47 protein-coding genes, 4 tRNA genes, 2 rRNA genes and 1 pseudogene (2 of these 54 running past the window's edge) are annotated in these 56,482 nt (G+C 62.9%); 35 read left to right on the forward strand and 19 right to left on the reverse strand.

What is annotated here, in order from left to right:
* From V3314_RS12435 to V3314_RS12445, 3 genes are all read left to right on the forward strand, one after another.
* Positions 1-2,491: ribosomal RNA gene (locus V3314_RS12435) — 23S ribosomal RNA — on the forward strand (it extends 400 nt beyond the left edge of the window).
* 131 nt (positions 2,492-2,622) lie between these two features.
* Positions 2,623-2,738 (forward strand): 5S ribosomal RNA (gene rrf, locus V3314_RS12440).
* 275 nt (positions 2,739-3,013) lie between these two features.
* Positions 3,014-4,822, forward strand: coding sequence for an ABC transporter ATP-binding protein/permease (locus V3314_RS12445; RefSeq protein WP_338460280.1), 1,809 nt, complete (start codon positions 3,014-3,016; stop codon positions 4,820-4,822).
* Here V3314_RS12445 and V3314_RS12450 read toward each other — a convergent pair.
* Positions 4,819-6,042, reverse strand: a complete 1,224-nt coding sequence (locus V3314_RS12450; protein ID WP_338460281.1) for an MFS transporter — start codon at positions 6,040-6,042, stop codon at positions 4,819-4,821. The genes V3314_RS12445 and V3314_RS12450 overlap by 4 nt on opposite strands.
* Before the next feature lie 298 nt (positions 6,043-6,340).
* On the opposite strand from V3314_RS12450, the gene V3314_RS12455 reads away from it, so the two are divergent.
* The 4 genes and pseudogenes from V3314_RS12455 (at position 6,341) to V3314_RS12470 (ending at position 10,311) form a co-directional block, all read left to right on the forward strand.
* Complete coding sequence (locus V3314_RS12455; RefSeq protein ID WP_338460282.1) at positions 6,341-8,575, forward strand: TonB-dependent siderophore receptor; 2,235 nt, start codon at positions 6,341-6,343, stop codon at positions 8,573-8,575.
* A gap of 219 nt (positions 8,576-8,794) precedes the next feature.
* Positions 8,795-9,343 (forward strand): annotated as a pseudogene (locus V3314_RS12460) (PepSY-associated TM helix domain-containing protein); the annotation flags it as partial.
* Positions 9,340-9,672, forward strand: a complete 333-nt coding sequence (locus V3314_RS12465; protein ID WP_046616812.1) for a DUF3325 domain-containing protein — start codon at positions 9,340-9,342, stop codon at positions 9,670-9,672. The pseudogene V3314_RS12460 and the gene V3314_RS12465, both read left to right, overlap by 4 nt.
* A 99-nt stretch (positions 9,673-9,771) precedes the next feature.
* Entirely contained in the window at positions 9,772-10,311 is a 540-nt protein-coding gene (locus tag V3314_RS12470; protein WP_046616813.1) for a histidine phosphatase family protein, read from the forward strand.
* A 3-nt stretch (positions 10,312-10,314) separates the two neighbouring features.
* Here the strand turns inward: V3314_RS12470 and V3314_RS12475 are convergent, their stop codons facing one another.
* Entirely contained in the window at positions 10,315-11,100 is a 786-nt protein-coding gene (locus V3314_RS12475; RefSeq protein WP_153670968.1) for a sulfite exporter TauE/SafE family protein, read from the reverse strand.
* 225 nt (positions 11,101-11,325) lie between these two features.
* Positions 11,326-11,919, reverse strand: coding sequence for an XRE family transcriptional regulator (locus V3314_RS12480; RefSeq protein ID WP_046616815.1), 594 nt, complete (start codon positions 11,917-11,919; stop codon positions 11,326-11,328).
* Between the two features lie 114 nt (positions 11,920-12,033).
* Here V3314_RS12480 and V3314_RS12485 point away from each other — a divergent pair, with 114 nt between their 5' ends.
* From V3314_RS12485 to V3314_RS12495, 3 genes are all read left to right on the forward strand, one after another.
* Positions 12,034-13,170: an FAD-dependent oxidoreductase gene (locus tag V3314_RS12485; RefSeq protein WP_046616816.1), complete on the forward strand. Its 1,137-nt coding sequence runs from the start codon at positions 12,034-12,036 to the stop codon at positions 13,168-13,170.
* Between the two features lie 12 nt (positions 13,171-13,182).
* The gene (locus V3314_RS12490) at positions 13,183-13,560 is read left to right on the forward strand and encodes a RidA family protein (protein WP_338460283.1); all 378 of its coding nucleotides are present in this window, start codon (positions 13,183-13,185) and stop codon (positions 13,558-13,560) included.
* Between the two features lie 182 nt (positions 13,561-13,742).
* Complete coding sequence (locus tag V3314_RS12495) at positions 13,743-14,807, forward strand: hypothetical protein (protein WP_338460284.1); 1,065 nt, start codon at positions 13,743-13,745, stop codon at positions 14,805-14,807.
* A gap of 155 nt (positions 14,808-14,962) precedes the next feature.
* Here the strand turns inward: V3314_RS12495 and mcpA are convergent, their stop codons facing one another.
* Positions 14,963-16,849 (reverse strand): methyl-accepting chemotaxis protein McpA, encoded by a 1,887-nt coding sequence (mcpA, locus tag V3314_RS12500; protein WP_338460285.1) that lies wholly within the window; start codon positions 16,847-16,849, stop codon positions 14,963-14,965.
* Positions 16,850-16,991: 142 nt separating this feature from the next.
* A complete protein-coding gene (locus V3314_RS12505) occupies positions 16,992-17,870 on the reverse strand; it encodes a LysR family transcriptional regulator (RefSeq protein ID WP_196183780.1) in 879 nt (292 codons plus the stop codon).
* 101 nt (positions 17,871-17,971) lie between these two features.
* Here V3314_RS12505 and V3314_RS12510 point away from each other — a divergent pair, with 101 nt between their 5' ends.
* On the forward strand, positions 17,972-18,400 hold the full coding sequence (locus tag V3314_RS12510) for a PACE efflux transporter (RefSeq protein ID WP_046616821.1): 429 nt from the start codon (positions 17,972-17,974) through the stop codon (positions 18,398-18,400).
* Positions 18,401-18,521: 121 nt separating this feature from the next.
* On the opposite strand, the gene V3314_RS12515 is transcribed toward V3314_RS12510, so the two are convergent.
* From V3314_RS12515 to V3314_RS12545, 7 genes are all read right to left on the reverse strand, one after another.
* Positions 18,522-19,583, reverse strand: coding sequence for a hypothetical protein (locus tag V3314_RS12515; protein WP_085600174.1), 1,062 nt, complete (start codon positions 19,581-19,583; stop codon positions 18,522-18,524).
* A gap of 192 nt (positions 19,584-19,775) precedes the next feature.
* On the reverse strand, positions 19,776-20,444 hold the full coding sequence (locus V3314_RS12520) for a GntR family transcriptional regulator (RefSeq protein ID WP_046616823.1): 669 nt from the start codon (positions 20,442-20,444) through the stop codon (positions 19,776-19,778).
* A gap of 16 nt (positions 20,445-20,460) precedes the next feature.
* Positions 20,461-21,165 carry an FCD domain-containing protein gene (locus V3314_RS12525; RefSeq protein WP_085600176.1) on the reverse strand — a complete coding sequence of 235 codons (705 nt, stop codon included), beginning with the start codon at positions 21,163-21,165 and terminating at the stop codon, positions 20,461-20,463.
* 44 nt (positions 21,166-21,209) lie between these two features.
* Positions 21,210-22,520, reverse strand: coding sequence for a C4-dicarboxylate transporter DctA (locus V3314_RS12530; RefSeq protein ID WP_003260726.1), 1,311 nt, complete (start codon positions 22,518-22,520; stop codon positions 21,210-21,212).
* A gap of 438 nt (positions 22,521-22,958) precedes the next feature.
* On the reverse strand, positions 22,959-23,438 hold the full coding sequence (locus V3314_RS12535) for an Lrp/AsnC family transcriptional regulator (RefSeq protein ID WP_025338409.1): 480 nt from the start codon (positions 23,436-23,438) through the stop codon (positions 22,959-22,961).
* Positions 23,439-23,600: 162 nt separating this feature from the next.
* Positions 23,601-24,665 (reverse strand): ornithine cyclodeaminase, encoded by a 1,065-nt coding sequence (locus V3314_RS12540; protein WP_046616825.1) that lies wholly within the window; start codon positions 24,663-24,665, stop codon positions 23,601-23,603.
* Positions 24,666-25,004: 339 nt separating this feature from the next.
* A complete protein-coding gene (locus V3314_RS12545; RefSeq protein WP_338460286.1) occupies positions 25,005-26,753 on the reverse strand; it encodes a sigma-54-dependent Fis family transcriptional regulator in 1,749 nt (582 codons plus the stop codon).
* A gap of 224 nt (positions 26,754-26,977) precedes the next feature.
* Between V3314_RS12545 and V3314_RS12550 the strand changes: the two genes are divergently transcribed.
* Genes V3314_RS12550 through V3314_RS12575 form a run of 6 tightly spaced genes read left to right on the forward strand, consistent with a single transcriptional unit; the run spans position 26,978 to position 32,909 of the window.
* Positions 26,978-28,072: an ABC transporter ATP-binding protein gene (locus tag V3314_RS12550; protein WP_338460287.1), complete on the forward strand. Its 1,095-nt coding sequence runs from the start codon at positions 26,978-26,980 to the stop codon at positions 28,070-28,072.
* Positions 28,072-29,181 (forward strand): ABC transporter ATP-binding protein, encoded by a 1,110-nt coding sequence (locus V3314_RS12555; RefSeq protein WP_338460288.1) that lies wholly within the window; start codon positions 28,072-28,074, stop codon positions 29,179-29,181. The genes V3314_RS12550 and V3314_RS12555 overlap by 1 nt, the downstream gene beginning before the upstream one ends.
* Positions 29,178-30,041 (forward strand): sugar ABC transporter permease, encoded by an 864-nt coding sequence (locus V3314_RS12560; protein ID WP_338460289.1) that lies wholly within the window; start codon positions 29,178-29,180, stop codon positions 30,039-30,041. Before V3314_RS12555 ends, V3314_RS12560 begins: the two co-directional genes overlap by 4 nt.
* A 3-nt stretch (positions 30,042-30,044) precedes the next feature.
* A complete protein-coding gene (locus V3314_RS12565) occupies positions 30,045-30,845 on the forward strand; it encodes a carbohydrate ABC transporter permease (protein WP_013971876.1) in 801 nt (266 codons plus the stop codon).
* 12 nt (positions 30,846-30,857) lie between these two features.
* The gene (locus V3314_RS12570) at positions 30,858-31,130 is read left to right on the forward strand and encodes a DUF2160 domain-containing protein (RefSeq protein WP_338460290.1); all 273 of its coding nucleotides are present in this window, start codon (positions 30,858-30,860) and stop codon (positions 31,128-31,130) included.
* Between the two features lie 39 nt (positions 31,131-31,169).
* On the forward strand, positions 31,170-32,909 hold the full coding sequence (locus V3314_RS12575; protein WP_046616830.1) for an ABC transporter substrate-binding protein: 1,740 nt from the start codon (positions 31,170-31,172) through the stop codon (positions 32,907-32,909).
* 123 nt (positions 32,910-33,032) lie between these two features.
* Here the strand turns inward: V3314_RS12575 and folD are convergent, their stop codons facing one another.
* Positions 33,033-33,887 (reverse strand): bifunctional methylenetetrahydrofolate dehydrogenase/methenyltetrahydrofolate cyclohydrolase FolD, encoded by an 855-nt coding sequence (gene folD, locus V3314_RS12580; protein WP_338460291.1) that lies wholly within the window; start codon positions 33,885-33,887, stop codon positions 33,033-33,035.
* Positions 33,888-34,158: 271 nt separating this feature from the next.
* Here folD and V3314_RS12585 point away from each other — a divergent pair.
* From V3314_RS12585 to V3314_RS12635, 11 genes are all read left to right on the forward strand, one after another.
* Positions 34,159-34,235: transfer RNA gene (locus V3314_RS12585), tRNA-Arg, on the forward strand.
* A gap of 41 nt (positions 34,236-34,276) precedes the next feature.
* Positions 34,277-34,352: transfer RNA gene (locus tag V3314_RS12590), tRNA-His, on the forward strand.
* Positions 34,353-34,404: 52 nt separating this feature from the next.
* A tRNA-Leu gene (locus tag V3314_RS12595) sits at positions 34,405-34,489 on the forward strand.
* Positions 34,490-34,533: 44 nt separating this feature from the next.
* Positions 34,534-34,609: transfer RNA gene (locus tag V3314_RS12600), tRNA-His, on the forward strand.
* A 296-nt stretch (positions 34,610-34,905) separates the two neighbouring features.
* The gene (locus V3314_RS12605) at positions 34,906-35,205 is read left to right on the forward strand and encodes a DUF6388 family protein (protein ID WP_046616831.1); all 300 of its coding nucleotides are present in this window, start codon (positions 34,906-34,908) and stop codon (positions 35,203-35,205) included.
* A gap of 247 nt (positions 35,206-35,452) precedes the next feature.
* Entirely contained in the window at positions 35,453-36,766 is a 1,314-nt protein-coding gene (tig, locus tag V3314_RS12610) for a trigger factor (RefSeq protein ID WP_085600182.1), read from the forward strand.
* 91 nt (positions 36,767-36,857) lie between these two features.
* Positions 36,858-37,499, forward strand: coding sequence for an ATP-dependent Clp endopeptidase proteolytic subunit ClpP (gene clpP, locus V3314_RS12615; RefSeq protein ID WP_003259400.1), 642 nt, complete (start codon positions 36,858-36,860; stop codon positions 37,497-37,499).
* 108 nt (positions 37,500-37,607) lie between these two features.
* The gene (clpX, locus tag V3314_RS12620; RefSeq protein WP_338460292.1) at positions 37,608-38,891 is read left to right on the forward strand and encodes an ATP-dependent Clp protease ATP-binding subunit ClpX; all 1,284 of its coding nucleotides are present in this window, start codon (positions 37,608-37,610) and stop codon (positions 38,889-38,891) included.
* Positions 38,892-39,054: 163 nt separating this feature from the next.
* On the forward strand, positions 39,055-41,451 hold the full coding sequence (lon, locus tag V3314_RS12625) for an endopeptidase La (protein WP_338460293.1): 2,397 nt from the start codon (positions 39,055-39,057) through the stop codon (positions 41,449-41,451).
* A 152-nt stretch (positions 41,452-41,603) separates the two neighbouring features.
* Positions 41,604-41,876: an HU family DNA-binding protein gene (locus V3314_RS12630; protein WP_003259401.1), complete on the forward strand. Its 273-nt coding sequence runs from the start codon at positions 41,604-41,606 to the stop codon at positions 41,874-41,876.
* A 183-nt stretch (positions 41,877-42,059) separates the two neighbouring features.
* The gene (locus tag V3314_RS12635) at positions 42,060-43,931 is read left to right on the forward strand and encodes a SurA N-terminal domain-containing protein (protein WP_338460294.1); all 1,872 of its coding nucleotides are present in this window, start codon (positions 42,060-42,062) and stop codon (positions 43,929-43,931) included.
* Between the two features lie 177 nt (positions 43,932-44,108).
* Here V3314_RS12635 and V3314_RS12640 read toward each other — a convergent pair whose 3' ends face one another.
* The gene (locus V3314_RS12640) at positions 44,109-45,149 is read right to left on the reverse strand and encodes a patatin-like phospholipase family protein (protein WP_046617224.1); all 1,041 of its coding nucleotides are present in this window, start codon (positions 45,147-45,149) and stop codon (positions 44,109-44,111) included.
* Between the two features lie 179 nt (positions 45,150-45,328).
* Between V3314_RS12640 and V3314_RS12645 the strand changes: the two genes are divergently transcribed.
* The 3 genes from V3314_RS12645 (at position 45,329) to V3314_RS12655 (ending at position 47,279) form a co-directional block, all read left to right on the forward strand.
* Positions 45,329-45,607 carry a hypothetical protein gene (locus V3314_RS12645; protein ID WP_003259403.1) on the forward strand — a complete coding sequence of 93 codons (279 nt, stop codon included), beginning with the start codon at positions 45,329-45,331 and terminating at the stop codon, positions 45,605-45,607.
* Positions 45,608-45,624: 17 nt separating this feature from the next.
* Positions 45,625-46,404: a CHAD domain-containing protein gene (locus tag V3314_RS12650; protein WP_338460295.1), complete on the forward strand. Its 780-nt coding sequence runs from the start codon at positions 45,625-45,627 to the stop codon at positions 46,402-46,404.
* 77 nt (positions 46,405-46,481) lie between these two features.
* Entirely contained in the window at positions 46,482-47,279 is a 798-nt protein-coding gene (locus V3314_RS12655; RefSeq protein WP_338460296.1) for a thioesterase family protein, read from the forward strand.
* A gap of 55 nt (positions 47,280-47,334) precedes the next feature.
* Here the strand turns inward: V3314_RS12655 and V3314_RS12660 are convergent, their stop codons facing one another.
* The 3 genes from V3314_RS12660 to V3314_RS12670 form a co-directional block, all read right to left on the reverse strand.
* Positions 47,335-47,703 carry an Mpo1-like protein gene (locus tag V3314_RS12660; RefSeq protein WP_338460297.1) on the reverse strand — a complete coding sequence of 123 codons (369 nt, stop codon included), beginning with the start codon at positions 47,701-47,703 and terminating at the stop codon, positions 47,335-47,337.
* A gap of 75 nt (positions 47,704-47,778) precedes the next feature.
* A complete protein-coding gene (locus V3314_RS12665; RefSeq protein WP_108480315.1) occupies positions 47,779-49,257 on the reverse strand; it encodes a methyl-accepting chemotaxis protein in 1,479 nt (492 codons plus the stop codon).
* A 217-nt stretch (positions 49,258-49,474) separates the two neighbouring features.
* Positions 49,475-50,272 carry a TatD family hydrolase gene (locus tag V3314_RS12670; RefSeq protein WP_046617229.1) on the reverse strand — a complete coding sequence of 266 codons (798 nt, stop codon included), beginning with the start codon at positions 50,270-50,272 and terminating at the stop codon, positions 49,475-49,477.
* Between the two features lie 158 nt (positions 50,273-50,430).
* Between V3314_RS12670 and V3314_RS12675 the strand changes: the two genes are divergently transcribed.
* From V3314_RS12675 to greB, 4 genes are all read left to right on the forward strand, one after another.
* Positions 50,431-51,837 carry a transglycosylase SLT domain-containing protein gene (locus V3314_RS12675; RefSeq protein WP_196173730.1) on the forward strand — a complete coding sequence of 469 codons (1,407 nt, stop codon included), beginning with the start codon at positions 50,431-50,433 and terminating at the stop codon, positions 51,835-51,837.
* 112 nt (positions 51,838-51,949) lie between these two features.
* Positions 51,950-52,387, forward strand: a complete 438-nt coding sequence (locus V3314_RS12680; protein WP_015269705.1) for a DoxX family protein — start codon at positions 51,950-51,952, stop codon at positions 52,385-52,387.
* 222 nt (positions 52,388-52,609) lie between these two features.
* Complete coding sequence (locus V3314_RS12685) at positions 52,610-52,918, forward strand: hypothetical protein (RefSeq protein WP_025338428.1); 309 nt, start codon at positions 52,610-52,612, stop codon at positions 52,916-52,918.
* A gap of 11 nt (positions 52,919-52,929) precedes the next feature.
* Entirely contained in the window at positions 52,930-53,403 is a 474-nt protein-coding gene (greB, locus tag V3314_RS12690) for a transcription elongation factor GreB (RefSeq protein WP_135003139.1), read from the forward strand.
* A gap of 64 nt (positions 53,404-53,467) precedes the next feature.
* Here the strand turns inward: greB and V3314_RS12695 are convergent, their stop codons facing one another.
* Both V3314_RS12695 and V3314_RS12700 read right to left on the reverse strand, forming a co-directional pair.
* Positions 53,468-55,975, reverse strand: coding sequence for an FtsX-like permease family protein (locus tag V3314_RS12695; RefSeq protein WP_322493137.1), 2,508 nt, complete (start codon positions 55,973-55,975; stop codon positions 53,468-53,470).
* Positions 55,975-56,482, reverse strand: the 3' portion of a protein-coding gene (locus tag V3314_RS12700) for an ABC transporter ATP-binding protein (RefSeq protein ID WP_016714756.1). 176 nt of this gene lie beyond the right edge of the window; 508 of the gene's 684 nt are visible here — the last part of the coding sequence; its start codon lies off the right edge, out of view; it ends in the stop codon at positions 55,975-55,977. Before V3314_RS12700 ends, V3314_RS12695 begins: the two co-directional genes overlap by 1 nt.

Consider the following 56,482-nt stretch of genomic DNA (forward strand, 5'->3'; position numbering starts at 1 on the left):
GGACCATCCTCCAAGGCTAAATACTACTGACTGACCGATAGTGAACCAGTACCGTGAGGGAAAGGCGAAAAGAACCCCGGAGAGGGGAGTGAAATAGAACCTGAAACCGTATGCGTACAAGCAGTGGGAGCCTACTTGTTAGGTGACTGCGTACCTTTTGTATAATGGGTCAGCGACTTATATTCAGTGGCGAGCTTAACCGAATAGGGGAGGCGTAGCGAAAGCGAGTCTTAATAGGGCGTTTAGTCGCTGGGTATAGACCCGAAACCGGGCGATCTATCCATGGGCAGGTTGAAGGTTAGGTAACACTGACTGGAGGACCGAACCGACTACCGTTGAAAAGTTAGCGGATGACCTGTGGATCGGAGTGAAAGGCTAATCAAGCTCGGAGATAGCTGGTTCTCCTCGAAAGCTATTTAGGTAGCGCCTCATGTATCACTCCAGGGGGTAGAGCACTGTTTCGGCTAGGGGGTCATCCCGACTTACCAAACCGATGCAAACTCCGAATACCTGGAAGTGCCGAGCATGGGAGACACACGGCGGGTGCTAACGTCCGTCGTGAAAAGGGAAACAACCCAGACCGTCAGCTAAGGTCCCAAAGTCATGGTTAAGTGGGAAACGATGTGGGAAGGCTTAGACAGCTAGGAGGTTGGCTTAGAAGCAGCCACCCTTTAAAGAAAGCGTAATAGCTCACTAGTCGAGTCGGCCTGCGCGGAAGATGTAACGGGGCTCAAACCATGCACCGAAGCTACGGGTGTCATCTTTGATGACGCGGTAGAGGAGCGTTCTGTAAGCCTGTGAAGGTGAGTTGAGAAGCTTGCTGGAGGTATCAGAAGTGCGAATGCTGACATGAGTAACGACAATGCGAGTGAAAAACTCGCACGCCGAAAGACCAAGGTTTCCTGCGCAACGTTAATCGACGCAGGGTTAGTCGGTCCCTAAGGCGAGGCTGAAAAGCGTAGTCGATGGAAAACAGGTTAATATTCCTGTACTTCCAGTTATTGCGATGGAGGGACGGAGAAGGTTAGGCCAGCCTGGCGTTGGTTGTCCAGGTTTAAGGTGGTAGGCTGAAATCTTAGGCAAATCCGGGATTTCAAGGCCGAGAGCTGATGACGAGTTGCCTTTAGGCGACGAAGTGGTTGATACCATGCTTCCAAGAAAAGCTCCTAAGCTTCAGATAACTGGGAACCGTACCCCAAACCGACACAGGTGGTTAGGTAGAGAATACCAAGGCGCTTGAGAGAACTCGGGTGAAGGAACTAGGCAAAATGGCACCGTAACTTCGGGAGAAGGTGCGCCGGCGAGGGTGAAGGACTTGCTCCGTAAGCCCATGCCGGTCGAAGATACCAGGCCGCTGCGACTGTTTATTAAAAACACAGCACTCTGCAAACACGAAAGTGGACGTATAGGGTGTGACGCCTGCCCGGTGCCGGAAGGTTAATTGATGGGGTTAGCGCAAGCGAAGCTCTTGATCGAAGCCCCGGTAAACGGCGGCCGTAACTATAACGGTCCTAAGGTAGCGAAATTCCTTGTCGGGTAAGTTCCGACCTGCACGAATGGCGTAACGATGGCGGCGCTGTCTCCACCCGAGACTCAGTGAAATTGAAATCGCTGTGAAGATGCAGTGTATCCGCGGCTAGACGGAAAGACCCCGTGAACCTTTACTATAGCTTTGCACTGGACTTTGAATTTGCTTGTGTAGGATAGGTGGGAGGCTTTGAAGTGGGGACGCCAGTTCTCATGGAGCCATCCTTGAAATACCACCCTGGCAACTTTGAGGTTCTAACTCAGGTCCGTTATCCGGATCGAGGACAGTGTATGGTGGGTAGTTTGACTGGGGCGGTCTCCTCCCAAAGAGTAACGGAGGAGTACGAAGGTGCGCTCAGACCGGTCGGAAATCGGTCGTAGAGTATAAAGGCAAAAGCGCGCTTGACTGCGAGACAAACACGTCGAGCAGGTACGAAAGTAGGTCTTAGTGATCCGGTGGTTCTGTATGGAAGGGCCATCGCTCAACGGATAAAAGGTACTCCGGGGATAACAGGCTGATACCGCCCAAGAGTTCATATCGACGGCGGTGTTTGGCACCTCGATGTCGGCTCATCACATCCTGGGGCTGAAGCCGGTCCCAAGGGTATGGCTGTTCGCCATTTAAAGTGGTACGCGAGCTGGGTTTAGAACGTCGTGAGACAGTTCGGTCCCTATCTGCCGTGGACGTTTGAGATTTGAGAGGGGCTGCTCCTAGTACGAGAGGACCGGAGTGGACGAACCTCTGGTGTTCCGGTTGTCACGCCAGTGGCATTGCCGGGTAGCTATGTTCGGAAGAGATAACCGCTGAAAGCATCTAAGCGGGAAACTTGCCTCAAGATGAGATCTCACTGGGATCTTGAATCCCCTGAAGGGCCGTCGAAGACTACGACGTCGATAGGTTGGGTGTGTAAGCGCTGTGAGGCGTTGAGCTAACCAATACTAATTGCCCGTGAGGCTTGACCATATAACACCCAAGCAATTTGCTAGCGCAGATTGCGGTGGTGAAGACGAAAGAACCGAAAGTTCGCAACATCACAAATATCGCATATCCGAATTCGCTGGGCTGTCCATCTGGACATTCTGGCAACAGAATTTCTTGACGACCATAGAGCATTGGAACCACCTGATCCCATCCCGAACTCAGTAGTGAAACGATGCATCGCCGATGGTAGTGTGGGGTTTCCCCATGTGAGAGTAGGTCATCGTCAAGATTCATTTCGCAAAACCCCTATCTGCACATGCAGGTAGGGGTTTTGTCTTTCTGGCCTACCAATCCCAGGCCTGCACCCCCCTCTGTGGGAGCGGGTTCACCCGCGAACACCGGCAAAGCCGGTGCCATCCACCGCGTCGCCCGCTTCGCGGCTAAAGCCGCTCCCACAGGGGCCCGCGTAGCTCGCAAAAGCAATCATGAAATGTGCGTCATTTATGCCTGACGAACCACAGGTCAATGCTACGCTCGCGGAAATACTCAGCACGGATACCCACCATGGAAATGAACTGGCACCAGGCCCTGCAAGAGAGCCTGAGCTGGCTGGCATTCGCCTCGTTCATCACTTTTGTCTGCTTCACGGCAGCCGCTACACTGGCCGTACGTTGTACGCGCTGGGGCAGTCAGTTCTGGCAGCTTGCCGGGCCCTATTTCAGTTTCAGGCGCAGTTGGCGGCCGTTGCTGGTGTTCGCCCTGCTGCTGGTACTGACGCTATTCTCGGTGCGCCTGAATGTGCTGTTCTCATTCTGGTACAACGGCTTCTACAGCGCCTTGCAGGGCCTTGACCAGACTGCCTTCTGGTACCTGCTCGGCGTCTTCGCGGTATTGGCCACCATCCATGTGCTGCGTTCGCTGTTCACCTTCTATGTAAGCCAGGCGTTCAGCATCCAGTGGCGGGTCTGGCTGACCGAACGCCTGACCTACGACTGGATGCACGGTGATGCTTATTACCGTGGCCAGTTCCTCGCCGAGCCGGTGGACAACCCCGACCAGCGAATCGAACTGGACGTCAACGCCTTTGTCAGCAACTCGGTGACCCTCGCCCTGGGCGCGGTCAGTGCGCTGGTTTCGCTGGTGGCGTTCACCGGCATCCTCTGGGGGCTGTCGGCGCCGCTGGCCGTCGCTGGTATGGAGATTCCCCGGGCGATGGTGTTTGCCGTCTACCTGTATGTCATCGTCGCCACCTGGATTGCCTTCCGCCTCGGGCGGCCGCTGATCCGCCTGAACTTCCTCAACGAAAAGCTCACCGCCAACTTCCGTTACGCGCTGATGCGCCTGCGCGAGAACGCCGAGAACATCGCTTTCTACCAGGGCGCGCAGGTCGAGCGGGGCACCTTGCTGGGCCGCTTTGGTGCCTTGATCGTGAATGCCTGGGCGCTGGTGTTCCGGAACTTGAAATTCAGTGGTTTCAACCTGGGCGTGAGCCAGGTAGCAGTGGTGTTCCCGTTCATTCTGCAGGCACCGCGCTTCTTCAGCGGGGCGATCAAGCTGGGCGACGTCATGCAAACCTCCCAGGCCTTTGGCCAGGTGCAGGATTCTTTGTCGTTCTTCCGCGAGTCGTATGATGCCTTTGCCCAGTACCGGGCCACCCTCGACCGTCTGACCGGCTTCCTCGATGCCAACGAGCAGGCAAGCGCTTTGCCGCGCGTCATCACCGAGGACCAGGAGCGTGCCTTATCGATCAGCCGCCTGCAGGTGCTGCGCCCGGACGGGCATGCCCTTATCGCCGACCTGGACCTTGACCTGCACGCCGGCCAGGCGCTGTTGATCAAGGGGCCGTCGGGCAGTGGCAAAACCACGCTGCTGCGTGCGCTGGCAGGCCTCTGGCCGTATGCCGAGGGTGAGGTCAGGCGCCCGCTTGGCCACCAGGCTCTGTTCCTGTCGCAGCGGCCGTACCTGCCGCTGGGCGATCTGCGCGCCGTCATTGCCTACCCGGCGGCCAGCAGGCCTGAGGATGAAACGCGGATGCAGCAGGCCTTGCAACAGGTCAACCTGGCCCACCTGGCCGAGCGACTGGACGTCAGCTGTGACTGGTCACACATTCTCTCGGTTGGTGAGCAACAGCGCCTGGCATTTGCCCGGGTGCTGTTCAACCGGCCGCAGGTGGTGTTTCTCGACGAGTCCACTTCGGCCATGGACGAAGGGCTCGAGCATGCTCTGTATTCACTGTTGCGCACGCAAATGCCGGGGGCGTTGCTGGTCAGTGTCGGGCACCGCAGTACGCTGGCAGGTTTCCATACCCATCGGCTGGAAGAGGACGGGCATGGCGGCTGGTCGCTACTGGAGCAGCAGCCAGTGCTGGCCTAGTTCGGCTTGCAGGGGCCTGACCTGAGTAATGCGACCCCGACCAGGGTGCTGCCTGCACACGCTGCGCCAAGCAGGAATGTCGCGTTGAAGCCGACCCCGTCCCACAGCAGTCCGGCCATCACGCTGGCCACCAGCAGCGCCACGCCGGTCAGCAGGTTGAACAGGCCGAAGGCTGTACCGCGCAGTTCGGCGGGGGCGCTGTCGGCGATCATGGCGGCAAAGATGCCTTGGCTGAAGCCCAGGTGCAGGCCCCATGCAGCCACCCCCATGGCCAGCCCGGTCCAGCCCGGCAGCAGGGCCAGCAGCAGGTCGGCGGCAACCAGCAGCCCCAGCCCGGTCATCAGCACGCCGCGGCGGCCTACGCGGTCCGACAGCACCCCTGCGGGGTAGGCCGCCAGCGAATAGGTCAAGGCCATTAGCACAAGCACTGCCGGCGCCCACAGCGGCGCCAGGCCCATGTCCTGGGCGCGCAGCAGCAGAAACGCCTCGCTGAAGCGGGCGAGGGTGAACAGCGTGGCCAGGCCGATCAGCCGCCAATAGGCCGGGCCCAGGCGGGCCAGCTCGTGCAGTGCCAGCGGTGAACGCACCGTCCGGGTGGAGGCCGGCGTTTCAGGTTCGCGCACGAAGGCAATGAGGATGTACAACGCCACGAACGCCGGGAGCACCGCCACCCAGAACACCGTCTGGAAATGGCTCGCGGTCAGCCACATCAGCATGATCGCCAGCAACGGCCCAAGGAACGCGCCCACGGTATCCAGCGCCTGGCGCAGGCCGAAGGCTGCACCACGCAGTTCAGCGGGCGTAACGTCGGCCACCAGCGCATCGCGCGGCGCCCCACGAATGCCTTTGCCGACCCGATCTACGAAGCGGGCCGCGGTCAGCCACTCCAGCCCGGAGGCCATGGGGAATACCGGCTTGGTCAACGCCCCCAGGCCATAGCCCAGCACCGTGAGCAGCTTGCGCTTGCCCAGCCGGTCGCTGAGGGCACCGGAAAACACCTTGGTGATCGAGGCGGTCGCTTCGGCGATACCTTCGATAAAGCCCACCGCCACTACCGAAGTGCCGAGCACGGTGACCATGTACAGCGGCAGCAATGCGTGAATCATTTCCGAGGAAATATCCATGAACATCGACACGAAGCCCAGCGCCCAGACACTGCGAGGGATCTTCGACAGTGACCGGGTGGCGTTCGTGGTGTGGCTTTCTCCGTGGCTGCGCATCAGGAGGCTCGGCAGAGGGCTACGTTCGAAACTGTAGGAGGCGTCACGCAGGATGCAAATCGGACAGGTGTATGCAAGCAACAGCGCGAATAGCCGGGCTGCGCCGGCACGCCATCGTGTCCGCAAAGTTCCGTTACAAACATGTAAACTTCGTAAATAAGATTTAAACTCATTTGCGAATCCCTATATTTACCATCCCTGTTGGCCACCAGACTGTGTTTGCGAGGCCGGTGGGCGAGGGCTCCCGGTTTCCGACAGGGATGTGCCGTTTCGCTCATGAATCGCAGGAGATGTACCCATGCAGTGCAAGACTTCACCCAACAGCCTGGCCCTGGCGTTCGTCGCGCTGGCGTCACCGGCCATGGTGGCCACCGCGGCCCAAGCCGAAGAACAGCGTACGGGTGAGGTGCTGGAGATGCCGGTCGCGGACAACGCGCTGGTAATCCAGGACACCCTGGTCACCGCCGAACGCGAGGCACGCCAGGCCTTGGGTACGTCGATCATCACCGCCGAAGATATCAAGCGCCATCCGCCGGCCAATGACCTGTCCGACATCATCCGCCGCGAGCCCGGGGTGAACCTGACCGGCAACAGCGCCAGCGGCGCGCGTGGCAACAACCGGCAGATCGACCTGCGCGGCATGGGCCCGGAAAACACCCTGATCCTCATCGACGGCAAGCCATCCAGCGCACGCAATGCCGTGCGCTATGGCTGGAACGGCGACCGCGATACCCGCGGTGAAACCAACTGGGTACCAGCAGAAGCGGTCGAGCGCATCGAGATCCTCCGTGGCCCGGCGGCCGCACGTTATGGCTCCGGCGCCATGGGCGGGGTGGTCAATATCATCACCAAGCGCCCCACCGACGAGTTCAAGGGCAGCGTCAGCCTGTACACCCAGCTGCCGGAAGACAGCGCCGAGGGCACCAGCCGCCGGGGCAACTTCAACCTGGGCGGCGGCCTGACCGACAACCTCGGCTTCCGCCTGTACGGCGGCCTGGCCAAGACCGATGCCGACGACCTGGACATCAACGCCGGGCATGCCACCAGTGCGCTGGTGGCGGGCCGCGAAGGCGTACGCAACAAGGACATCAATGGCCTGCTGAGCTGGAAGCTGAACGACGAGCACCGCCTCGAGGCCAGTGCCGGCTACAGCCGCCAGGGCAATATCTTTGCCGGCGACACCATGAACAGCAACGGCGGTGGTGATGTCGAGTTCGTGTCCAGCCTGTACGGCCACGAGACCAATGTGATGCAGCGCAGTACCTACGACCTGACCCACCTGGGCGATTTCACCTGGGGTACCAGCAAGACCGTGCTGACCTACGAGTACGTGCGCAATTGGCGCCTCAACGAGGGCCTGGCAGGCCGCACCGAGGGTGCCCCCAATGCCGAAGGCGCCGCCATGTCGCGCCTGCGCAACACGCGCCTGAGCAGCGAAGTGAACCTGCCATTCGCCATGGGCAGCACCGAACATGTGCTGACCCTGGGTGGCGAGTACCTGTACGAAGCGCTCAATGACAAGGGCTCGCTGCGCCCGCAAAGCTCGGACCCTACCGTTAACGACGGATTGGTCGGTTTCGACCGCAGCAGCTCGAAGATGACCGCCCGCAGCTATGCGCTGTTCGTCGAGGACAACATCATTGTCGGCGACACCACCATTACCCCGGGCCTGCGTTTCGACCACCACGAAACCTTCGGCGACAACTTCAGCCCCAGCCTGAACCTGTCGCACAAGCTGACCGAAGCACTGTCGGTCAAAGGCGGTATCGCGCGCGCCTACAAGACCCCGAACCTGTACCAGTCCAACCCCAACTACCTGCTGTACAGCCGCGGCAACGGTTGCAGCGTGCAGCAGACCAATAACGGTGGCTGCTACCTGCAGGGCAACGCCGACCTCAAGCCCGAGATCAGCGTCAACAAGGAAATCGGCCTGATGTACGACCGGGGTACCTGGCGCAGCAGTGCCACGTACTTTCGCAACGACTACAAGAACAAGATCGTCGGTGATACCGACGTGTTGTACACCATCGGCACCGGCAGCCGCGTGACCCAGTGGGACAACGCCGGCAAGGCGCGGGTGGAAGGTCTCGAAGGCAACCTGTTCATCGAGCTGACCCCGGCCCTGGACTGGAACACCAACCTGACCTGGATGCTCGACAACGACAACCGCGAGACCGGCGAGCCGCTGTCGGTGATCCCGGAATACACCGTCAACACCACCCTCGACTGGCGCGCCACCGAGAAGCTGTCGTTCCAGGTGGCGGGTACCTACTTCGGCAAGCAGAAGTCGCCGACCTTCAACGAACGCACCCAGCAAGGCTACGACAAGACCGCGCAACAGGACGTGGAAGCCTACGGCCTGGTGGACGTGAGCGCCGGTTACAAGTTCAACGCCAACTACGACGTGCGGTTGGGGGTGAACAACGTGTTCGACAAGCAGATCCTGCGTGGCGGCAACGCCAGCACGTCGGGCGCCAATACCTATAACCAGCCGGGCAGGGCGGTGTTCGCTGCGCTGAACATCAACTTCTGATCCAAGGGGCCGCTTTGCGGCCCATTTCGTCGGCAAGCCAGCTCCCACTGGTACCATACAGTCTTCGAACCCTGTGCAATCCCTGTGGGAGCTGGCTTGCCGGCGAATGGGCTGCAAAGCAGCCCCGGATGCCACCGAGCAACGCCAAGGAGCCCACGATGATCAAAGCCCCCCCGCCTGGCTGCAGATCCTCTCCCGCAGCTGTGCCGCACTGTTCCCGGCCTGCATTTCGCCCAGTTTGGCGGCTACCCGATGCGCTGGCTGTATTTCGTCTGTGGTCTGGTCAGTTGCCTGATGATCGCCAGCGGGCTGGTGCTGTTCTGCGTGAAGCGTGGGCGCAAGTACGCCAGCGCCGAGGCTGCGGTGCGGCGTTGGTACCGGGTGGCGGAGGTGTGCAACGTGGGCTTCGTCAGTGGCCTGTTGTTGGCGTGCGTGGGGTTGCTATGGGCCAGCCGCGTGCTGCCGGTGGAACTGGCGCAGCGGGAGAGCTGGGAGGTTCGTGCGTTCTTTGGTGTATGGCTGCTGGCGCTGTTGCATGCCGGTATCAGGCCGGTACGCAGAGCCTGGATCGAGCAACTGCTGCTGACCGCGTTGCTGTGCATTGGCCTGGGTGCGTTGGGTGGCTTGGGCGACGCCATGCGCCTGGGGGTGGCGGCCTGTGCTCTGGTGTTGGGTGTATTGCTCGGGCTGCTGGTCTGGCGCTTATGGCAGGCTCAGTGGGGGACACAGAAGGCCAGGTCAGGGCGGTGTATGGAGGCCGGGGCATGATGATGTGGGTCATGGGCGGCGTGTTGTTCGCCTACGCTGGCATGCTGGGGCTGTGCCAGGGGCTGGAGCGGCATTACAAGCAGGTATGGAACCGCACCTGCCCGCAGGTGCTGCGTGTCGGCTTGCGCACGGCCGGGTGGCTGGCATTGTTGGGCAGTCTGGTGCTGTGTATCCAAGCCTGGGGCTGGGCCATGGGGCCGGTGGCCTGGTTTGCCGCGATGTCGCTGGCGGGGATGCTGCTGGTATTGCTGCTGCCGTACTGGCCGCGGCTGGCGGTGGGGTTGGTGGCAGCGGTGCCGGTTTGGGGACTGATGCGGGTGATGATCTGATCAGGCACCATCGTCGACGCAGCCGGTGCAATATTGTTGCGGCAGAAAGCGCCACGGCATGCTAAACCTTGCGACCCAACCTGCCGCGAGAGAAACCCGGTGAAAGCCGTCCGCCTGACCCTGATGTGCCATGCCCTGACCCAGGCCCAGAAGACCGGGCGCCTGCACCGCGCCGAGGACGGCATCCTGCCGTTGGGTCAGCCGCCTTTCGCTGACCTTTCCGATGTGCCGGTGCTGGCTGCACCAGAGCGTCGAGCCTGCGAGACGGCGGCGTGGTTTTCCAGGCCTGTGCAGGTCGAGCCGGCCTTGGCCGATTGCGACCTGGGGCGTTGGCAGGGGCTGACGCTGAAGCAACTGCAGGCCGAGCAACCGCAGGCGTTGGCCGAATGGCTTCAGGACCCGGCCAGTGAAGTCCATGGCGGCGAGTCGTTCGCTGTGCTTTGCCAGCGCATCGCTGCCTGGCTGGCGGCCTTCGACAGGCCGGGCGAATGGCTGGCGGTTACCCACCCGATGGTCATGCGCGCCGTGCTGGTGCAGGTACTTGGCTGCCCGATGGGTGCCAGCCAGCGGGTCGACGTGTTGCCGCTGTCGCGCCTGGAGCTGAGCTTTACCGGGCAGTGGCGCCTGCGCCTGGGCTGAAGGTCAGAACGCCAGTTTGTAGCCGATCAGCAGCAGCATCGCCGCCAGGCACGGACGCAGCACGCGGTCGGAAATCCGCCCGGTGAGGTGGCTGCCCAGGTAGATGCCTGGCAGCGAGCCAAGCAGCAGGTAGCCCAGCAGCGACCAGTCCATGTTGCCCATGCCCGCATGGCCCAGGCCCGCCACCAGAGTCAGTGGCACGGCGTGGGCGATTTCGGTACCGACAAGGCGGCGGGTGACCAGGAACGGGTACAGCAGGAACAGCGCCACGGTACCCAGTGCGCCAGCACCGATGGAAGTGAGGGTGACCATCACCCCAAGCACCACGCCGGTGAGCACGGTAAGGATGTTCAGGCTGCGGTCGCTGAGGTGGTAGTGGTCACCGGCATGGCGGTTGGCAAAGGCCTGCAGGCGCGATTTGAACAGGATGGCCAGCGCGGTCAGGATCAGCACCACCGCCAGGCCTTGCTTGATGACGGCGTTGAGCGCCGAAGTGTCGGTGTGCAAGGTGCTGAGGAACCACAGGGTCAGCGCCGCTGCGGGCACGCTGCCCAGGCTGAGCAGGCCGGTGATCTTCCAGTCGACGTTCTTGTTGCGCGCATGCACCCAGACGCCACTGGCCTTGGTGATGGCGGCATAGAGCAGGTCGGTGCCGACGGCGGTCGCCGGGCTGATGCCAAACCACAACAGGATCGGGGTCATCAGCGAGCCGCCGCCGACGCCGGTCATGCCGACGATGAAACCCACGACCAGGCCCGCAATGGTGAAACCGAAAGAACCTACATCCATACGCTACTCGACTGCCCAACTTTGCCCGTTATCGGATGCAGCCAGCATATAGATTTTTTTATAGCCAAATAGACTTGTTCGTTATTAGGTTATAACCGAGTGCTGCCTGCTGGGGCCCTCTCGCCGGCAAGCCGGCTCCCACACCGACCGCATCAACCTCAGGGCCTGTGCAGTACTTGTGGGAGCTGGCTTGCCGGCGAGAGAGCCCTGGCAGGCAGCACCGGGTCAGCGATCAGTCATCACCACCATCACATGCGCATCTGCCCCGTCGTCACTCTCCGACAGGTAGATATGCCCCACCTGGCTGTCGAAATACGCCGTTTCCTGCGGCCCGATGCTCACCGCTTCGCCGGTTTCGAACTCGATACGAACGCGACCGCTCAGCACCAACGCGAACTCTTGCCCGGGGTGGCGGATAAAATCGTCGAACTGGCCGCGTTCACGGGCGATGATGCGGGCGTAGGCGGGTGTCATGCGCCGTTCGGGGAAATCGCCGGCGATCGGGTGGTAGTCATAGGTGCCAGTGGAGTAGCCCGCCGCCGCCGGCAATGAGTCGACCACCACGGTCACCGGCACTGGCGCCGTGACCGTTCCGCTGGCGCGTAATAGCTGGGCAATGTCGACATTCAGCGCCCGGGCGGCGGCGGCGAGCTTTTCGTAGCTGACCGAGACCTGCGCCAGTTCCATCTTCGACAAGGTGGACACCGGTACGCCACTGACTTCGGACAATTGCTTGAGGGTCATCTGGCGGGCCTTGCGCACCTGGCGCAGGCGCTGGCCGACTACGGCACGGTCCAGCAGGGGGAGGGCAGCGGGCATTCGGGGGTCTCGGCATGCAGCGTTGGTCGGGCATCTTACCTTGGACCCTTGCGTATTCGTAAATTCTCATATATTAGAATTCTCATAAATGATAATTGCCTGACAGGAGCGTGCATGACCCTGATCTACGACACCCTGATCATCGGCGCCGGTATTGCCGGTGCTTCCTTGGGTTATCGCCTGGCCGGCCGGCAGAAGGTGTTGTTGCTCGAGCGCGAGGCACAGCCTGGCTACCATTCCACCGGGCGTTCGGCAGCCATGTTCATGGAGGCCTACGGCACCCCGCAGATCCAGGCGCTGACCCGTGCCAGCCGAGGCTTCTACGAAGCACCACCGCAAGGGTTCTGCGAGCACCCATTGCTGGAACCGCGCGGCTGCCTGTACGTCGCCAACCTGGAGCAGCGCGCGCTGCTCGAGCAGACCCACGCGCAGAACCTGGCCAACGGCACCGAGGTCAGCCTGCTCGACCGCGACGCGGCCCTGGCCCTGGTACCGAGCCTGCGTGGCGAGAACCTGGCCGGCGCGGTGCTTGAAGCGGGTGCCATGGACCTGGACGTGCATGCCTTGCACCAGGGTTTCTTGCGCGGCTATCGCGCCGCTGGCGGCGAAATGCGCTGCAACGCCGAGCTGATTCAGGCCTGGTACCTGGATGACCTGTGGCAGGTGGAGCTGGGCGATGGCAGCCGCGTGCAGGCGCGCCAGCTGGTCAATGCCGCTGGTGCCTGGGCCGACCATGTGGCCGAGCAATGTGGAGTGGCGCGTATCGGCCTGCAACCCTGTCGGCGTAGTGCCTTCACTTTCCCCGGCCCGGAGGACCAGGACTTCGCCCGCTGGCCGGCGGTAATCGGCGTAGACGAAAGCTTCTACTTCAAGCCCGACGCCGGCCAGCTGTTGGGTTCGCCGGCCAATGCCGACCCGGTCGAACCCCAGGACGCCGCGCCCGAGGAGCTCGACGTGGCTTTGGGCATCTACAACATCGAAGCCATGACCACCCTGGCGATCCGCCGGCCGAGCCACACCTGGGCCGGGCTGCGCTCGTTCGTCGCCGACGGCGACCTGGTGATCGGTTTCGATGTGCATGCGCCAGCGTTCTTCTGGCTGGCGGCACAAGGTGGCTATGGCATCCAGTCGGCTGCGGGCGCTTCGCGCCTGGCTGCCGACCTGCTGCTGGGCCAGCCTCTGTGTCCTGGCCTTGTCAGCCAGGGGGTGGTGCCCGAGCGCCTGTCCCCGGCACGTTTCCAGCAATCCTGAAAGGAGCATCCCATGAGCAATGATATCCAGCGTTTCCCCAGCAGTCTGCCGTTCCCGTTCTCCCGTGCGGTTAAAGCCGGCGGCTTTCTGTTCCTGTCCGGCCAGGTGCCGATGAGTGCCGGCGGTGAAGTGGTGCGCGGTGACATCCAGACCCAGACCCGCGCCGCCTGCGAGCGCATCGGCGAAAGCCTGGCGGCCTGCGGCGCGAGTTTCGACCAGGTGGTCAAGGCCACGGTGTGGCTGTCGGACATGAGCCACTTCGCCGGCTTCAACGAGGTGTACAAGGAGTTCTTCGGCGCAGCGCTGCCGGTGCGTTCGACCGTGGCCTCGGCATTGGCGCTGGGGGTGGATGTGGAGATCGAAGTGCAGGCGTTTGTCGGAGATTTTTGACCGAACAAATCGCCCATGTGGGAGCGGCCTTGTGTCGCGAAAGGGGCGCGGAGCGGCCCCAGGATTTCTGCATTGCTGCACAGATCGCCGGGGCCGCTCTGCGGCCCTTTCGCGACACAAGGCCGCTCCCACAAAAGCGATGTGGTGGCAGTGAGACAACAACAATAAATCCAGAGGTTCACATGCAAGAGCAGCTGAAGATTGCAGGCGCATTTGTCGGCGTGATCGTGGGGGCGGGGTTCGCTTCGGGGCGGGAACTGTTGTTGTTCTTTGTCGATTTTGGCGTATGGGGGTTGGCCGGTGCACTGGTCAGTGCAGCCTTGTTCACCCTCCTCGGCATGGCCCTGGCGGGGCTGGGCAATCGCCAGCAGGCCACCTCGCACAAGGATGTGATCCAGGCCATCTGCGGCCGTCACCTGGGCCTGTTCGTCGACTGGCTGATCACCTTTTTCATGTTTGCCGTCACCGTTGTCATGCTGGCCGGTGGTGGTGCCCTGCTGGAGCAGCAGTTCGGTATCCCGGCGCTGACCGGCAGCGTGCTGGTGACACTGGTGGTGGTGGGCATCGTGTGCCTGGACGTGCGCAAGGTGATCCTCGTCATTGGCGCCATCACCCCGTTGCTGATCCTGGTGGCATCGGCGATCGCGTTGTACGCCGTGTTCAGCCGGGAGCAGAGCTTCGCCCAGCTCGACCACCTGGCCAGCCAGCAACAAGCGGGCACTCGTCACTGGCTGCTGGGGGCGTTGCTGTACGTGTCGTACAACATCGTTGCCGGCGCGCCGATCCTGGCCATCCTGGGCGGCTCGGCCAAGGGTGAGAGAACGGCAGTATGGGGTGGGCTGCTTGGTGGTGCAGCATTGGGCGGGCTGATGCTGGTGATGAGTGCCGGGCTGTTGTCGCGCCTGGACAGCGTGGCTGACCTGCCGATGCCGATGCTGTCGATCGCCAACGAAGTATCGCCACTGCTGGGGCTGGTGATGTGCCTGATCATCTTCGGCATGATCGTCAACACCGCCGTGGGTACGTTGTTTTCCTTCCTCGCGCGGCTGATGCCGTCGGGTACGGCGAAGTTTCGCTGGGGCTCGGTGGTGACCGGGGTGGTGGCGTTCGGTTGCAGCCTGGTGGGGTTCATCAGCCTGGTGGGTGAGGTGTACCCGGTGTTCGGCTACCTGGGCTTCGTTCTGATGGCGGCGGTGCTGTTGGCCTGGGTGCGGCGGGGCAGGCCTGCCAAAGCGGTTGTGGCTTGAGGGGGCTGCTACGCAGCCCAATCGCCGGCAAGCCAGCTCCCACAGGGATATCACACGCCCCTAGGACAGCGCTGTACCTGTTGGAGCTGGCTTGCCGGCGATTGAGCTGGTACAGGCGGCAACAGGCAGTGGCTACTGCCGCCTGATTCCAGGGGTCAGATCCTGAAGCTGCCTACCAGCTGCTTCAGGCGCCCGGCCTGCTGGGCCAGTTGGTCGCAATGGCGCAGGGTCTCGTTGAGGTTCTCCACCCCTTGCTGGTTCAGGGCGTTGATCTGGGTGATGTCCAGGTTGAGGCTCTCGACCACGGCGGTCTGCTCTTCAGTAGCGGTAGCCACCGACTGGTTCATGCCATCGATCTCGCCAATGCGCTGGGTCACGCTGGCCAGACGCTCGCCGGCCTGGTTGGCCACCTGCACGGTCTGCTCGCTGGAAACCTGGCTGGTGTTCATGGTGTGCACCGCTTCGCGCGAGCCTACCTGCAGGCTGGTGATCATGCGGTGGATTTCTTCCGCAGATTCCTGGGTGCGGTGCGCCAGGTTGCGTACCTCGTCGGCCACCACGGCAAAGCCACGGCCGGCCTCACCTGCACGGGCCGCTTCGATGGCGGCGTTCAGCGCCAGCAGGTTGGTCTGCTGCGAGATGCCCTTGATCACGTCGAGGATCTTGCCGATTTCGTCAGTGCTGGCGTTGAGCGTTTCGATTTGCGCACAGGACTCGCTGATGCGCTGCGACAGGGCGGTCATGGCGCTGATCGCTTCTTCGACCACTTCACGGCCACCGTGGGCCTGCTCGCTGGCACCGCTGGCATGCTGCGAGGCATCGGCGGCGTTACGGGCGATTTCCTGTGTGGCAGCCCCCAGCTCGTTGATCGCTGCGGCCACGCTATTGGTGCGCATGCTTTGCTCTTCGGAGCCGATGATCGACGCATTGGAGGCGTTTATCACCTTTTCCGACAGGTCGTGTACCAGGCGGGTTGCCGAGGACACTTCGCTGATCGAGGCATGAATACGCTCGACGAAGCGGTTGAACGAAGTGGCCAGCTCGCCGAACTCGTCCTTGTTCTGCACAGTCAGGCGGCGGGTAAGGTCACCTTCGCCCTCGGCGATGTCGCGCATGGCGCGGCCCATGGTGGTCAGCGGGCTCATCAGCACCGGGATCAGCAGGCCGAGCAGGCCGGCGATGGCAGCCACGGCGATCAGCATGGCGATGATCGCCGAGGTGCGGAACTGGCTGAGCGCGGCGTAGGCCTTGTCCTTGTCGATCGACAGGCCGATGTACCACTGTGCCGAGGGCAGGCCGGCTACCGGGGCGAAGGAGATGATGCGGTCCTGGCCATTGAGGGTGACATCCTGCATGCCAGCGGCGACTTGCAGGTTGCTGCCGGGGTAGATGTCCTTGAGGTTCTTCATCACCTGGTCTTTGTCGGGGCTGACGATCACCTGGCCATTGCTGTCGGCCAGGAAGGCGTGGCCGATGCCGCCGAAATCGACCGAGTTGATGATCTCGACCAGGGTATCGAGGGTGACGTCACCGCCGACCACACCGATCAACTCGCCATTGCCCTTGCTTTTCACCGGCGTGGCGATGGTTACCATCAGGCCGCCGACAGCGCCCTGGTACGGGGCAGTCAGCACGGTCTGCCCGGCGCTGGCCGCGGCGCCGTACCACGGGCGCTGACGTGGGTCGTAACCGGCGGGCATCTGCGTATCGGGGCGCTGGGTGAACACACCGTTGGCCTGGCCCAGATAGGTGAACAGGAAATTGCGCGTGTAGGACGGCTGCTCGATCAGCCCGGGCAGGGTGTCACCGGCGCCTTGCTGGGCGATGTCCTGAGCCAGGTTTTCCAGTACCAGGATGCGTCCGCTCATCCAGTTCTGCACGCTGCTGGCGGTCAGTGCACCGGACTGCTGCACCGAAGCTTCTATGTTCTGGCGAATGGTGTTGCGTTGCAGGTAGTCGTTGTAGAGCGTGAACAGGGCAAATGCCAGGACCACGACGCCGCAGGCGCTGAGCAGGATCTTGTGGCGAAATTTCAGGTTCATGTTTCGAGACCTTGGGCCAATGAGGGGAGGGCGCAGCGCGCTCATGACGCATTGCGGAACCTATCGACCGGGATATCGGCTCAAGGGGTAAAAGACTGAAGTGCTTACAGAAATTTCTTACGGTCGTTTCGACGGACGGCATTCACTGGCTACACAAATTCTCGATCAACAGGCGTGCAGCCTGCTGCAACGGTTGCTGCCTGCGCCAGAAAATGTGTACCGGCAACTGCAGCTCGTTGCGGGTGTTGCGAAAATCCAGGCGCACCAGGCGCCCGCTGGCCAGCAGTGGCGCGACCCGCGACAACGGCAGGTCGCCCCAGCCCAGGCCGGCCTCCACCATCTGCAGGGCGAGGTCGAAACTGTCGGTTGACCAGTGCGTTGCGCCTATCAGCGGGCGTGGGTCGGCCAGCGGCAGGTCACGGCTGCGTACCAGGATCTGGCGTACCCGGGTCAGGTCTTCGAGGTAGTGGATTCGCCCCCCGCGCAAGGCCGGATGGGTGGGGGACAGGGTGGCTACCAGCGACTCCATGCCGATGTGCTGGAAGCCGCGACGGGCATCGACCTGCAGTCCGGCAAAGGCCACGCATAGGTCGGCGCGGCCGCTGTCGAGCAGGTGCATGGCCTCTTCCTGCGGAGCGCTGAGCAGGGCGATGTCAAGCAGCGGGTGCCGCTCACCCAGGCAGGCGATGGCCGCCAGCAGCGGGCTGTGGTCGATGTCCGGCACCACGGCCAGGGTCAGGCTGCTCTCCAGCCCCTGCGACAGCTCCAGGGCATGCACCTGCAGCAACCCCAGCTGCTCGGCGATCAGCCGGGCATGGGGTTCCAGCGCCATGGCCTGGGCGGTCGGGCGGACTTCGCGGGGGCCGCGCTCGAACAGGGTGTAGCCTAGCTCGGCCTCGAGGTTGCCGATGGCCATGCTCACGGCCGAAGGCACCCGCTGCAGGGCGCGCGCGGCCGCGGAGAACGAACCACGGTCGAGTACGGCGAGAAACAGCTGGATATTGTCACTGGAAAAGTTCATGGCAGCCTCCTGTCAGTAGATCTGACAGCTGCTGACTTTTGCTGTCAAGCACGATGAAGCATGATCGCGCCCCATCGCTTTGTCATTGGAGGCAACCCCGGGTGCAGGGAATCAAACGCAAACTGGTCTACGTGACTTTCTATGAACTGATCGGGCTGTGCATGTCGACCCTCGGGCTGGCCTACCTGTCGGACACCCAGGCGTCGCATACCGGGCCTCTGGCTGTGATGATCACTACCATCGCCATGCTCTGGAACCTGATCTACAACACCTTGTTCGAGTGGTGGGAGAGCCGCCAGGCCAAACGCGGGCGCAGTGTGGCACGGCGGGTGGCGCATGCCATCGGCTTCCAGCTGACCCTGGTGGTGTACCTGATCCCGCTGATTGCCTGGTGGCTGGACATGACATTGCTGGAGGCGTTGCTGGTGGACATGGCGTTCATCGTGCTGGTGCCGTGCTACACCTTTGCCTACAACTGGGCGTTCGACCGGGTCTTTGGCTTGCCCAGTTCGGCAATGGCAGCAGCCTGATTCAACCTGTTCCGTCCTCTTCGCAGCACAAGGCTGTCCTACAGCGACCGCACAACCTTCAGGCCGGTGCGGGCGCTGTAGGAGCAGCCTTGTGCTGCGAAGATGCCGGAACAGTCAACCACTAAGGTGGCAGCCGAATGATCAAAGGCTCCTGTTGCTGCTTCACCTGCTGCTCGACCGGTTGTTCCTCCGTCCTCGGCGCACTGGCCAGCAAGCTGTCCTCGACCTGCCCCGACAGGTAGTACACCCCTGCCATGGCCCCGCTCTGGCGGTTCTCCATCAGCTCCTGCCATTCCTGGTTCAGCGCCACGTTGAGGATCACCCGCAACTGCTCGACCATCTGCGGGTGTTCACGGTCATGGGTCATCATCCCGTAACCGGCCGCCGCAATCGAAATCATCGCCCCCGCCACCTTGCCTACCGCCGACGCCACGGCACTGGCGATGCCGCGCGGAGCCAGGGTAGCGCCAAGCTTTTCACTGGCTTGGTTGGCCACCGAATTCAGCCCGACATCGGTCTTCCCGGGGCCTTTGCTGGCTTGTTGGTGCAGGTGCTGGCGCATGGCTTGCCAGGCCGGTTGCTGCGCCAGCGACTTGGCCCGCAGCAATTGGTACAGGCTGGCATTGCGTGCATCCGGCGGCCCCAGGGCGATGGCGGGAATGCGGTTGAGGCGCTGGCTGAACTGCTCGGGGGGGGCGTTGTAGCGGCTGATGATAGCCGGCAGCTGCTGGCCGAGCAGTTGCAGGTACAGCTCGCTGGCGCGGTCGCGAATGCCTTCGGGGTTGATCTGCTCGGCCACCGGTTCGATAACCCGCTTGTGGTACTGCTCCTGCAGGTACAGCGCCAGGCGCTTCTCCGCCGGTTCCCGTCCTTCACCGCTGTCGATCTTGTACCAGGCTACCTTGAGGGTCAGCCACTGCTGGGTCCAGTAGCCGGTAAACCAGGGGATGAAGTCGCTTTCGGTGCGCTGCTGTACCTGTTCCTTCCATACTCGCATGGAGCGTCGGGCATAGTCGTTGGCCGAGCCGGTGGCGCCAACCGAGGCTTCGATCAGGTCCTGATCGATGCGTTGCCAGGCGGCGGAGGTAAGCACTACCGGTGCCTGGGGGATAGGTGCGGGCTTGCCTGCGCAGCCCGCCAGGGCCAGCAGCAGGCACAGCAGCAGGAGGACCCGAGTGCTCACGCGACCGCCTCCCTGGTCGAGGCTGGGGTGGTTCTCGGAGTATAGGGTGGGGAGTGAAGGGCTGCCGTGCAGCCCATCGACGCGGTTCGTCGCCACGACAAGCCAGCTCCCACAGGGACCGCGATGACCTCGGGAACAGCGCGAAACCTGTGGGAGCTGGCTTGCCGGCGATGGGACGCGCAGCGTCCCCGATTATTCCAGGTCGAGCTTTTCTTCCAGGCGGTCGAGATGCTTGTGCATCAGCTCCAGCGCCGCCTCTGCATCGCCGCGCTCCACGGCATCAATGATCGCCGCGTGTTCCTGCCACGCGCAGTGGTCGCAACATGGCGACTCGTAGCGGGCGATGATCAGCGAGGTCATCGGCACCAGGCCGTTGAGGAACCTTGCCAGTGGCGCATTGGCGGCCACCTGCGCCAGCTTCAGGTGAAACTCGCCGCCCAGGCGGATCGCCGCACAACGCTCGCCACTTTCATGGTGCTGGCGCTCGCGCTCCACCAGTTGCCGCAGCTGGCGAACCTGCGCCGGTCGGGCGCGTTGCGCGGCCAGGGTGATCAGCGTGGTTTCGGCCAGGCGCCGGGCGCTGAGCACCTGGCGTGCCTGCTCCGGGTCGGGCGCGGCCAGATGCGCAGTGTGGCTGGGGCGCTGCACCACCACCTGCTGGTCGGACAGGCGCCCGAGCACACGGCGGATCACTGTACGGCTGACGCCAAAGGCATGGCCCAGCGCCTGTTCGGGCAACAGGCTGCCAGGTGGCAGGCGCTGTTCGAGAATGGCATCGAACAGCCGCGGGTAGATCTGCTCGGCCGACAGGCGGGTTTCGCCGGCCGCTAGCAGGGCCGGCAAGTGACGGGCGGCGTTCATGGTCGCTCTCCTGGGGTCATGGATGCTGGTGTTCGTCCGGGATATTCAACGGGATGCCCATGCGCAACCCTTCGGCCAGGATGTGCTGGCGCATCTGGGCACTGGCCTGGGCGCTGCTGCGCTCACGTATGGCGCGCACCACCGCTTCGTTTTCCTTCAGCCGCGCGGCCAGGTGCTCTGGCGAATTGCGCAGCATGTCGGCGCTCTGCTTGAGGGCATTGCCGGTCTGTTGCACCACGCTCTGGAAGATCGGGTTGGTGGTCAGGGCGAACAGCGCTTCATGGAAGGCGATGTAGGCCCTGACGCCGGCTTCGCTGTCATCTGCCTCCAGCGCTTCACGCATGTCCATCAGGGTCAGGCGCAGCTGGCCGATGTCCTGGCTGTTGGCCGACTGCGCCACCAGGCCGACGATGAAAGGCTCAAGGGTGTAGCGCAGCTCCAGCACGTCGGCCAGGCTGGCTGCGGCGCTGGTGTCCTGGCCCGGTTCCTGGGCGGCGGCATCGGCATCCAGCACCAGTACGCCCTTGCCCGGCAGCGAGCGCACCAGGCCCAAGGTTTCCAGCACGGTCACCGCTTCGCGCAGGCTGGGGCGGCTGATACCCAGTTGTTCGGCCAGCTCGCGCTGGCCTGGCAGCATGTCGCCGGTACGCCATTGGCCCCGGGCGAGGGCCTGGCGCAGTTTTTCCACCACTGAGTTGACGACGGTAGATGAGCTGATCACGGTTCGCTCCTGGAAGGGCCGGCATCAGTGCCGGCCGCGTTCGCTCAGAATTCCTGTTGATGGGGGTTGGGCTGCTTGCGTGGCGTGGGGGCGAAGCCGGGTTTGCCATCGAGCACGTTGTGCGCGCGTTCCAGGTCGATGTCCTTCTCCCAGCGGGCAATGGCCACGGTGGCCACGCAGTTGCCGATCAGGTTGGTCAGCGCCCGGCCGATGCCCATGAACCAGTCCACCGCCAGCACCAGTACCAGACCGACCACCGGGATCGCCGGCACGGCAGTCAGGGTAGCGGCGAGGATCACCAGCGCCGAGCCTGGGATGCCGTGAGCGCCCTTGGAAGTCACCAGCGACACCAGCAGGATGGTCAGCAGGTCGGTCATTGCCAGTGGCGTGCCGGTGGCGTTGGCGATGAACACGATGGCCAGGGTCAGGTAGATGGAGAAACCATCGAGGTTGAACGAATAACCGGTGGGGATCACCAGGCCGACGGTGGAACTGCCGATGCCCAGGTGCTCGAGCTTGCGCATGATCTGTGGCAGTACGGCGTCGGACGAGGCGGTGCCCAGCACGATGGTCAGCTCTTCACGCAGGTATTTGATCAGTGGCAGCAGCTTCAGGCCCGACAGGCGCATGACCGTGCCCAGCACGATCAGTACGAAGCCGGCACAGGTCAGGTAGAACAGCGCCACCAGCCCGCCCAGGTGTTGCAGCGATTCCAGGCCGTACTTGCTGGTGGTGAAGGCGATGGCGCCGAACACGCCGATCGGTGCCAGGCGCACGATCATGCCCATGATGCGGAAGATCACATGGCTCAGTTCGTTGATCAGCCGCGAGATGCCGGCTGCCGAGTCGCCCACCAGGTTCAGCGCGCTGCCGAACAGTACCGAGAACAGCAGTACCTGGAGGATGTTGTTGTCGGCAAAGGCGCCGATCACCGAGGTGGGGATCAGGTCCATGAAGAACGCCGTGGCACCGTGGATGTGCTGGCCGCGCTCGGCCAGGCTGCTGGCGTCGGCGCTGGACAGTTGGTCCAGGTGGATGTTGGCCCCGCTGCCGATGCCGCTGGTGAAGGCGAACACCAGGCCGATCACCAGCGCCAGGGTGGTCAGCACTTCGAAGTAGATCACCGACTTCAGGCCGATACGCCCGACCTTTTTCAGGTCGCCGGCGCCCGAAATACCGCTGACCACCACGCAGAACACGATCAGGCCGATGAGCATCTTGATCAGCTTGATGAAGCCGTCGCCAAGGGGTTTGAGTTGCAGGGAGAGGTCGGGGAAGCTGAGACCGCAGGCGATGCCGAGGGCAAGGCCCAGCACGACTTGAAGGAAGATCGAACGCGAGCACCATTTGAGCATGGGAGGGATCTCTGATCGGTGTCCTTGCTTCGGTAGCCGCACGGGGCGAAAGAGCGCAGGACTTAATTATTGTGGTCTTACCGGTTTGTTCAGCGCGAAGCCATGAAAGCGCGAAAAATCCGACATTGCAAGGATTTTTGGCCTTACCGGTCTGACCAGTTGTGGGGCAATCCAGCCTGCCTCGCTCTAATTCGGTGCGTCTGCCTGGATCCGGCCGCACTGTGGCCGTTCGCAGGCCAATCGCAGCGGCGAACCGCTTGCGCACATGAATCAGATCAGGCTTCGACCAGTGCCTCGGGCACCGCTGCAATCAGCTTGCCAAGCGCCATGCCGACTCCGATATTTTCGATAACCCCATGATTCGCAATGGTTATTTGCATTATGCGGGTGACCTGGAAAAATCCGCGCCCGGCGCATGGCGCGACTGTTGAGCGCGCGTCAGCGAGCCATCGGCTTGACCTCGGCCAGCACCGGATGCGCGACCAGTTTGTCGATGTGCAGAGTGTCGTCGTTCATCCAGCTTTCGCTGAGCAGCCGGTAGTGTTCCATGTCGCGGCAGCGCAGGCGCAGGCTGTAGTCGAAGTGGCCGCTGATCAGCTGGCATTCGTGCACTTCCGGGCAGTTGCGCAGGGTGGCTTCGAAGGCCTTCTGCGCGGCACGCCCGCTTTGGTTGGACAGGGCGACCAGTACCAGCAGCGACACCCCGGGCGCGACCTTCTGCAGATCGATGATCGCCCCGTAGCCGCGGATCACGCCACGGCGCTCCAGCTTGCGCACACGCTCCAGGCAGGGGCGCGGGGTGAGGTGGACGAGGCTGGAAAGTTTTTCGAAGGTGATGCGGCCGTCATGGCGCAGGATGTCGATGATCGCTTCGTCGATGCGGTCCAGGGGGTGGGCGTTGGCGTCCTTGGTGTCCATGCGCTTGGGCTTCGTTCGGAAGAGGGCATGGGACAGGTTAGGCGGTAAAGGGGGCCGCTGCGCGGCCCATCGCGACACAAGGCCGCTCTCACAAGGGATACGCGGTCCTTGTGCAGGAGCGGCCTTGTGTCGCGATGGGCTGCGCAGCAGCCCCAGGATCCATCAGGCGCAGACAGAACCAGCCTTGGGCACCGCCCGCAACTCCACCACCCGCGGCTGCAACAGCCCATACAAATCCTTCGGATCCTCCAGCACCGGCACCAGCCCGATGTCCGTGCCGATACCCATTGCCTGCGCCGTATCCAGCACATAGCGCAAGGCCGAGTAATCCTCCAGAGCAAACCCCACCGAGTCGAACAGCGTCACCTGTTCGGCGCGCTCACGCCCCTTGGCTTCCCCGGCAACCACACGCCAGAACTCGGTCACAGGCGAGTCCGCCGGCATCTGCTGGATCTCGCCTTCCACCCGGCTCTGCGGTTCGTACTCGACGATCACCCGGGCCCGCTCGACAATCGCCCGGTGCAGCTCGGTCTTGCCCGGGCAGTCACCCCCCACTGCATTCAGGTGCATGCCCGGCTCGATCATCTCCGGGGTGAGAATGGTGGCGCAGGCCTTGTCGGCGGTCACCGTCGTGACGATATCTGCCCCGCGCACCGCTTCGGCCACGGAGCTGGCGATGCTCAGCTTGAGGCCGGGGCGGTTGGTCAGGTTGGCGACCAGCTTGGCCGAGGCGGCCGGGTCGATGTCGTACAGGCGGATTTCATCGATGCCCAGCAGGGCATTGAAGGCGATGGCTTGGAACTCGCTCTGCGAGCCATTGCCGATCAACGCCATGCTGCGGCTGTCTTCGCGCGCCAGGTAGCGGGCGGCAAGGGCCGAAGTGGCCGCAGTGCGGATGGCGGTGGTCAGGGTCATTTCACTGAGCAGCAACGGTGCACCGGTATCGACGCTCGCCAGGGCGCCGAAGGCCATTACCGTGGGCAGGCCATGGCGAGTGTTCTTCGGATGGCCGTTGACGTACTTGAAGGCGTAGCGGCTGGCGTCTGAGATTGGCATCAGCTCGATCACGCCGTCCGCCGAATGGTTGGCCACCCGGGCGCATTTTTCGAAGGCGGGCCAGCGCAGGTAGTCCTGGCGGATGTACTCGGCCATTTCCAGCAGGCACGTGGGCAGGCCTTTGCGGTTGACCAGGCGGGCCAGGTCTTGCACATCGATATAGCGGGTCATGAGGGGTCTCCCTGCGGTCGACGCTTCCAGAGTGGGTTCTGGTTTGATTGTGCGGCTGGTGGGGAGGTAAAGCTGGCTGTAATGGGTTGTGGCGGCAGCGGCTTTGGCTGATTTCGCTGCGCTGGCAGCCGAATCGGCTGTGGCTGCCTGGGTCGGCCCTATAGCCGGCAAGCCGGCTCCCACAGGGATATCACAGGCCTTGAGAGCGGCGCTGTACCTGTGGGAGATTGCCCAGTCCTTTGGGCTGCGCTGTCGCACAGGGAACAATGCTCGAGAGCGTGCCACATTCCCTTGTGGGAGCTGGCTTGCCGGCGATGAGGCCAGCACAGGCAAAGGCAATCATCGCTCACGCAACCGCTTGTACAGCGTGGTGCGGCTGATCCCAAGCCCGCGCGCCACCGCCGACAGGTTGCCGTTGGCTTGCTCCACCAGCGCGTGCAGGTCCGCTTCCTCAGTGGCAAGCAGCACGGGGGCCTGCAACTCGGCCAGAAATCCTGCAGGCAGGTGCTCGACGCCAACCGGTCCATTACCCGCCAAGGCCAGCGCCACCTGCAGCACACTCACCAGTTCACGCATGTTCCCCGGCCAGGGGTGCTGATCAAGCAGTTCGATAATGGCCGCAGGCAGCCGCGCAGGCTGCCCGGGGTCGCGGTAGCGTGCATGCACCTGTTCGATAAGTTGCCGGCGGTCACTGCGCTCGCGCAGAGGCGGTAACACCACTGCCAGCCCGGCGATGCGGTAATACAGGTCCTGGCGAAAGCGCCCGGCGCGCACTTCTTCGGCCAGGTCGCGGTTGCTCGCCGACACCACGCGAATATCCACCGCCACCGGTTCGCCGCTGCCCAACGGCTGAATACTGCGCGTCTGCAGCACGCGCAGCAGGCGGGCTTGGGTGGGCAGTGGCATATCGCCGATTTCGTCGAGGAACAGGATGCCGTGGTGGGCCTTGCGAATCAGCCCTGGGTTGCCCTTCTGGTGGGCGCCGGTGAATGCGCCCTTGTCGTAGCCGAACAGTTCCGACTCCACCAACTCGGCCGGGATCGCCGCGCAGTTGACCGCGATCAGCGGCTGGCTGGCGCGGCTGCTGGCCCGGTGCAGGGTATCGACGAATACCTCCTTGCCTACGCCGGTCTCCCCCTGCACCAGCACCGGGATGTCCTTTTCCAGCAGCAGGCCGGCCTGTGCCAGGGCCTTTTCCAGGCGTGGATCGGCGCTGCAGGCGGCGGGGCGGCCGGGGGCCTCGCGCGGCGGCTGCCACTGGCAATGAAAGCGGTTGCGCCCGGTGGCTTGCAGGGCAAAGGGTTGTTGCCGGGGATGGCTGAGCAGTTGTTGCACGGGCAACTGGAACAGTTGCGCGATGTTCTGCAGCAGCGGGTTGCACCCGAGCAGGGTGTCTGCCCGGTGATTGGCGGCCAGCACCTGCCCGTGCTCATCGAACACCAGCAGGCCGGCCCAGGGGCTGTCGAGGTTGTCGGAGGCGCTGTTGAAGATCAGCTGAGCGTGCCGGTCGGCGTGCTCGGCGAGGATCAGGCGGTTCTCCAGGCTCTGGCCCATCATGCGTACCAGGCCCAGGGTCTGGCTGGCGGGCAGGTAGCCGTCGCTGGCTACATCTAGCACCCCGACCAGCTGCCGCTCGGCGTCGAACAGCGGCGCGGCGGCGCTGGACATGTAGCGGTTCTGGCGCAGGAAGTGCTCGTCCTGGCCCACGTGGATCGCCTCGGCGCAAACCAACGCGGTGCCCAGCGCATTGGTGCCGACACCGCGCTCGTGCCAATGGGCACCAGCGCTGAAGCCATGCTGCTGGCGCGGTTCGATGAAGCGCCGCGAGCCCCAGCTGTCGAGCAGGCAGCCGCTGGCATCGGCCAGCATCACCAGGTAGCTGGCATTGCCCAGCAGGTGCGCATATTGCGGCAGCACCGCTTCGCGGGTCAGGCGCAGCAGGGCCTGGCGCTGCTCCAGCAGGGCGTTCAGCTCGGTGCGGGTCAGGCAGTCGAAGTCGGGGGCGTGCTGGGGTTGCAGGCCGTGGTCGCGGCAACGGGCCCAGGAGGCCTGGATCAGTTGGGCATGGGGCGAAGCGGATGCGGCCATGGGCCTGTCCTGTGTGATTGTTGTCATGGGGCCGACCGCTGTTCAGTGTCGTGCACGGTTGTTCAATGTCAAACCGGCAAGTGTTCAGTTGTTCAGTGCTTGTGTTCACTTGTGAAGCTGCGATTGGCCAGTGTTGCCGGCCAGGCCCCGGGCCAGACGGTCGCGGCGCAACTGGCACGAAACTGGCTGTGCCCAGCAGACAAAAACCACAAGAAGGCCACGCCATGTCCCTGGTGCTGGAACAGGTCAGTCGCAGTGTCGACAACCAGGCCTGGATCGTCGATGCCTCGCTGCGTTTCGAACCCGGCTCGTTCAACGTGCTGCTGGGCCGCACCCTGGCTGGCAAGACCAGCCTGATGCGCCTGATGGCCGGGCTCGATCGCCCGGACCGTGGGCGGGTGCTGATGGATGGCCAGGACGTGACTGGCGTGCCGGTGCGCCAGCGCAATGTTTCGATGGTGTATCAGCAGTTCATCAACTACCCGAACCTCAGCGTGTACGAGAACATTGCGTCGCCGCTGCGTCAGGCACGCATGGACGAGCCCCAGATTCGCCGACGAGTGCAGGAAACCGCCGAAATGCTGCGCATCGAAGCCTATTTGCAGCGCCTGCCGCTGGAGCTGTCCGGTGGCCAGCAACAACGCACGGCAATGGCCCGGGCGCTGGTCAAGGATGCCTCGCTGATCCTGTTCGACGAGCCACTGGTCAACCTCGACTACAAGCTGCGCGAGGGCCTGCGCCAGGAGCTGCGCGAACTGTTCGCGGCGCGCCACTGCATTGCCGTGTATGCCACCACCGAGCCCAACGAGGCGCTGGCTCTGGGCGGCACCACCACCCTGGTGCATGAGGGCCGTATCGTCCAGAGCGGGCCTACCGCCGAGGTCTACCAGCGCCCGGGCAGCGTGCTGGCCGCCGAGCTGTTTTCCGAGCCACCGATCAACCTGGTGCCTGGCCGTATCAGCGGCAACGATGTGAGCCTGGCCCAGGCCGTGCACTTTGCCCGTAATGCCGACTTGCAGCCGCTTGCCGAAGGTGACTACCGCTTTGGCGTGCGGCCCAGCCACATCAGCCTGGTGCCGGCCCACGACGACGACCTGGAATTGTCTGTGCTGGTGGAGCTGGCCGAGATCAGTGGTTCAGAGACCTTCCTGCATGTGCGCAACGAACACTGGCGCATGATCCTGCACCTGCCAGGGGTGCACGAATACCAGGTGGACACACCGATCCGCGTGTTCATCCCCACCCACAAGCTGTTCGTGTTCGACAGCGCCGGGGCGCTGCTGCAGGCCCCGGGGCTGCGCCAGGCAAGGAGAGGATGATGGCCGAGATCCGCCTGCGCCAACTGGCGCACAGCTACAGCCGCCAGCCTGCCAGCGAGGCGGAGTATGCCCTGCACGCGCTGGAGCATGTGTGGGAGCAGGGCGGGGCCTACGCCTTGCTCGGGCCGTCGGGCTGCGGCAAGTCGACCTTGCTCAACATCATTTCCGGGCTGCTGACACCGTCCCACGGCGAGGTGCTGTTCGACGGCAAGCCGGTCAACCAGCTTTCACCGCAGGCGCGCAATATCGCCCAGGTGTTCCAGTTCCCGGTGGTTTACGACACCATGACGGTGTTCGACAACCTGGCGTTTCCCTTGCGCAACCAGGGGCTGGACGCAGCCCGGGTGCAGGCCCGGGTGGAGGAGATTGCCGAGGTGCTCGACCTTTCGGCCGTGCTGCGCAAGAAGGCGCGCAACCTCAGTGCCGACGAAAAGCAGAAGGTCTCCATGGGCCGTGGCCTGGTGCGTGATGACGTGTCAGCGATCCTGTTCGACGAGCCGCTGACGGTGATCGACCCGCACCTGAAGTGGAAGCTGCGGCGCAAGCTCAAGCAGATCCACGAGCAGTTCAACATCACCATGATCTACGTTACCCACGACCAGCTGGAGGCCTCGACGTTCGCCGACAAGATCGCGGTGATGCACGGCGGGCGCATCGTCCAGTTCGGTACCCCGCGCGAACTGTTCGAGCGGCCGCGGCATACCTTCGTCGGTTACTTCATCGGTAGCCCGGGGATGAACCTGATCGACGTACGCGCCGACGCGGACGGGGTGGTATTCGGCGATATTCACCTGGTGCTGCCCGGGCAACTGCGGGAGCACCTGCGAGAGCGCCTGGCGGCCACTGGCGGTGGTCGCCTTCAGGTAGGCATCCGCCCGGAATTCGTGCAGCTGTGGGACAGCCCGTTCGATGACGCCTACCCGGCGCAGGTGCTGGATGTCGAGGACCTGGGCACCTACCGCATCGTCACCCTCGAACTGGGCGGTGTCGCGCTCAAGGCGCGCCTGGGCGAGGACCGCCCGCTGCCGGTGGCCCAGGCCTGGGTCAGCCTGCCGGCGCAGTGGCTGATGCTGTACCTCGACGATGTGCTGCTGGAGGCCGGGCCATGAACAAGGTGCCGAACAACAAGGCCTGGTGGCTGGTGCTGCCGGTGTTCCTGCTGGTGGCATTCAGTGCGGTGGTGCCGATGATGACGGTGGTCAACTATTCGGTGCAGGACATTTTCGACCAATCCAACCGCTACTTCGTCGGCGCCGACTGGTACCGCCAGGTGCTGCGCGACCCGGCGCTGCATGATGCGCTGCTGCGCCAGTTCATCTATTCCGCCTGCGTGCTGCTGATCGAGATCCCGCTGGGCATCGCCATTGCCCTGACCATGCCGACCAAGGGGCGCATGGCCTCGGTGTGCCTGATCGTCATGGCCATCCCGCTGCTGATCCCCTGGAACGTGGTCGGCACCATCTGGCAGATTTTCGGCCGCGCCGACATCGGCCTGCTCGGCGCCTCCCTGGCCAAGCTCGGGATCAGCTACAACTACGCCGGCGACCCGTTCGATGCTTGGCTGACCGTACTGGTGATGGACGTGTGGCACTGGACATCGCTGGTGGCGTTGCTCTGTTATTCCGGGCTGCGCGCCATCCCCGATGTGTACTACCAGGCTGCGCGCATCGATCGCGCCTCGGGCTGGGCGGTGTTCCGCCATATCCAGTTGCCCAAGCTGAAGAACGTACTGCTGATTGCGGTGATGCTGCGCTTCATGGACAGCTTCATGATTTACACCGAGCCCTTCGTGCTGACCGGTGGCGGGCCCGGCAACGCCACCACCTTCCTCAGCCAGACGCTCACGCGCATGGCCGTGGGGCAGTTCGACCTGGGCCCGGCGGCGGCGTTCTCGCTGGTGTACTTCCTGATCATCCTGCTGGTTTCGTGGCTGTTCTATACAGCCATGACCCATGCCGACAAGGACTAGGCCATGAGCACGCGCAAATCGCTGGCCCTGCTGCTGTACTTCTTCTTCCTGCTGGTGCCGATCTACTGGCTGCTGAACATGTCGTTCAAGAGCAACACCGAGATCCTCGGCGGCCTGACCCTGTGGCCACAGGCGTTCACCCTCGACAACTACCGGGTGATCTTCACCGATGCCAGCTGGTACAGCGGCTACATCAATTCGCTGTATTACGTGTGCCTGAACACGTTGATTTCGCTGCTGGTGGCGCTGCCAGCGGCATATGCCTTCTCGCGCTACCGCTTCCTCGGTGACCGGCACCTGTTCTTCTGGCTGCTGACCAACCGCATGGCGCCACCGGCGGTGTTCCTGCTGCCGTTCTTCCAGCTGTATTCGTCGATCGGCCTGTTCGATACCCATATCGCCGTAGCCCTGGCGCACTGCCTGTTCAACGTGCCGCTGGCGGTGTGGATCCTCGAGGGGTTCATGTCTGGTGTGCCGAAGGAAATCGACGAAACAGCCTACATCGACGGCTACAGCTTCCCGCGCTTCTTCGTGAAGATCTTCATCCCGCTGATTGGCTCCGGCATCGGCGTGACGGCATTTTTCTGTTTCATGTTCTCCTGGGTCGAGCTGCTGCTGGCGCGCACCCTGACTTCGGTGAATGCCAAACCGATCGCCGCGGTGATGACCCGTACCGTGTCGGCCTCGGGCATCGATTGGGGCGTGTTGGCGGCTGCAGGGGTACTGACCATCTTGCCGGGCATGCTGGTGATCTGGTTCGTGCGCAACCATGTGGCCAAGGGCTTCGCCCTGGGCCGGGTTTGAGGAGGGCATGGCATGGAGTGGATGGCCTGGACCTTGCCGACGGCGTTGTTCTTCGCCGCCGTTGGCGTGCTGCTGCTGGGCATGACCCTGCTCGAACTGCGCCGCCCCTGCGTGGAGCGACGCGGCTTCCTGCCGCTGGTCACCAGCCGTGGCGACCGCTTGTTCATCGGCCTGCTGGCCAGCGCCTACCTGCATTTGCTGGTGGTTGGCGTCAGCGAGTGGCCTTTGTGGGTGGCCTCGCTGCTGTCGCTGGCGTGGCTGATGGTGGTGCTGCGCTGGGGCTGAGCGAGCGGCCCTGTGGGATAACTGAAACGGGAGATCACAATGTTCGACAACAAGTACAACAGGCGACATTTGACCCTGGCCGCGTTGCTGGTGCTGGCCAGCGTGCAGGGCACAGCCTGGGCCGACCAGTACGAGGATGCGGCAAGGAAGTGGCTCGGCAGTGAGTTCAAGCCGTCAACCCTTACCCCTGAACAGCAGCTGGCCGAGTTGAAGTGGTTCATCAAGGCTGCCGAGCCGTTCCGTGGCATGAAGATCAACGTGGTGTCGGAAACCATCACCACCCATGAATACGAATCCAAGGTGCTGGCCAAGGCCTTCAGCGAAATCACCGGTATACAGCTGACCCACGACCTGCTGCAGGAAGGCGATGTGGTGGAAAAGCTGCAGACACAGATGCAGTCGGACAAGAACATCTATGACGGCTGGGTCAACGACTCCGACCTGATCGGTACGCACTTTCGCTACGGCAAGGTGGAATCGATCACCGACCTGATGGCCAACGAAGGCAAGGACTACACCTCGCCGACCCTGGACCTGAAGGACTTCATCGGCATTTCCTTCACCACTGCCCCGGATGGCAAGGTCTACCAACTGCCTGACCAGCAGTTCGCCAACCTCTACTGGTTCCGTGCCGACTGGTTCGAGCGGCCCGAACTGAAGGCCAGGTTCAAGGAAAAGTACGGCTACGAGCTTGGCGTACCGGTGAATTGGTCGGCCTACGAGGACATTGCCAAATTCTTCACCGAAGACGTCAAGGAAATCGACGGCAAACGCGTCTATGGCCATATGGACTACGGCAAGAAAGACCCGTCGCTGGGCTGGCGCTTCACCGATGCCTGGTTCTCCATGGCGGGTGGCGGCGACAAAGGTTTGCCCAATGGGTTGCCAGTGGACGAATGGGGCATTCGCGTGGAGGACTGCCACCCGGTGGGGTCCAGCGTGACCCGTGGTGGCGACACCAACGGCCCGGCCGCCGTGTATGCCACGCAGAAGTACGTGGACTGGATGCGTGCCTATGCGCCCAAGGAAGCCCAGGGCATGACATTTTCCGAAGCCGGCCCGGTGCCGGCCCAGGGCAATATCGCCCAGCAGATCTTCTGGTACACCGCGTTTACCGCCGACATGACCAAGCCCGGTTTGCCGGTGGTGAATGCCGACGGCACGCCGAAGTGGCGCATGGCGCCTTCGCCGAAGGGGCCGTACTGGGAGGAGGGTATGAAGCTGGGCTACCAGGACACCGGTTCATGGACCTTCTTCAAGTCCACCCCCGAGAAGCAACGCCTGGCTGCGTGGCTGTATGCTCAGTTCGTCACATCCAAGACCGTGTCGCTGAAAAAGACCATCGTCGGCCTCACGCCGATTCGCGAATCGGACATCAACTCCCAGGCCATGACCGAGCTGGCGCCCAAGCTGGGCGGGTTGGTGGAGTTCTATCGCAGCCCGGCGCGGGTGCAGTGGACGCCGACCGGCACCAACGTTCCGGATTACCCGCGGTTGGCACAGTTGTGGTGGAGCCACATCGCCGAAGTGGCCAGTGGAGAAAAGACCCCGCAGGAAGCGCTGGACGGCCTGGCTCGCGACCAGGACCGGATGATGGAGCGCTTGCAGCGGTCCAACGCCCAGGCCACCTGCGCACCGAAGCTGAACCCGGAGAAGGACGCCCAGTACTGGTTCGACCAGCCCGGGGCGCCGAAACCGAAACTCGCCAACGAAAAGCCCAAGGGCGAGACGGTCAGCTACAACGAACTGCTGAAGTCGTGGGAGGCGGCCAGGAAGTGATCGGCTGAGCTCCGCGCCGGCTTCTTCGCGGGTAAACCCGCGAAGAAGACGGTGCAGCCATCAAGAAACTTCAGCCAAAAAAAACGGCACCTGCCAGAGGTGCCGTTTTCATATCACGCGGTATTACTTGTGCAGCTCTTCCGCCGCATACAGCGTGTTCTCCAGCAGGCATGCGCGGGTCATCGGCCCGACGCCGCCCGGCACCGGCGTGATCCAGCCGGCGCGCGGCAGGGCGGTCTCGTAGACCACGTCGCCGACCAGCTTGCCGTCTTCCTGGCGGTTGATGCCCACGTCAATGACGATGGCACCTTCCTTGATCCACTCACCCTTGACCAGGCCCGGCTTGCCTGCGGCCACTACCACCAGGTCGGCGCGGCCGACATGGCCGGCGAGGTCCTTGGTGAAGCGGTGGCAGACGGTCACGGTGCAGCCGGCCAGCAGCAGCTCCATGGCCATTGGGCGGCCAACGATGTTGGACGCGCCGACGATGACCGCGTTCATGCCGTACAGGTCCTGGCCGGTGCTTTCCAGCAGGGTCATGATGCCCTTCGGCGTGCACGGGCGCAGCAGCGGGATGCGCTGGGCCAGGCGGCCGATGTTGTACGGGTGGAAGCCGTCCACGTCCTTGTCCGGGCGGATGCGCTCGAGCAGCAGCGAGGCGTCCAGGTGCGCCGGCAGCGGCAACTGCAGCAGGATACCGTCGACGGCCGGGTCGTCATTGAGGCGGTCGATCAGCTCGGTCAGGACCTGCTGCGTGGTTTCGCTTGGCAGGTCGAACGCCTGCGAAATGAAGCCGACCTCTTCGCAGTCCTTGCGCTTGTGCGAGACATAGACTTGGGAGGCGGGGTCGGTGCCGACCAGGATCACCGCCAGGCCCGGCGTACGCAGGCCTTGCTGGCGACGCTCCACGACACGTTGAGCGATCTGCTGGCGCAGGCTGGCGGCGATCGCCTTGCCATCGATTAGGTGTGCAGTCATAGACGCGTGATTAACCATCGAGAAGGAAACAATTAAAGAGGGCGCATTCTCGCACGACATGGGCCATGGGCAAAGGCGGGTGGTCGGGCAAATCCCCTAAGCCCTTAAATAATTTAAATTTTTTTGAGAAAGGTGTTGACGACTTTCAGGCCCGCCTATAAGATTCGCCGCACTTGTCGGGCACAGCCTAGCACTGGTTGGCTAAGTCGGGCAGAATGAGTGGTTTAGCAGTTATCTGTTAAGGTCTCGTTCGGTTAGGCTTCAAGCTTAAGCGCCCGTAGCTCAGCTGGATAGAGCATCCGCCTTCTAAGCGGATGGTCGCAGGTTCGAGTCCTGCCGGGTGCGCCATTAGGCAGCTTTGGCAAGCAAGTAGGCTGTAATGCAATATGGTGGGCGTAGCTCAGTTGGTAGAGCGCTGGATTGTGATTCCAGTTGTCGTGGGTTCGATTCCCATCGTCCACCCCATATTCTTCAAAGGCGCCTCGATAGCATCTGGCGCCTTTGTTTTAAGCGTTACGCGGACGTGGTGAAATTGGTAGACACACTGGATTTAGGTTCCAGCGGCGCAAGCTGTAAGAGTTCGAGTCTCTTCGTCCGCACCATGCTTCTGTAAGGCCGTACCGCAACATCGCAAGACTGCAATATGGTGGGCGTAGCTCAGTTGGTAGAGCGCTGGATTGTGATTCCAGTTGTCGTGGGTTCGATTCCCATCGTCCACCCCATATTCTTCGAAGGCGCCTTGATCGTGAGATCGGGCGCCTTTTTTGTTTTTCGGGGTGGCTGTGGTGTGCATGTCTTGGGTGTTCTCGCGCCTGTGAGAACGAGCGCCGCGCGGGCGCCGCTCGATCTCGCAGGCGCTGAAAGCGTCATGGCGAACTCGCTGAAAATGTCATGGCGAACCACCTCCCTGTCAAATCGCATCTCGCCCCTTGCAATCCTCTGGTGACACCCCAATAAAAGCTGTTAGATTTCAGCCGTTTGAAACACCGGCCCATCTGGCCGGCAGAGGAACAGCCCGATGATCGCAAAAGAAGCCCGTCAGGCCCTGGCGCTACAGCGCTTTGCCGAGGCCAACCCGCAGCTGCTCGAAGAGGTCCGTGAGCTGGATGCGCGCGAGCAGGCCCAGCAGATCGAGTGGGCTTTCGAGGATGCGGCCGAGGAACAGGGTATCCAGCCTTGGGAGCTGGCCCTGCAGCTGATCGCCGAAACCCCCGAGCAGCTGCAGGCCATGCGCCTGGAGACGCACCGCGAGGTAGCCGAGGCGCTGGGGATGGAGTGGGAGGAGTACTGCCAGTTCAACGAAATCGATCCTGAATAAAGGCATCGAATTCGTTTGTGGTAGTTGTTTGACAAGGTATTTCGGCTGCAGGTCGCCCCGGGCGTCGTGCGGCCCCCATTGAAGCAGGCTCGGCGTCATGTCGTGCGGGCCGTGAAAGTTAATCGACCGGCGTGGTTTCCCGTCGTCCCGAGTGGGGTGACTTCTGCTGCGCGACTCACTAGAATGCTTGCCCTTGATTCTGGAGTCGGGCAAACGCCGGCTAACGTCTGTGCAACGAGGAATATCCATGCAAGTTTCTGTTGAAAACACTTCCGCTCTCGAGCGCCGCATGACCATCGCCGTTCCGGCCGAGCGCGTCGAGAACGAAGTCAACAAGCGTCTGCAACAGACTGCCAAGCGCGCCAAGGTTGCCGGCTTCCGCCCAGGCAAAGTGCCGATGAGCGTGATCCGTCAGCGTTTCGAAGCCGATGCTCGCCAAGAGGCTTTCGGTGACCTGGTCCAGGCTTCCTTCTACGAAGCCATCGTCGAGCAGAAGCTGAACCCGGCTGGTGCTCCTGCGGTAGAGCCAAAGTCCTTCGAAAAGGGCAAGGACCTGGAATTCGTCGCCATCTTCGAAGTGTTCCCGGAGTTCACTGTTGGCGGCCTCGAGTCGATCAGCGTCGAGCGCCTGAGCGCCGAAGTGGCTGACGCCGACCTGGACAACATGCTGGAAGTGCTGCGCAAGCAGAACACCCGCTTCGAGGCCGTCGAGCGCGCCGCGCAGAAGGACGACCAGGTCAACATCGACTTCGTCGGCAAGGTCGACGGTGAAGTGTTCGCCGGTGGTTCGGCCAAGGGCACCCAGCTGGTGCTGGGTTCCGGCCGCATGATCCCGGGCTTCGAAGACGGCCTGGTTGGTGCCAAGGCTGGCGAAGAGCGCGTTGTCAACGTGACCTTCCCTGAGGACTACCAGAACCTGGACCTGGCTGGTAAAGCCGCCGAGTTCACCATCACCGTCAACAGCGTTGCCGCTCCTGTGCTGCCAGAGCTGAACGAAGAGTTCTTCGCCCAGTTCGGCATCAAGGAATCGACCCTGGAAGGCTTCCGCACCGAAGTTCGCAAGAACATGGAGCGTGAACTGCGCCAGGCCATCAAGGCCAAGGTGAAGAACCAGGTCATGGACGGTCTGCTGGCCGCCAACCCGATCGAAGTGCCGAAAGCCCTGCTGGAAAACGAAGTCAACCGTCTGCGCGTGCAGGCTGTTCAGCAGTTCGGCGGCAACATCAAGCCTGAGCAGCTGCCAGCCGAGCTGTTCGAAGAACAAGCCAAGCGCCGTGTGGTCCTGGGCCTGATCGTGGCCGAAGTGGTCAAGCAGTTCGAGCTGAAGCCGGACGAAGGCAAGGTTCGCGAAATGATCGAAGAAATGGCTTCGGCTTACCAAGAGCCTGAGCAGGTCATCGCCTGGTACTACAAGAACGACCAGCAACTGAACGAAGTCCGTTCGGTTGTGCTGGAAGAACAAGTTGTAGATACTGTTCTGCAGAAAGCGACTGTGACCGACAAGTCGGTCTCGTACGAAGATGCCGTTAAACCAGCACAGGCTCCAGCCGCCGCTGAGTAACAGGCTTCTCTCGTAGGAAACCCCCACAAGCCAGCCTTCGAGCTGGCTTGTGCGTATTCAAGCCATGACTATTTGGGAGTGAGCGCAGGACATGTCCCGCAATTCTTATATTCAGCAGAGCTCTGACATCCAGGCCGCAGGCGGCCTGGTCCCGATGGTTATCGAGCAGTCCGCCCGTGGCGAACGCGCTTACGACATCTACTCGCGCCTGTTGAAGGAGCGTGTGATCTTCCTGGTTGGCCCGGTAGAGGACTACATGGCCAACCTCGTCGTCGCGCAACTGCTGTTCCTTGAAGCGGAAAACCCGGACAAGGATATCCATCTGTACATCAACTCGCCGGGCGGTTCTGTCACCGCCGGCATGTCGATCTACGACACCATGCAGTTCATCAAGCCGGACGTCTCGACCATCTGCATCGGCCAGGCCTGCAGCATGGGCGCCTTCCTGCTGGCTGCAGGTGCCAAGGGCAAGCGTCACTGCCTGCCGAACTCGCGCGTGATGATCCACCAGCCGCTGGGCGGCTTCCAGGGTCAGGCCACCGATATCGAGATCCACGCCCAGGAGATCCTCAATATCAAGGCCCGCCTGAACGAGCTGCTGGCCTACCACACCGGCCAGGATCTCGAGACCATCAAGCGCGACACCGAACGTGACAACTTCATGAGCGCCTCGCGCGCGGCCGAGTACGGCCTGATCGACTCGGTCTACGACAAGCGGCAACTGGCCTCCTGAACCGGGGTGCCAGAGCAGGTAGGCGCGGAAAGCGCCTACCTGCGGACTTGAAAAAGCCCGCAATTGCCTTCATCTTGTGTTGCAAGCCTACCGGATTGGATCGATCGAATGACTGACACCCGTAACGGCGAGGACAGCGGCAAATTGCTTTATTGCTCCTTCTGCGGCAAAAGCCAGCACGAAGTGCGCAAACTGATTGCCGGGCCCTCGGTATTTATCTGCGACGAGTGCGTCGACCTGTGCAACGACATCATCCGTGAGGAGGTGCAGGAAGCCCAGGCCGAGAGCAGCGCGCACAAATTGCCTTCGCCGAAAGAAATCAGCGGTATCCTGGACCAGTACGTCATTGGTCAGGAACGCGCGAAGAAGGTGCTTGCCGTAGCGGTATACAACCACTACAAGCGCCTGAACCAGCGTGACAAGAAGGGTGACGAAGTCGAACTCGGCAAGAGCAACATTCTGCTCATCGGGCCGACCGGCTCGGGCAAGACTCTGCTCGCCGAAACCCTTGCACGCCTGTTGAACGTACCGTTCACCATTGCTGACGCCACCACCCTGACCGAGGCCGGTTACGTGGGTGAGGACGTCGAGAACATCATCCAGAAGCTGTTGCAGAAGTGCGACTACGACGTGGAAAAGGCCCAGATGGGCATTGTCTACATCGACGAGATCGACAAGATTTCGCGAAAGTCGGACAACCCGTCCATCACCCGTGACGTCTCGGGCGAGGGCGTGCAGCAGGCATTGCTGAAGCTGATCGAAGGCACCGTGGCCTCGGTTCCGCCGCAAGGCGGCCGCAAGCACCCGCAACAGGAATTCCTGCAGGTCGATACCCGCAATATCCTGTTCATCTGCGGTGGCGCCTTCTCGGGCCTGGAAAAGGTCATCCAGAACCGCTCCACCAAGGGTGGCATCGGTTTTGGAGCCGAAGTACGCAGCAAGGAAGAGGGCAAGAAGGTTGGCGAGTCCCTGCGTGAGGTCGAGCCGGACGATCTGGTCAAGTTTGGCCTGATCCCGGAGTTCGTCGGCCGTCTGCCGGTACTGGCAACCCTCGACGAGTTGGACGAGGCTGCGCTGATGCAGATCCTCACCGAGCCGAAGAACGCCCTGACCAAGCAGTATGCCAAGCTGTTCGAGATGGAAAGCGTCGACCTCGAGTTCCGCAGCGATGCGCTCAAGGCCGTGGCGCGCAAGGCCCTGGAGCGCAAGACCGGCGCCCGTGGCCTGCGTTCGATCCTCGAAGGCGTGCTGCTCGATACCATGTACGAGATTCCTTCGAAGAAGGATGTCAGCAAGGTGGTGATCGACGAGAGCGTCATCGATGGTGCCTCGCAGCCGCTGATGATCTACGAGAACAGCGAGCCGCAAGCCAAGGCCGCGCCGGACGCCTGATCAAGGCACGGGCCGGTTGACGGTTGCAAGCAAGAAGGGGCCTACGGGCCCCTTTCTGCTTTTCCTGCGCTAGCGCTTGTAATTTCCCAAGCGTGCCCCCACATTAGGTCCAAGCATCATTTCCACCGGTTTCCGGCCATAAGGCCGCTGTAGAGGCGAAATCATGAAGACCACCCTCGACTTGCCTCTTTTGCCATTGCGCGATGTCGTTGTTTACCCGCACATGGTCATCCCGCTGTTCGTGGGGCGTGAAAAGTCCATCGAAGCCCTTGAGGCGGCGATGACGGGCGAAAAGCAGATCCTCCTGCTGGCCCAGAAAAACCCGGCTGACGATGACCCGGGCGAAGACGCCCTGTACCGCGTCGGTACCGTTGCCACCGTACTGCAATTGCTGAAACTGCCCGATGGCACCGTCAAGGTGCTGGTCGAGGGCGAGCAGCGCGGCGCCGTGGAGCGTTTCAGCGAAGTAGAAGGGCACATCCGTGCCGAAGTTTCCCTGATTGACGAAGTCGACGCCGCCGAGCGCGAGTCGGAAGTGTTCGTGCGCACGCTGTTGTCGCAGTTCGAGCAGTACGTGCAGCTGGGCAAGAAAGTCCCTGCCGAAGTGCTGTCGTCGCTGAACAGCATCGAAGAGCCAGGGCGCCTGGTCGATACCATGGCCGCACACATGGCCCTGAAGATCGAGCAGAAACAGGAAATTCTCGAAATCGTCGACCTGCCGACCCGCGTCGAGCACGTACTGGCGCTGCTGGATGCCGAAATCGACCTGCTGCAAGTCGAAAAGCGCATTCGTGGTCGGGTCAAGAAGCAGATGGAACGCAGCCAGCGCGAGTACTACCTGAATGAGCAGATGAAGGCCATTCAGAAAGAACTCGGCGATGGCGACGAAGGCCACAACGAAGTCGAAGAGCTGAAAAAGCGCATCGAGGCCGCTGGCCTGCCCAAGGACGCACTGGCCAAGGCCCAGGCAGAGCTGAACAAGCTCAAGCAGATGTCGCCGATGTCGGCCGAGGCCACCGTGGTCCGGTCCTACCTCGACTGGCTGGTGCAGGTGCCGTGGAGGGCCCAGAGCAAGGTGCGGCTGGACCTGGCCAAGGCCGAGGAAATCCTCGATGCCGACCACTACGGCCTGGAAGAGGTCAAGGAACGCATCCTCGAGTACCTTGCCGTGCAAAAGCGCGTCAAGAAGATCCGCGGCCCGGTACTGTGCCTGGTCGGTCCGCCTGGCGTCGGCAAGACCTCGCTGGCCGAGTCGATCGCTGCTGCCACCAACCGCAAGTTCGTGCGCATGGCCTTGGGTGGTGTGCGTGACGAGGCCGAGATCCGTGGTCACCGCCGTACCTACATCGGTTCCATGCCTGGCCGCCTGATCCAGAAGATGACCAAGGTGGGGGTGCGCAACCCGCTGTTCCTGCTGGACGAAATCGACAAGATGGGCAGCGACATGCGTGGCGACCCGGCCTCGGCACTGCTCGAAGTGCTCGACCCGGAGCAGAACCACAACTTCAACGACCACTATCTGGAGGTCGATTACGACCTCTCGGACGTGATGTTCCTGTGCACCTCGAACTCGATGAACATCCCGCCGGCGCTGCTCGACCGGATGGAAGTCATCCGCCTGCCGGGCTACACCGAGGACGAGAAGATCAACATCGCGGTCAAGTACCTGGTGCCCAAGCAGGTCAAGGCCAACGGTTTGAAGAAGGACGAGCTGGAAGTGGACGTCTCGGCGATCCGCGACATCATCCGCTTCTACACCCGTGAAGCCGGTGTTCGTGGCCTGGAGCGGCAAATCGCCAAGGTCTGCCGTAAAGTGGTCAAGGAACATACCGGGCAGAAGCAGGTCAAGGTCAAGGTGGCCAGCGAGCAGCTGGAGCACCTGCTGGGCGTGCGCAAGTTCCGCTACGGGCTGGCCGAGCAGCAGGACCAGATCGGCCAGGTAACCGGCCTGGCCTGGACCCAGGTGGGCGGCGAACTGCTGACCATCGAAGCGGTGGTCATTCCCGGCAAGGGTCAGCTGATCAAGACCGGCTCGCTGGGCGATGTCATGGTCGAGTCGATCACCGCCGCGCAGACCGTGGTGCGCAGCCGTGCCCGCAGCCTGGGTATCGCCGCCGACTTCCACGAGAAGCACGACGTGCATATCCACATGCCGGAAGGCGCCACGCCGAAGGACGGCCCAAGTGCCGGTATCGGCATGTGCACCGCGCTGGTGTCGGCACTGACGCAGATTCCGGTACGTGCCGATGTGGCCATGACCGGCGAAATCACCCTGCGTGGCCAGGTGCTGGCCATTGGCGGGTTGAAGGAAAAACTGCTGGCGGCACACCGTGGCGGGATCAAGACGGTGATCATTCCCGAGGAGAATGTTCGCGATCTGAAGGAGATTCCGGAAAATATCAAACAGGATCTGCAGATCAAACCGGTCAAATGGATTGACGAAGTCCTGCAAATTGCGCTGCAATACGCCCCGGAGCCCTTGCCAGATGTGGCTCCGGAGATTGTCGCGAAAGATGAAAAGCGCGACGGCGATGCTAAGGAAAGAATTAGCACGCACTAGTAGTTTTTGGCTGGGGGGCTTTCCTTGACAGTTTTTTCGGGGCCTTGCTATAAAGCGGCACGCTATTGTCATCAGGCCACCCAGCGCACGTTTCATAAGCTTTTCATTACATACTTAGAAACAAACTCAATAGAGAAATAAGGGGACTTAGAGTGAACAAGTCGGAACTGATTGACGCTATCGCCGCATCTGCTGACATCCCGAAAGCTGTAGCCGGCCGTGCGCTGGACGCAGTCATCGAATCCGTCACCGGCGCCCTGAAGCAAGGTGACGATGTGGTACTGGTTGGCTTCGGTACCTTCTCGGTCAAGGAGCGTGCAGAGCGCACCGGCCGCAACCCGCAAACCGGTAACGCGATCAAGATCGCTGCCGCCAAGGTTCCAGGCTTCAAGGCTGGCAAAGGCCTGAAAGACGCCGTCAACTAAGTCGTCTCTTTCAGCCGGACCTGGCCTGGCCAGGTCCGAGCACGGTGATGGCGGGGCGCAAACGTTCCCGCCTGACACGTTTGCTAAGAAAAGGCGCATCCTCGGATGCGCCTTTCTTTTATCAGGTTTCTACCCACGCTCCGCGGTTGTCGACGCAGTGGTACAGCCGTTTCTGGGGGACGCATGCTGCAAAATATCAGGGACAATTCACAAGGTTGGATTGCCAAGACCATCATCGGCCTAATCGTCGTGTTGATGGCGTTGACCGGCTTCGAAGCCATTTTCCAGGCCGCCACCCATAGCCAGGACGCTGCCAAGGTGAACGGCCAGACCATCAGCCAGAACGAGCTGAGCCAGGCGGCCGACATGCAGCGCCGTCAGCTGATGCAACAGTTGGGCAAGGATTTCGACCCGGCACTGCTGGACGACAAATTGCTGCGCGAAGAGGCACTGAAGGGCCTGATCAGCCGCAAGCTGCTGTTGCAAGGCGCCGAAGATGCCAAATTCGCCTTCTCCGAGGCCGCGCTGGATCAGGTGATCCTGCAGACGCCGGAATTCCAGGTGGACGGCAAGTTCAGTGCTGATCGTTTCGACCAGGTCATTCGCCAGATGGGCTATGGCCGCATGCAGTTCCGCGACATGCTCGCCGAGGAAATGCTCATCGGCCAGCTGCGCACCGGCCTGGCCGGCAGCAGCTTCGTCACCGACCAGCAGGTCGATGCCTTCGCCCGCCTCGAGAAGCAGACCCGTGACTTCGCCTCCCTGACCTTCAAGGCCGACCCGGCCGCGGTCAAGGTCAGCGATGAAGAGGTCAAGGCGCACTACGACCAGCACGCCAAGGAGTTCATGTCGCCAGACCAGGTGGTGATCGACTACATCGAGCTGAAGAAGTCGGCGTTCTTCGATCAGGTCAAGGTGACCGACGAAGAGCTCAAGGCACAGTACGAGAAGGAAATCGCCAACCTCGCCGAGCAGCGCCATGCCGCGCACATCCTCATCGAGGTCAACGACAAGGTCACCGACGCCCAGGCCAAGGCCCGCGCCGACGAGATCGAGCAGCGTCTGGCCAAGGGTGAAGACTTTGCCGCGCTGGCCAAGGAGTTCTCCCAGGACCCGGGTTCGGCCAATAGCGGCGGTGACCTTGGCTTCGCCGGCCCGGGCGTTTACGACCCGGCGTTCGAAGATGCGCTGTACAAGCTGCAGGATGGCCAGGTCTCGGCGCCGGTGCGCACCGAGTTCGGCTACCACCTGATCAAGCTGCTGGGCGTACAGGCGCCGGAGGTGCCGAGCTTCGCCAGCCTGAAGGACAAGCTGACCCGTGACCTGAAGATTCCGTTGGTCGAGCAGCGTTACGTCGATGCCAGCAAACAGCTGCAGGATGCCGCCTACGAGGCCTCCGACCTGGCCCAGCCGGCGCAGGACCTGAACCTGAAGGTGCAAACCTCCGCCGCCTTCGGCCGCGAGGGTGGTGAAGGCATCACTGCCAACCGTTCGGTCGTGCAGGCTGCATTCTCCGAAGAAGTGCTGGAGGAGGGTGCCAACAGCACCGCCATCGAGCTCGACCCGGAAACCACCGTGGTGCTGCGCGTCAAGGAGCACCGCAAGCCTGAGCAACTGCCGCTGGAAGCCGTGGCCGGGAACATCCGTGAACACCTGGCCAAAGAAAAGGCAACTGCCGAGCTCAAGGCCAAGGCGGACAAGCTGATTGCCGGCCTGCGTGACGGTTCCATTGCAGCGGGCGGCGTGCATGAAGGGCAGAGCTGGAAGGCCTATGAAGCAGTTACCCGTGGCGAGGACGGTATCGACCCGGCCGAGCTGCAGGCGCTGTTCCGCCTGGGCAAGCCGCAAGCCAAGGACAAGCCGGTTTATGGCAGCGTTGTGCTGCGTGACGGTAGCCTGGTGGTACTGCAGCTCAAGGGTGTCAACGAAGGCGCTACTGCCACCGACGAAGAGAAGCAGCAAATCCGCCGCTACCTCGCGTCGCGTGCTGGCCAGCAAGACTTCGCGGCATACCGCAAGCAGCTGGAAGCCAAGGCGGACATCACCCGTTACTAAGGTGATGGATGCATGAACGAACAGGCCGCCTTGAGCGGCCTGTTTCGTTTCAGTTGTCTGTGCCGGCCTCTTCGCGGGTAAACCCGCTCCCACAGGTTCACCACAGTACTTGAAACCTGTGTTGGACCTGTGGGAGCGGGTTTACCCGCGAAGAGGTCGGCACCAGCAGCACAAGGCCTAGCGTTTCACCCCTTCATGGTTATCCAGCGTATCCCGCGCAATCTCGCGCCCCAGGGCAATCAGCTCCGGCGCCTTGTAGAACTCGAAAAACCGGCACACCCGTTTGGGCACGTTGATCAGTACATCCGGCGGATAGCCGGCGATCTTGTACTGCGCCAGCGAGGTCTGCATGACCTCGAAGCTCTGGTTGATCAGGTCCAGCAGTGAAGCGGGCCCCACATTGTCGATGATAAACGAGCCGGTCGCCGACTTTGGCGCGCCTTCGCGCTCCGGAGCCGCCGCCGGTTGCTGGCCTTCCGGGTCGGCGGCATCGGCCAGCCACGGGTTCGGCTGCGCCAGCCCTTCGGCGACGATTTCCTGCTCGATGCGGATCAGCTCCTCGGCCGGCTTGCGCCGGAACGGCAAGCGCGAGCCCAGCGAACTGAGCAGCGCATCGAAACGCATCTTGAATGCCGCCGGGCGTTCGATCACCGGTAACTGATACTGCTTCTGGTTGGTGGCGTTGAGATTGACCGCGATGATCAGGTCGCAGTGGCTGGACACCACCGGCACGATCGGCAGCGGGTTGAGGATGCCGCCATCGACCAGCATGCGGTTGCCTTGCATCACCGGGGTGAACAGGCTGGGGATGGCTGCCGACGCGCGCATGGCCTGGTGCAGGCAGCCCTCCTGGAACCAGATTTCCTGCTGGTTGGTGAGGTCGGCTGCAACCGCCGTGTACGGGATGCGCAATTGCTCGATGTTGATCTCGCCGACGATCTTGCGGATCTGCCCGAACACCTTGTCGCCGCGAATTGCGCCAAGACGAAAGCTGACGTCGACCAGACGCAACACATCCAGGTAGTCGAGGCTCTCGATCCAGTTGCGGTAGTCTTCCAGCTTGCCGGCGGCATAGATGCCGCCGATCACCGCGCCCATGGAGCAGCCGGCGATGCAGGCAATGTCGTAGCCGCGGCGCTCGATTTCCTCGATCACGCCGATGTGTGCATAACCCCGGGCTCCACCCGATCCCAGTACCAGTGCCACGCGTTTGCTCATGAACATTCCCCGGCCAGTGCAACCATGGTCCTACAATGCACCCATCGCCACCTGTGCTTCAATGTGCATCGCGCTGAGCTACTGTAATAAAACTGGCTGGGCCAAGCTGGCCGGGCGGGGCACTTTTCAGCTGCCGGGGCGTCGAACAGCCACTGTTTTTTTCCATTGAGGTATTACCGATGAAAGCCTGGATCTGCCTTCCACTGATTGCCTTGGCCCTCGCTGGCTGCGCGGGCAAGACGGCCTACCGCGAGAGTTGCGCGACCCAACTGGATGCCGCCTGGAAGGAACTGGACCTGGCCAAGGCAGAAGGCTTCGCCGGTGCCGTGAGCTACTCCAAGGCCTTGTCGCTACTGACCGGGGCCAAGACCCAGCAGCAGTTCGAAGGTTATGAAAGCTGTACCAGAAAAGCCGAAAAGGCCCGCTTCTACATTCGTGAATCTCGCGCCGGGCGCTGATCAAGGAGCGTCTATCAATGTCTGCCATGCTCGATCATGTGGTTGCCCAGACAGTGGCCTTGCAGGTGCGCCTGCTGGCGTGCCGCGAGCGCCTGGCTGCCGATACCGACAGCGAGGCCTTGCATGACCTGCGCACCACCCTGCGGCGCCTGCGCAGCCTGCTGCGGCCGCTGCGTGGGCTGCCGGGGGTAGAGCAACTGGAGGCCGCCGCCAAGGCGTTGGGTACCCTCACCACGCCGTTGCGTGACCGTGAAGTGCTGGCGGCCGAACTGATCGGGCGTGGTTTTGCCGAGGCCGGGCAGCGGCGCCTGGAAGGGCGTGACAGGACCTTCGCCAGTGTTGCCGCCAGCCCGCAGCTGACCCGGGTGCTGGCGATTGTCGACGCGTTTCCGCTGTTCCTGCGTGCAGCCGACCGCGAAGGCCTGGTCAAGGCGCTGGAAAAGCGTATCGACAAACGCCTGGTCAAACAGTGGCGCAAGTTGCACAAGGCGCTGCAGGACCCGGCCCACGATCGCCACCGCCTGCGTCTGCTCATCAAGCGTGCGCGCTATGGCGATGAGGCCTATCCGCAGCTCGACCATGCGGGCAAGCAGTTGCGGCGCTTGCTTAAGCAGGCCCAAGGCGACCTGGGTGACTGGCATGATCGTCTGCAATGGCTGCTGCAGGCACGCGACCATGCCGACCTGGCACTGTGCAAGGCCGCCTGGGAGGAGGAATTGCACGAGGCCGAGCGCCATTCGGATGTGACGCTGGATGCACTGCAGCAGGCGCTGGCGCGGCGAAAGCCCGAAAAATGACCGATATGCGGGCTGATCGGCAAAGGTTTGCTGGCTAGGATGGACAGACCTTTTTCGCTACAGGCAGGAGCCGGCCAATGAATTTCAAGCAACTGCTCGACGCCGTGCGGGCCAACCCCGAATCTGTGAGCGTCCCGCCAAGCTGGACCCAGGGGCGCGCCGCCTTTGGCGGACTGATGGCTGCCATGGTGTATGAAGCCATGCGTCAGAAAATCTCCGATGACCGCCCCGTGCGTTCGTTGGCCATCAGCTTTGTGGCGCCTGCCGCAGCGGATGTACCAATCCGCTTCGATGTGGAGGTGCTGCGTGAAGGCAAGGCGGTCAGTACCTTGCTGGGCCGTGTCGTTCAAGACGGCCAGGTGGTGACCTTGGTGCAGGGCAATTTTGGCGCAGGGCGGCCATCAGTGGTCGATGTGCCGGCGCTGCCGGCCACGGAAATGAAAGCGCTCGAAGACGCGGCCCCCGAGCTGCCCCATATCAATGGCGTTACCCCGGAGTTCATGCAGCATGTGGCCCTGCGCTGGGCGGTGGGTGGGTTGCCGTTCAGTGGCAATCAGTCGCGCCAGATGGGCGGCTGGGTACGTTTGCGGGGAGTGGCCGAAGAACCGGTCAACGAGGCGCATCTGCTGGCGTTGGTCGATGCCTGGCCACCGAGCCTGATGCCGTTTCTCAAGCAGCCGGCTGCGGGCAGCACGTTGACCTGGACCATCGAATTCATGCAGCCCACGGCGCAGCTATCGACGCTGGACTGGTGCCGTTATTGCGTGGAAACCGAACATGCGCGGGATGGTTATGGGCATGCCGCCGCTGAGTTGAGGACGGCGCAGGGCGACCTGCTGGCCTTGAGCCGGCAGACGGTTACCGTGTTTGCCTAGCAGATACTTTCAGGCCTGCACGCGCTCCTACAAAAGATTGCGCGTGATTGGAGCATCAATGGCGGTGCTTGTGTCGTTCCCGCCAGGCCTTCCACCAGGCCCCGCTCAGCAAGAAACGCGGAAAGGTGATGAACTGCTCGGTCAGCAGGCGTTGCACGGCATCCTTGCGGTTGGCGAAGGGCTCGGGTTGCTCGGCTTCCAGGCGATGCCCCTGGCGCTGCAGGCCCAGGCCGGCGATCAAGGCAATGATGCCAACGGCAATCTGGCCCAGATCCAGGCCGAAAACCCCGGACAGAATCAGCAACGCGCCAAGGATGAACAACGGCACGGCGATCAGGTGCAATACCAGATTGGCCGGGTGGCGGTGGTTGTGGTGGTAGCCGCGCCATTGCCAGGCGGGCAGGTTGGGCAGGCGTTTGCTCATGGGCATTTCCTCTCGGTCATGCCCAAAGCTTAGTGCGCCCCCCAGGCGGGGGCCAATCGAGGCTGGCTATGGTGACTATAGCTTGAGCTGGCCAATGGCTTTGTTCAGTTCACCTGCCAGGGTTGCCAGTTCGCTGCTGGTGGTCGCCGAGCCCACGGTCTGATGCACGGTCTGCTCGGTGACATCGCGAATGCTTACCACGGCGCGGTTCATTTCCTCGGCCACCTGGCTTTGCTGCTCGGCGGCCACGGCAATCTGGGTGTTGCTTTCGCGCATCTGCGCCACGGCACCGGTAATCTCTGCCAGTGCTTCGCCGGCCTCCTGGGCCTGCCTGACACAGTCGTCGGCCTTGTACGAGCTTTCCTGCATGAACTCCACTGCATCTCGGGTGCCCGACTGCAGGGCGGAGACCATGGTGGTGATCTCGTCGGTGGAGTTTTGCACGCGCTTGGCCAGGTTACGTACTTCATCGGCCACCACGGCAAAGCCGCGGCCCAGGTCGCCGGCGCGCGCTGCTTCGATGGCGGCATTGAGCGCCAGCAGGTTGGTCTGTTCGGCGATGCTGTGGATCACGCTGACAACGCCATTGATCTTCTGGCTGTCTTCAGCGAGCTGGCGAATCATCTCGGCAGTTTGCTGAACGCCGCTGGACAGCCCGGAAATCGAATCCTGCACCCGGCTGACCACCTCCTGGCCGCTACCGGCCAGGGCATCGGCGGTTTGTGACAGATCACGGGTGGCGCCGGCGTGCTGGGCGATGTGGTGCACCGTAGCCGACATTTCGTTGATGGCGGTAGCGGCCTGGTCGGTCTCGCTCTGCTGGCCGAGCATGCCGTGGCGCACGTCGCTCATGCTCGCAGCCAGGCGCGCGGCACCGGAGTCCAGTTGCGCGGCGGTGTGGGCGACGGTACTGACCACGCGGTGGTAGGTCGCCTGCATGGCATTGAAGGCCCCGGCCATCTGGCCGACCTCGTCGCCACAGGCCAGTGGCACGCGGGCCGACAGGTCGCCGGTTTTTTCCACGTGCAGCATCACGTCCTTGAGGGTGTTGAGCTGGCTGAGCAGGAAGCGGATCAGCAACTGCGAGGCGCCGAGCATCGCCAGCATCAGGATCAGCACGCATACCGCGTAGTTGCTGAAGCGGTCGAAGAACACCTGACGCAGGCTTGGCGACTGCGCCAGCACGGCTATTTGCTGGTCGCCGTTGCGCAGCACCTGCGCACCCTGTAGCGGGTTGTTGCCCAAGAGCCGGGCGGCGGGCAGTTCGACCCAGCCTTGGGCATTGCGCAGGGCCTCGAGGGGTTCACCCGCGAAGGTGGGTGTTTGCCCGGCTGACCAGCTGATGACGTTGGCCGGGCGGGGCAGCGGCTGGCCGGCCGGCCAGGCAGCCAGCAGTTGGGCCTGCGCGGCCGCCTGGGCCTGCGCGGCCTCGGCGCGGGCGCGCTGCTCCAGGTGCACGGCATAGAGCACCAGCAGCAGGGTTGTGACAAAGGCCACCGCGTTGACGGCCCAGAACTTGTACTTCAGGGAAACATTGCTAAGCCAGGCACCCATGGGCAGGTCTTCTCTGAGTTGAGCGGGAACAATATTGGCAAGGTGCCATCATTGTGCCTACGTGCGCCATGGAGTTTGTTGATGCATATCAACACCAAGCACCAGCCCCTGTAGGAGCAGCCTTGTGCTGCGAAGGGGCAGGCAAGGCCAACCGAATTTGTAGCTGTCACGGCCTCTTCGCAGCACAAGGCTGCTCCTGCAAAGGGGCGCGTCGGGTTCAGGGGAGTTGGAAAAACGCCCGTGCCGTTGCCGTGGTATGCGCCGCCGTATGCTCGGCTGACTCCCCCCGGTGCAGGGCCACTTCACGCAGTACCTCTGGCAGGAACGCTGGTTCGTTGCGCCCATTCTTCGGCTTGGGCCGCAGGCTGCGCGGAAGCAGGTAAGGCGCATCGCTCTCCAGCATCAGCCGCCCCTCGGCAATGTTGCCCACCAGCGGGTGCAGGTGGGTGCCACGGCGTTCGTCGCAGATCCAGCCGGTAATGCCGATGTGCAAGTCCATGTCCAGGTACGCGAACAGCGCGTCGCGCTCGCCGGTAAAGCAGTGCACCACTGCGCCGGTCAGGTGGTCGCGGTAATCCTTGAGTATCGCCAGCAGGCGATCGCTGGCGTCGCGTTCGTGCAGGAACACCGGCATTCGCAGCTCGGCAGCCAGTGCCAGCTGTGCCTCCAATGCTTTTTCCTGCAGCGGGCGAGGGGAGAAGTCACGGTTGAAGTCCAGGCCGCATTCGCCCACGGCGCGCACGCGTGCTTCATTCAGCAACTGGCGCAACTGGCGCTCGCTGCCGGCATCCCAGGTTTTGGCATCATGAGGGTGTACGCCTGCCGTGGCGAACAGGTGTGCGCCGCTCGCATCCAGTTGCTGGCAAAGCTCCAGCGCCTGTTCGCTGACCGCCAGGCTGGTGCCCGTCAGCACCATTTGCGTGACCCCAGCCTCAAGGGCGCGCTCGACGATTGCCGCCTGCTGGTCGTGGAAACTGCTGTTGGTCAGGTTGACGCCGATATCGATCAGTTGCATGGTGCTACCTCGTGCCGCGGGGCGGCCAGCATAGCAAAAACCGTGTTTTTCTGAAAAAACCAAGAACTTCATGCTGTTGCCGTGGTCTTTTGCCGTCATTTCTCTCTTGGCGGTGCAACTCCATGGATGCCGCCCACCGACAACGGACACGTTTTCGCATGCAGCGATGCTGGCTCATTTTCCTGCTGACGCTTGGGCTGACATTGACCGGGCCCGCCCATGCGCGCGTGCCGGGACCTCAGCAGAACATCGCGCCGGCCAAGGTCCGTGACCTGCAACAGATTCGCACCAGCCAGGTGCTGCGGGTACTGGTCAACCAGAGCCGCAACAGCTCCGGTGAGGTCAAGGGCGAGCCGGTCGGCATCGAATACTATCGCCTGCGTGCCCTGGAACATTACCTCAATGCCCGTGCCGCTGACGGTCAGGAGATCCAGCTCAAGCTGATCCCGCGGGCCAAGGAGCAGTTGCTGGGCGCCTTGGCCCGTGGCGAGGGTGACCTGGCCGCGCCGGGCGAACTGCTCGACCCCGCCGTCGTGCGCGGGGTCAGCAGCAGCGCGCCGGTGCTTGACCAGGTGCCGCTGCTGCTGGTGGGGCGCAAGGGCGAGCGCAGCTTCAGCCATGTAGAGCAGTTGTCCGGGCGTACCGTGGCCCTGACCAGCGCCAGTGCCGCCGGCCCATTGATCCAGCAGGTCAACCAGCAGCTGGCGCTGCGCAAGCGCGCGCCGATCAAGGTGGAGTGGGTCGACTCGACCTTGGCGGTGGAGGATGTGCTGGAAATGGTCCAGGCCGGCATCTATCACCTGACCGTGGTCGAGCAGCCGATCGCCCGGCGCTGGGCTCGGGTGATGCCGCGCCTGCGCCTGGACAGCCGCGTAAAGCTGGGGGCGCCGCAAGCCATGCGTTGGTATGTGAGACCCGATGCGCCGCAGTTGCAGGCCACGGTCGATCGCTTTCTGCAGGGCTACCGCGCACCGGACAACCAGGACGCCGCGTTCGAGCGCATCTACCGGCGCCAGTACCGGGTGCACGACCCATTGGCCAGCAAGAATCGCCAGCGCCTGACCGCGCTGCGGGCGGTGCTGCAGAAACACGGTGAGGCGCAGCAGATCGACTGGCTCAACCTGGCCGCGCTGGCCTTCAAGGAGTCGACGCTCAACCCGGCGGCGCGCGGCACCGGAGGGGCCCATGGCCTGATGCAGATCACCCCCTCGGCGGCGCAGCGCGTGGGGGTGAGCAACACCGCCACGGTGGATGGCAATGTCCAGGCCAGTGCCCGCTATCTGGCGCTGATCCGGCGCAAGTTCTTTGCCAGCGCCAAGATCAACGAACGCGAGCGCATGGCCTTCGTGCTGGCGGCCTACAACTTGGGCCCCGAGCGCGTCCAGGCCATGCGCGCGGAAGCGCGGCGGCGCGGGCTGAATGGCGACCAGTGGTTCTTCCAGACCGAACGTATCGCCATGGAGCAGGTGGGCATGGGGCCGGTCAACTTCGTCAATAGCGTCAACAAGTACTTTTTAGCGTTCAATCGGGAGCGTGCCGCGCTGGAGCGTGTGGCGAAGCGTTGAAAGATCGACTTTATCGATTGTTATGTTGGATTATTTGCGGTTTTCATATCTATAGAACCGATTATGATGGCGCCCATCCAACACAACTTTCCCGCTTCAAGGAGTCTTCGACATGAATAACGCCACCCTCAACGCTCTGTTCTCCACCCGTGCCGGCGCTGGCCTGAGCGTCATCCGTATCCTGGTCGGCATCATCTTCATTGCGCATGGTGCGCAAAAACTGTTCGGCATGTTCGGTGGCTATGGCCTGGAAGGCACCGGCCAGTGGATGGAGAGCATCGGCCTGGCCCCGGGTTACCTGATGGCTCTGCTGTCCGGTAGTGCCGAGTTCTTCGGCGGCCTGGCCCTGGTGATCGGCCTGCTGGCCCGCCCGGCGGCCCTGGTGCTGGCGGTGACCCTGGTGGTGGCGATCCTCTCGGTGCACATCGGCAACGGCCTGTTCATGTCCAACAATGGCTATGAGTTCGGCCTGGCCCTGCTGGCTGGCACCGTCGCGGTGCTGATCGAAGGCGCTGGCCGCTTCTCGCTGGACCGCCTGATCGCCCGCTGATACATCGTAAATCCCAAGATACAAGCCGCAGGCCGATCACTTTCGGCTTGAGGCTTGTATCTTGCCGCTTGTAGCTCTAGCATACCGCCTGCGCCGATTTAAACAGCTACTTGCGGGGCGCAGGAAAACCCTCTCCGGGTCATCCGAAATACCGCTAAAGCGCTGGTTCGGTGACGCCTCCCACCGCTGCCCAGCGGGATTCGCGAGGCGGAGAGAAGCTCCATGAGTTGCCCACGTACCAGTGTCTGTTTGAGCCCCTTGCCTGCCAGTCAGGCATCCCGCACACCGCGCATCCTGCTCGGCGGCCAGCATCAACCCACTCTTTTACGTCACCTTGAAGGCCTGTCCCGACGCAAGGGCCAGGCGCGTGCATTTCTGATCCAGTTCGCCGATACCGGCTGCCACCTCGCACAGTATGGCAATGACCGTTTCGACCTGGCCGTGATCCAGGCCCCGGCACCGGACGAGGCCGCCGAAATCATCGGCCACCTCACCCGTATCGCGCGCCAAGGCCTGATTACCCGCCGCTGAGGAGCGCGCAGTTGAGTACCAACATCATCACCACGGAAGGCCATGAGGCGCTGAAGAAAGAACTGGACCACCTGTGGCGGGTATACCGCCCGGAGATTACCCAGAAGGTTACCTGGGCGGCATCGCTGGGCGATCGCAGCGAGAACGCCGACTACCAGTACAACAAGAAGCTGCTGCGTGAGATCGACCGCCGGGTGCGTTACCTGCGCAAGCGTCTTGAAGATGTGAAGGTGGTGGCCTACTCGCCGCAGCAAGAGGGCAAGGTGTTCTTCGGTGCCTGGGTGGAGATCGAGAACGACGAGGGCGAGACCATGAAGTTTCGCATCGTCGGGTATGACGAGATCTATGGGCGCAATGACTACATCTCGATCGACTCGCCCATGGCTCGTGCCTTGCTGAAGAAGGAGGAGGGTGATGAGGTGGTGGTGCACACACCTACCGGTGAAGCGACCTGGTATGTAAACAGCGTCAGCTATGGGCAATGAGCCGATGGTGCCTGTGCCGGCCTCTTCGCGGGTTTACCCGCGAAGAGGCCGGCACAGGCTGTCATCAACTCTCGCGTAAAACCGCCAACGGGCTGGCATTCAGCGCCCGCCGCGTCCCCAGCACCCCCGCACCGCCCACCAGCAACGCCCCTGCCAGCGGCAACAGCAGCAACCACACATGCGGGCTCCATTGCAGGTCGAAGGCATAGCGGTACAGCACCAGGGTAATCAGCTCGCACCCGACCGCTGCCAGCAAGCCGCTGGCCGCACCCAGCAAGCCGAACTCGATCCGTCGCGCCTTGACAAGCAATGGCCGCGCCGCGCCCAGCGCACGTAGCAAGGCGCCCTGGCGGATGCGCTCGTCCAGCGTCGCCTGCAAGCCAGCGAACAGCACCGCCAACCCGGCTGCCAGCACGAACAGCAACACATATTCCACCGCCAGGGTCACCTGGGCGAGGATGCTGCGCAGCTGATCGAGCAAGGCGTCCACCTGCAGGATGGTCACCGCCGGGAATGCCCGTGACAGTGCAACCACATCCAGGTCATGGCCCGGTGCCAGATAGAAGCTGGTCAGGTAGGTGGTCGGCAGCCCCTGCAACGTGCCGGGCTGGAAGATCATGTAGAAGTTGGGCTGGAAGCTGTCCCAGTGCACGCTGCGCAGGCTGCTGACCCGGGCCTGGCGCTGCTGGCCGCCGATGTCGAAGGTCAGCAGGTCGCCCAGTTGCAGCTTCAGGCTGCTGGCCAGTTCCGCCTCCACCGACACACCGGGGATTTCATCTTCGGCGGGCAACGCCTGCCACCAGTTGCCACCCGTCAGTGCGTTGCCTTGGGGCAGTTCGGCTGCCCAGGTCAGGCTGAGGTCGCGCTGCACGGCGCGCTCGCCTGCCGAATCCTTGCTGACCACCTGCTGCACCGGTTGGTCGTTGATTCGCACCAGGCGGCCGGGTGTCACCGGGTACAGCGGTGCCGAGGTGGCATTGACCTGCTGCAAGTGTTGGGCGAAGGGCTCGCGATCATCCGGCAGGATGTTCAGGGCAAAATGGTTGGGTGCATCCTTGGGCAACTGCGCTTGCCAGGTGTCGAGCAGTTCCGCGCGCAGCAGCGCGACCAGGGCCATGGCCAGCAGGATCAGGCCGAAGGCCAGGGCCTGGCCGGCAGCGGCCATGGGGTGGCGCAGCAGTTGGCCCAGCCCCAGGCGCCAGGTCAGTGGAGCCCCGGCCAGCAATTGGCGCAGGCTGCGCAAACCGAGCAGCAGCAGGCCGCCGAGCAGCAGTGCGGCGACCAGGCCGCCTACGAGCAGTGCGAAGGTGAGCAGCAGGTCGAGGCTCAGGCGCCACATGATCAGGCCCAGGGCGAACAGGGCCGCGCCGTACACCAGCCAGCTGCTGGGCGGTATCGGCAGCAGGTCGCGGCGTAGCACGCGCAACGGCGGCACCTGACCCAGCGCGGCAATTGGCGGCAGGGCGAAGCCGGCCAGGGCCACCAGCCCGGTAGCGATGCCGGCCAGGGCCGGGACGATGCCACCTGCAGGCACCACGCTTGGCAACAGGCCATGCAGCAGGCGGAACAGGCCCAGCTGGGCCAGCCAGCCGAGCAGGGCGCCGACCAGCGCGGCGACCAGGCCAAGCATGGCCAATTGCATGCAGTACAGGCCCAGTGCCTGGCGGCGCGAAAGGCCCAGGCAGCGCAGCAGGGCGCTGGCGTCCAGGCGGCGTGCGGCATAGCGGCTGGCAGACAGGGCAACGGCGACGCCTGCCAGCAGCACCGCCACCAGGCTGGCCATGTTCAGGTAGCGCTCGGCCTTGCCCAGGGCGCCGCCGACCTGCTGGTTGCCATCGCGGGTGTCGCGCAGGCGCTGGTTGGCGGCCAGGTCCTTTTTCAGCGCACCGCGGTACTGCGCCAACGCTTCGGCATCGCCGCGCCACAGGTCGCGGTAGGTGACCCGGCTGCCCGGTTGAATCACGCCGGTGGCCTGCAGATCGGCCAGGTTCATCATTACCCGTGGGGTAAGGCTGTAGAAGTTGTTGGCGCGGTCCGGTTCGTAGGTGAGTACGCGGGTCATGCGCAGCGTCTTCATGCCCACATCGATGCTGTCGCCAACCTTAAGCCCCAGTGCCGCCAGCAAGCGTGGCTCGACCCATGCTTCGCCAGGTGCCGGGCCGCCGCCCGGGGTTTCTGCTGCATAGGGCTCCGCGGCACTGCGCACTTGCCCGCGCAACGGATAGGCACCATCGGCAGCCTTGACGCTGGACAGCTGGATGCCGTTGTCGCCGCCGACCACGCTGGTGAACTCGACCACCTGGGCGTGGCGCAAGCCAAGCGCCTTGCCGGCCTCGATCTGCTGGTCGCGGGCCGGTGCACTGCCCTGCAGCACCAGGTCGGCACCCAGGAACTCGCTGGCGCGCAGTTGCATGGCGCCGTTGAGGCGGGCACCGAAATAGCCGATGGCAGTGCTGGCCGCCACCGCCACCAGCAGGGCGAAGAACAGCACGCGCACTTCGCTGGCGCGAATGTCGCGCAGCAGCTGGCGCAGGGCCAGGCCGCACAGGCGGGACAGCGGCATGTGGTTCATCAGGCCTCCACCGGCGCCACCAGGCGGCCTGCATCCAGGCGGATCTGGCGGCGGCAGCGCCGGGCCAGGCGTTCATCATGGGTAACCAGCACCAGAGTGGTACCGCGTTCCTTGTTCAGTTCGAACAGCAGGTCGCTGATGCGTTCGCCGGTGTGGCTGTCTAGGTTGCCGGTGGGTTCGTCGGCGAACAGCACCGCCGGTTGCGCGGCAAAGGCACGGGCAATGGCCACCCGTTGCTGTTCGCCACCCGAAAGCTGGCGCGGGGTGTGGCTCAGGCGCTTGCCCAGGCCGACCCGTTCGAGCAGGGTGCGCGCGTGTTCGCGGGCATCGCGACGGCCGTCCAGCTCCAGCGGCAGCATGACGTTTTCCAGGGCGTTGAGGCTGTCGAGCAGCTGGAACGACTGGAACACAAAGCCTACATGCTCGGCGCGCACCCGCGCGCGTTGGTCTTCATCCAGCGGCCCCAGGTCGTGGCCAGCGAGGATGACTTTGCCGGCACTGGGCTGG

This window comes from Pseudomonas sp. TE3-3-F2023, from assembly GCF_036784815.1.
Taxonomy (GTDB): Bacteria; Pseudomonadota; Gammaproteobacteria; order Pseudomonadales; family Pseudomonadaceae; genus Aquipseudomonas; species Aquipseudomonas pudica.

Excerpts from the sequence above, each read along its gene's own strand:
- V3314_RS12445 (WP_338460280.1), top strand. The coding sequence starts at position 3,014 with ATGGAAATGAACTGGCACCAGGCCCTGCAAGAGAGCCTGAGCTGGCTG.
- V3314_RS12450 (WP_338460281.1), bottom strand. The coding sequence starts at position 6,042 with ATGCGCAGCCACGGAGAAAGCCACACCACGAACGCCACCCGGTCACTG.
- V3314_RS12455 (WP_338460282.1), top strand. The coding sequence starts at position 6,341 with ATGCAGTGCAAGACTTCACCCAACAGCCTGGCCCTGGCGTTCGTCGCG.
- V3314_RS12465 (WP_046616812.1), top strand. The coding sequence starts at position 9,340 with ATGATGATGTGGGTCATGGGCGGCGTGTTGTTCGCCTACGCTGGCATG.
- V3314_RS12475 (WP_153670968.1), bottom strand. The coding sequence starts at position 11,100 with ATGGATGTAGGTTCTTTCGGTTTCACCATTGCGGGCCTGGTCGTGGGT.
- V3314_RS12480 (WP_046616815.1), bottom strand. The coding sequence starts at position 11,919 with ATGCCCGCTGCCCTCCCCCTGCTGGACCGTGCCGTAGTCGGCCAGCGC.
- V3314_RS12485 (WP_046616816.1), top strand. The coding sequence starts at position 12,034 with ATGACCCTGATCTACGACACCCTGATCATCGGCGCCGGTATTGCCGGT.
- V3314_RS12490 (WP_338460283.1), top strand. The coding sequence starts at position 13,183 with ATGAGCAATGATATCCAGCGTTTCCCCAGCAGTCTGCCGTTCCCGTTC.
- V3314_RS12495 (WP_338460284.1), top strand. The coding sequence starts at position 13,743 with ATGCAAGAGCAGCTGAAGATTGCAGGCGCATTTGTCGGCGTGATCGTG.
- mcpA (WP_338460285.1), bottom strand. The coding sequence starts at position 16,849 with ATGAACCTGAAATTTCGCCACAAGATCCTGCTCAGCGCCTGCGGCGTC.
- V3314_RS12505 (WP_196183780.1), bottom strand. The coding sequence starts at position 17,870 with ATGAACTTTTCCAGTGACAATATCCAGCTGTTTCTCGCCGTACTCGAC.
- V3314_RS12520 (WP_046616823.1), bottom strand. The coding sequence starts at position 20,444 with ATGAACGCCGCCCGTCACTTGCCGGCCCTGCTAGCGGCCGGCGAAACC.
- V3314_RS12530 (WP_003260726.1), bottom strand. The coding sequence starts at position 22,520 with ATGCTCAAATGGTGCTCGCGTTCGATCTTCCTTCAAGTCGTGCTGGGC.
- V3314_RS12535 (WP_025338409.1), bottom strand. The coding sequence starts at position 23,438 with ATGGACACCAAGGACGCCAACGCCCACCCCCTGGACCGCATCGACGAA.
- V3314_RS12540 (WP_046616825.1), bottom strand. The coding sequence starts at position 24,665 with ATGACCCGCTATATCGATGTGCAAGACCTGGCCCGCCTGGTCAACCGC.
- V3314_RS12545 (WP_338460286.1), bottom strand. The coding sequence starts at position 26,753 with ATGGCCGCATCCGCTTCGCCCCATGCCCAACTGATCCAGGCCTCCTGG.
- V3314_RS12550 (WP_338460287.1), top strand. The coding sequence starts at position 26,978 with ATGTCCCTGGTGCTGGAACAGGTCAGTCGCAGTGTCGACAACCAGGCC.
- V3314_RS12555 (WP_338460288.1), top strand. The coding sequence starts at position 28,072 with ATGGCCGAGATCCGCCTGCGCCAACTGGCGCACAGCTACAGCCGCCAG.
- V3314_RS12560 (WP_338460289.1), top strand. The coding sequence starts at position 29,178 with ATGAACAAGGTGCCGAACAACAAGGCCTGGTGGCTGGTGCTGCCGGTG.
- V3314_RS12565 (WP_013971876.1), top strand. The coding sequence starts at position 30,045 with ATGAGCACGCGCAAATCGCTGGCCCTGCTGCTGTACTTCTTCTTCCTG.
- V3314_RS12570 (WP_338460290.1), top strand. The coding sequence starts at position 30,858 with ATGGAGTGGATGGCCTGGACCTTGCCGACGGCGTTGTTCTTCGCCGCC.
- V3314_RS12575 (WP_046616830.1), top strand. The coding sequence starts at position 31,170 with ATGTTCGACAACAAGTACAACAGGCGACATTTGACCCTGGCCGCGTTG.
- folD (WP_338460291.1), bottom strand. The coding sequence starts at position 33,887 with ATGACTGCACACCTAATCGATGGCAAGGCGATCGCCGCCAGCCTGCGC.
- V3314_RS12605 (WP_046616831.1), top strand. The coding sequence starts at position 34,906 with ATGATCGCAAAAGAAGCCCGTCAGGCCCTGGCGCTACAGCGCTTTGCC.
- tig (WP_085600182.1), top strand. The coding sequence starts at position 35,453 with ATGCAAGTTTCTGTTGAAAACACTTCCGCTCTCGAGCGCCGCATGACC.
- clpP (WP_003259400.1), top strand. The coding sequence starts at position 36,858 with ATGTCCCGCAATTCTTATATTCAGCAGAGCTCTGACATCCAGGCCGCA.
- clpX (WP_338460292.1), top strand. The coding sequence starts at position 37,608 with ATGACTGACACCCGTAACGGCGAGGACAGCGGCAAATTGCTTTATTGC.
- lon (WP_338460293.1), top strand. The coding sequence starts at position 39,055 with ATGAAGACCACCCTCGACTTGCCTCTTTTGCCATTGCGCGATGTCGTT.
- V3314_RS12635 (WP_338460294.1), top strand. The coding sequence starts at position 42,060 with ATGCTGCAAAATATCAGGGACAATTCACAAGGTTGGATTGCCAAGACC.
- V3314_RS12640 (WP_046617224.1), bottom strand. The coding sequence starts at position 45,149 with ATGAGCAAACGCGTGGCACTGGTACTGGGATCGGGTGGAGCCCGGGGT.
- V3314_RS12645 (WP_003259403.1), top strand. The coding sequence starts at position 45,329 with ATGAAAGCCTGGATCTGCCTTCCACTGATTGCCTTGGCCCTCGCTGGC.
- V3314_RS12650 (WP_338460295.1), top strand. The coding sequence starts at position 45,625 with ATGTCTGCCATGCTCGATCATGTGGTTGCCCAGACAGTGGCCTTGCAG.
- V3314_RS12655 (WP_338460296.1), top strand. The coding sequence starts at position 46,482 with ATGAATTTCAAGCAACTGCTCGACGCCGTGCGGGCCAACCCCGAATCT.
- V3314_RS12660 (WP_338460297.1), bottom strand. The coding sequence starts at position 47,703 with ATGAGCAAACGCCTGCCCAACCTGCCCGCCTGGCAATGGCGCGGCTAC.
- V3314_RS12665 (WP_108480315.1), bottom strand. The coding sequence starts at position 49,257 with ATGGGTGCCTGGCTTAGCAATGTTTCCCTGAAGTACAAGTTCTGGGCC.
- V3314_RS12670 (WP_046617229.1), bottom strand. The coding sequence starts at position 50,272 with ATGCAACTGATCGATATCGGCGTCAACCTGACCAACAGCAGTTTCCAC.
- V3314_RS12675 (WP_196173730.1), top strand. The coding sequence starts at position 50,431 with ATGCAGCGATGCTGGCTCATTTTCCTGCTGACGCTTGGGCTGACATTG.
- V3314_RS12680 (WP_015269705.1), top strand. The coding sequence starts at position 51,950 with ATGAATAACGCCACCCTCAACGCTCTGTTCTCCACCCGTGCCGGCGCT.
- V3314_RS12685 (WP_025338428.1), top strand. The coding sequence starts at position 52,610 with ATGAGTTGCCCACGTACCAGTGTCTGTTTGAGCCCCTTGCCTGCCAGT.
- V3314_RS12695 (WP_322493137.1), bottom strand. The coding sequence starts at position 55,975 with ATGAACCACATGCCGCTGTCCCGCCTGTGCGGCCTGGCCCTGCGCCAG.